Here is a 57,671-nt window from a genome sequence, read left to right on the forward strand (position 1 = left end):
GTGTGGTCTTTAGCGTCGCCTACAGCCCCAATGGACAACAGTTAGCTTCTGCTAGTTCTGACAAGACGATCAAAATCTGGGATGTCAGCAGTGGTAAACCCCTCAAAACCCTGACTGGTCATAGCAGTGTGGTCTTTAGCGTCGCCTACAGCCCCAATGGACAACAGTTAGCTTCTGCTAGTTCTGACAAGACGATCAAAATCTGGGATGTCAGCAGTGGTCAACTCCTGAAAACCCTGACTGGTCATAGCAGTACCGTCAGAAGCATCGCCTACAGCCCCAATGGACAACAGTTAGCTTCTGCTAGTGATGACAAGACGATCAAAATCTGGGATGTCAGCAGTGGTCAACTCCTGAAAACCCTGACTGGTCATAGCAGTACTGTCAGAAGCGTCGCCTACAGCCCCAATGGACAACAGTTAGCTTCTGCAAGTGATGACAACACGATCAAAATCTGGGATGTCAGCAGTGGTCAACTCCTCAAAATCCTGACTGGTCATAGCAGTTTTGTCAGTAGCGTCGCCTACAGCCCCAATGGACAACAGTTAGCTTCTGCTAGTGATGACAACACGATCAAAATCTGGGATGTCAGCAGTGGTCAACTCCTCAAAACCCTGACTGGTCATAGCAGTTGGGTCTTTAGCGTCGCCTACAGTCCCAATGGACAACAGTTAGCTTCTGGAAGTGCTGACAACACGATCAAAATCTGGGATGTCAGCAGTGGTCAACTCCTCAAAACCCTGACTGGTCATAGCAGTTTTGTCAGTAGCGTCGCCTACAGCCCCAATGGACAACAGTTAGCTTCTGCTAGTTCTGACAAGACGATCAAAATCTGGGATGTCAGCAGTGGTCAACTCCTCAAAACCCTGACTGGTCATAGCAGTCAGGTCTATAGCGTCGCCTACAGCCCCAATGGACAACAGTTAGCTTCTGCAAGTGATGACAAAACAATAATTTTATGGGATTTGGATTTCGATAATTTATTACACAGTGGTTGCAAATTGCTGAATAATTACTTCATTGGCCATCCAGAAGTGTTAGAAGAGTTGCAATCATGCCAAACTCCATCACGTTTGGCGCAAGGGGCGACAACGTTAGTCATCCAAGGTGAGAAGTTAGCGCGAAATAATGATATTAAGGGCGCTGTAGAAAAGTTTGGCAAAGCACAGCAGTGGGATAATAAATTAAAGTTTGATTCCCAGGCGAGAGCGAAAGAGTTGGCGAATCAAGGTAAGGTTGAATCGCAGTCGAACTCACCTTAAAAGGGCGGTTAGAATATCTACGTAGGTTGGGTTGAGGAACGAAACCCAACAAACCCGCGAAAAAGTTGGGTTTCGCAAAGCCTCAACCCAACCTCCGATTTTCTTCAGTGCGATCGCTCCTGTTCAATAGGGCTAAGAGGTTGTTTGAAAAGTCCTCTTGTCGGTATCAAAACATTTTAGATCCCCCTAAATCCCCCTTAAAAAAGGGGGACTTTGATTCCGGTTCCCCCCTTTTTAAGGGGGGTTAGGGGGGATCAAAGTGCCTAAAATCACAGCCAAATACTTTTCAAACATCCTCTAAGATTGAGTTGCATCAATATATATAGACGAAATAGATAATCACAAGGTAGAAGGATGGTATACAGCGATTTTAGTCTCGCTCAGGTGAAAAAGAGTTTTGACTTAACACTCGATGAAACTCGGAATTTATTTGCTGATACCAAACCTGTTACACCATCAGAAACTCTCACAACGATTTTAATAGATTACATTCCTTTAGCAACTGCAATTTCAACCGAAAAAGCCAGATCAGAGTTTTTAATTGCCCCAATACTGGCAGAGGCCAGACGATTATTAAATAATAAAATCTCACTGTTTTCGGGTAATGAATTTAATGTTGATGCAACTCAAGGCTTGCAAGGTTTTTGCGATTACATCATTAGCAATTCCCAAGAGCAATTATTTCTTTCTGCTCCGGTAATGTTTATTTTTGAGGCGAAAAAAGAAGATATTATCGGCGGTCTTGGTCAATGTGTAGCGGCAATGATTGCGGCACAGTTGTTCAATCAAAATCAAGGCAATGAAGTTGGGCGGATTTATGGATCGGTTACTAGTGGAACTAACTGGAAGTTTTTATTTTTAGAAGAGACGACTGTTTATATAGATTCGACTGAGTACTATATTAAAGAAGTTGATAAAATTTTGGGTATTTTATTGCAACCTTTTCAGCCTATTTTAACTACTGTTTGAAAAGTCCTTAGTGATGTATCAAATACTCTTAGATCCCCCTAAATCCCCCGATAAATTGGGGGACTTTGATTCCGTTTCCCCCCTTTTTAAGGGGGGCTAGGGGGGATCGATAAGTGCCTGATATCACAGCCGACCACTTTTCAAACAACCTCTTAACTACTGTTTGAATACATAGCAGGCGATAATCTTTTCCCCAAGCGGACTATCTTAATGGTGCGTTGGCGCAGCCCGCCGTAGGCATCGCTTATAAAGGTAAACTGGTATGGATTGGAGAACTTATATTATTAAAAAAGGCTAGAAACGGCATCTAAGCTGTCTCTAGCCTTAATTTACTTAATGGGCAGTACCAGACTCGAACTGATGACATCCTGCTTGTAAGGCAGGCGCTCTACCAACTGAGCTAACCGCCCTTTTGACTAATCCTTAACTAATATAGCAAAAGATTTCGGGTTGCGCTAGTAGTTTTAAGAAAATCTTTTTTCTCTTATACTGACTCAGTATTCAGTTACTCAGCACGGGCTAAACGCCCCGCTATCGCTAACAGGATTTAGGATGCCCTCTGGTCGGACGCACGATCGCATTACTATGTATGCTCTGCCGTTGGTGGCGGGCGTTACTTTGTGGCAGACTCGCAGTAGCAATGCGACTTTGTTGGTTGCAGGCGGGTTTCTCTTTGGCGGGCTGATGTTTGGCCCCGATTTGGATATTTACTCTGTGCAATTTCAACGCTGGGGTTTCTTGCGCTGGATTTGGCTACCTTATCAAAAAAGTCTCCGTCATCGTTCTTTTTTATCCCACGGGCCGATTATTGGCACGATTCTGCGGATACTTTATCTAGGGTGTTTGCTAGCTATTTTGGCAATTTTCGTTTTGGGAATTGCCCAAAGGTTATGGAATCTGAGTTTTACTTGGCAAGATTTGGGGGGAACTGTGGGGCGATCGCTCGTACAATACGATACTGAATATATCGCTTTGTTTTTGGGGTTGGAACTCGGTGCGATGAGTCATTCTCTCAGCGATTGGGGGGGGTCGGCATATAAGCGGGTGCAAAAACAGGGGGTTCGGGGGTTGCTTCCTAGTGGCAAAATTAAGAGGCGCAATGTGAGGAGGAGTGGGGGTCGTCGGCCGAAGACGAAGAAATGATTTGTTAACGCAAAGGGACGCTGAGGGAAGCGCAAAGGGACGCTGAGGTATGGAAAATCAAGATGAGAGTTTGGGGGCGTTGCAGGAGTTAATTGAGGTGGTGGCGAAGTTGCGCGAGCCTGATGGTGGTTGTCCTTGGGATTTGGCGCAAACTGCCGAAACGCTGACGCCTTATGTGATTGAGGAAGCTTATGAGGTGGTGGACGCGATTAAGGGTGGGGATAAGGATGCGATCGCAGAGGAGTTAGGCGATTTATTATTACAGGTGGTATTGCAAGCTCAAATCGCTAGCGAATCTGGGCAATTTTCTCTCAAAGAAATAACTCAGGGGATTTCCCAAAAGTTGATTCGCCGTCATCCTCATGTGTTTGGTGATGTGTCGGTTGCCAGTGTGGATGAGGTGCGGCAAAATTGGGAACAAATCAAAGCTGCGGAAAAGGGCGAAGCATCTCCAGAGGCGCAAAAATTTAGTGCTAAACTCGCTCGTTATGGGCGCACTCTTCCCCCTTTGACGGCGGCGATGAAGATTTCTCTAAAGGCTGCGGCGATCGGGTTTGAATGGGAAAATATTCAGGGCGTCTGGGATAAGTTTTATGAGGAGTTGGGTGAGTTTCAACAGGCTTTAGCTGAGGAAACACCCGAACGACAACAAGCAGAATTAGGCGATTTACTATTTGCGGTTATTCAGCTAGCCCGTTGGCATAATCTTGACCCTAGCACCGCTTTGCAAGGCACGAATCAGCGCTTTGTCCAGCGATTAGAAAAAATGGAGGCGGTTGTTGACCGTCCCCTTTCTGATTACAGTTTGAATGAGTTAGAAATTCTCTGGCAACAAGCAAAAGCCCAACTTGCTCAAGAAGGGTGTGGGGAGTAGGAAATGGGGCATTGGGTATGGAGAAGAGACAAGGGAGATAAGGAAGAGGGGGTAGACAAGGAAGAGACTTGTTCAATAATTCCCCCTTGTCCCCCTCATCTCCCACACTCCCCACTCCCTTCTTCAAGATTTTTGAGCATCAAACCACTTATCATATAGCGATTGATAAGTGCCATTTTCTTTGAGACTCAGCAGAGCCTGATTAATTGGTTTGCGATAAGGACTATTATTGGGCAGAATGATGCCGTAGCTTTCTTCACGCAAGATACTGCCAACAATCTGTACTTTCCCTTTGCCTTCATTGGCAGCATAGAAGAGGAGTACAGGCGCATCAAACACTACGGCATCAGCTTTTTTTGTTTGCAGAGCATCATAAGCTTGCTCAATCTTAGTAACTTCTAAAACTGAAATCTTATGTTCTCGTAGGTATGTGGCCGCTGTGCTACCCGCAGTTGTGGCCACTAGCTTACCGGGTAAATCATCTATACTCCTGATATCACCCTGAAGCTGTTGCACTGTCAATGAAGTAGTAGCGCTGGCTGTAAAGTAGGCGACAAATAGTACTCCGATAAACATCCAGACAATACCTACTAGGCGTCCCAGTACTCCCTTGGGCATTTCATCAGCTTGGGTTGCTAATGTGGCAGCTGCCCACCAACAGGCTTTGAAAATGCCAGGAAAGTATGATTTGGGAATCATCCCATCTTTGTGATGGCGCTCAGATAACCAAATAATATGGGCTGCTACAACAATTAGCACTAGGGCAACGCCTATTACCTGCAAAAGGCTAGCAGAGAAAAACAATTGCAAAATATTTGGGAAGGCACTGTTGTTGCTCTCTGGGTTTCTTACCATAATTTGCAGCCCCCCAGTAAAAATGGGTAATGAGAAATCAAAATTCTGCTCGCGTTCGGCTGTAATCGAGATTGCGGAAATCCCCAAGTTGGCTTGGCTTTCCTTAATAGCAGAAAGCAGTTCCGGCACAGAGGAATATTCAATAAATTTAGACTCTACATTAATTTGGTTAGCGATGCTGCGCCAGAGATCGATACTGAATCCCGATAGCTCACCTTTGTCTGAGATCACAAAAGGCGGTATAACTCGTGTAGCCACTAATAACGGTTGTTGGAGTTGTGGTTTTTGGGCCAGCCCTGGGGATATCATTAACAAGAATGCCAGAATTATACCTACTAATCCTATGCAGGTATATAGTGCTAAGGAACACCTAGTTTTGTCTTTGCGGTAATATCTGTCAAAATAGCGAATCGGGCTTTTTATCCTAGCTATAAGTTGGCGAAATCTACTAGCGATCGCATTTATCATCAGAATTTTCTTAGGGTTGCGTACATAATCTATTTATCATGCCCATCCCATATCAAATATCACGTTCATCATCCCCCTAAAACCAATTTTTTTCAGATTTAGAGGAGATGAATATGGCTAAGGCTAGGCTCTTGGATAAGATTATTCAACTGGTGACTGGTGACTGCGGATTAAGCCCTAAGGACTAGACATCTGGTGAACTTAAATATGCTTTATCCAGAACTCTAAATGGATTTCTTGATGAATTCTTTGTTTTAATATAATAGTATTTACAGGTCGAGACAACTATATTGTGTCTAATTCACTTTGTAGAACTCACGTTGGAAAGACAAACCTCTATCTTTTGAGCAATAGTATTGAGATCAGCTTTTAGCGTATACTTTGGTTTATACTTGCTTGATGTTTTCTTTAAGGCGCGCTTCTTAGTATTTGCAAAGTGAGCAACATGAATGTAGACGATTTTAGTCAGCAAATAGAGATATTGCGCTCACGGGTCACGGGATTACTGCAAAGGACTGCAAGTGAGCCATACTCACAACAAGAGCTAACAGCAGAAGCTTTTGAAGAACTTCAAATCACTTTGGAAGAACTAAAAATCGCCTCCGAGGAACTACAAGCAACACGAATGGTAGTAGAGAAGGAGCGTCAGCGCTACCAAGAATTATTTGATTTTGCGCCTGATGGTTACTTGGTAACTGATACATTGGGCACTATCCTGGAAGCCAACCGTGCTGCTAGCATACACATCAATATTTCACAGCGATTTTTGATTGGTAAACCGTTGCTTACTTTCATCGCCAAGTCAGATCATCAAGCTTTTTTTAACTACCTAACTCAGTTGCAGCAGATCGACCGGGGTGGAGAATGGGAAGTGTGTTTACAACCACGAGAAAAAATCTGTTTTGATATTGCTTTGACAGTAGTTACCGTCCGTAACGAAAAAGGTAAGCCAGTTGCTCTGCGCTGGCTAATGCGTGACATTAGCCAGCGTAAGCGTTTAGAGTTACAGCGCCAACAGTTATTTTCTAATGAGCAAGCCGCCCGAATTGCAGCCCAAGCAGCAGAGAGGCGCTCTAATTTTTTGGCTGAAGCAAGTCGTGTATTGGTATCTTCCTTGGATTACCGTACTACCCTAACCAGGGTCGCGCAATTAGCAGTGCCTACCCTCGCCGATTGGTGTATTGTGGATGTCGTCGAAAATAATTTGGCAGTCTTCAGTAACCCCGTCATCGCTGCATCTGAACCGGCAAAAGAAGCACTCATAAGAGAACTCCAACAACGCTATCCAATCCCTGTTGATGCTGATTATGGCCCACCGAAGGTTTTACGGACTGGTAAGCCAGAACTAGTTATAAACATTCTTGAGTCTTCATTACAGAGAAAAGCCTTGAATGAGGAACACCTAAATCTCCTGCGCCAACTCCCAATTAAGTCTCAGATGGTAGTGCCACTGTTGGTACGTCAACGCAAGCTAGGGACAATTCTATTTGCCTCTGCACAACCAGGACGCTATTACACTACTGTAGACCTAGAAATGGCTGAAGAACTTGCTCAACGGATAGCATTCGCCATTGAAAATGCACAGCTTTATCAGCAAGCCCAGGAAGCTAACCGCATCAAGGAAGAGTTTTTAGCGATCGTTTCCCACGAACTTCGTACACCTCTCAATTCTATGCTGGGTTGGGTTCAAGTAATACGGACTCGAAAATGGGACGAAGCAACTACCTCTAAGGCATTGGAGACAATCGAGCGGAATGCCAAACTTCAAAGGAAACTGATTGAAGATATCCTGGATATTTCACGGATTGTACAAGGTCAAATCCGCCTAAATATTCGTAAAGTTGACCTTGTGCCTATAATTCAGGCGGTAATTGAAGCTGTACATCCCACATCTGAAATTAAGGGTATTCAAGTTGAGTCTAATCTTGACTCCTCAGTTGGTCAGGTTATGGGTGATGCAGAACGCCTTCAACAAGTCTTCTGGAATTTGCTCTCTAACGCCGTCAAGTTTACACCTAGCGGGGGGCGAGTTGAAGTACATCTAGAACAGGTAAACTCAAATGCCCAGATAACTGTCTCTGACACAGGTAAGGGAATTAGTGCTGACTTTCTACCTTATATCTTTGAGCGCTTTCGTCAAGCTGATAGCACAACTACTAGAGCAGACAATGGTTTGGGACTGGGGCTAGCAATTGTACACCACTTAGTAGAAATGCACTCAGGCACAGTCTACGCAGTTAGTGAAGGGGAAGAAAAGGGAGCAACATTTACAGTGCTGTTACCTTTATTAGAACTGCAACCAGAGCAGTTAATTAAAGAGAGTGAAGTAAAAGTCGATAACCTCTCAGTACTCGACGGCTTGCAAATACTCGTTGTCGATGACAATGCCGATACGCGTGAGTTAGTTGCCTTCATTCTTGAAGAGTCTGGAGCGCAAGTGACGGCGGTTAGCTCAGTAGGTGAAGCCCTGGAAGCGCTAGTACGATTAAAACCAGATGTTCTAGTCAGTGATATCGGAATGCCAGATGAGGATGGTTATTCTCTGATTCGCAAAGTACGGGTGCAGGAAGCAGAGCAAGGGGAGAAGATTCCAGCTATAGCACTAACGGCATTTGCTAGAGATGAAGAACGCAGACTCGCTCTACAAGCTGGATTCCAAGTACATGTATCCAAGCCAATCGAGCCAGAAGAGTTGGTGACAGTGGTAGCGAACCTTACCAAAAGCAGTAAACAAGGTTAACGCCCAAGTCCAACCAGGGCTTATAGCGGTTTTCGGCCCTTGTGAGGAGAACCCCAACCCCCTAAGAGGGGGCTAAGATGTACCTTGTATGATTAGGAAACGCTATAAGTTGTTTGAGGATGAACACAATCAGCAAATGCGATCGCTGACAACCGGGAGCATCGTTAATTCACATCACGAGGCATTTGTATAGTGCGTAAGTCCTATACTCGTTCATCCACATCAGAACTCCGTTTATCCACCTCAGAGCCTCAAGACTTCCAATGCCAATGCCCCATTCCCAATCCTCAATGCCCAATGCTACCCCAACACTCGTATGATCAAAATATCAGGAAAACATAACAGCCAGATTTTTACCGCAAAACATGGGCAGTATTTGGGAAATCGATTTTTACTCTCGTCCGATTTTGGACGATAATCAGAAAAAAGTTTGGGAAGTCTTAGTCTGCGAAAGCCCCTTGGATATCAGCACAAAAGCAGATTCTTTGTTTCGCTATGCTCAATATTGTCCCAGTACCCAGGTAAATTCGGGTTGGTTGCGAACAGCATTGCAGGAGGCTATTAACCAAGCCGGAAAAGCACCAATTAAAATCCGCTTTTTCCGCCGCCAAATGAACAATATGATTACTAAAGCCTGCCAAGACTTGAGCATTCCCGCCCAACCTAGCCGCCGTACTTTGGTTCTCAATCAATGGTTAGAACAGCGGATGCAAGAAGTGTATCCTCAAGAACCAGGGTATCAAGGGGGGACTAATCCCTCAGTCCGCTTAGAAAAACCTTTGCCGCAACGTTTACCAGATGCTTTGGAAGGACAGCAGTGGGTATTTGTTACCTTAGATGCTGCGGATTTTGCTGATATGCCAGAGTGGGAAATTGGCTTTGGTGAAGCTTTCCCTTTAGAGTTGGCAAAAGTTTCACCCGAAGCCCGTATTCCTGGTATTTTGATTTTCTCACCGAGAGCGTTGCCCTTGGCTGGTTGGATGTCTGGTTTAGAACTGGCTTTCTTAAGATTTGACACCAGCGAAGAGGCGAGATTGCTTTTAGAAACTGGTGTAACTGAAAGCTGGATTGTGGCAAATATCAAAAAACCTCAAATCTTAGCAGAAGCTAAAGGTTTTGAAGAAGCCAAGCAAAAAGCTAACGGAGTGCATTTTATCGGTGTACAGTCCGATCCCAAAGCACAATCTTTTGCTGGTTTTTGGCTGTTGCAAGAGGTTAATCTTTGAAAATCGGCATGGGGCATGGGAATAGGGGTAATGGCGGCTGGGGGACAAGGAAAATAACTATGACAAATGACTAGATCCGTTGAGACATGACAATGATTTGGGATAATTAACTGCGTCCATCAGTGTTGATCTGCGGTTCCCAATCGTAACTGTAAGGAAACGCTGATGATTTTTGGATGGTTATCTGCGTTTATCAGCGGAAAGTCTGATGCCGACGGCGGGCTGCGCCAACGTTGGCTTTTGACGATCGCACTTTTCTTGAGAGGGCGTTGATATGCGGTTCAAAATCCACAATTCACTAAGGGTCATGGGTTCTGAAAATTTGTCACAAGATACACTAGCCGAACAGTTGCTGGAACTAGCTATAAAATCTGGAGCAGAAGCTGCTGAGGTGTATCAGTCGCGATCGCTTTCTCGTCCAGTGTTTTTTGAGGCAAACCGACTCAAACAGCTAGAAACCAACCAATCTGAAGGCACAGCACTACGGCTTTGGCGAAACGGGCGTCCGGGACTGACGGTAGCTTACGGTTCTGTCTTAGCCGAAGTAATGGTAGAAAAAGCTCTGGCTCTAAGTCAACTGAATCTACCAGAAACAGTAGAATTAGGCTCTAACTCTCAGCCCTCTTACCCAGATTTAGGAGAAAGTGTACCGATAGAGGTTTTGGTGGACTGGGGCAAAGAAGCGATCGCACTCATCCGTGATCCCTATCCCGATGTTGTGTGCAATGGCGACTGGGAATGTGATATTGAAACTACCAGACTAGTTAACACCAAAGGTTTAGATTGTTATTATACCGACACTACCCTCAGCTGCTATGTATCCGCAGAATGGGTACGTGGAGATGATTTTTTGAATGTTTCTGATGGACAAATTAAGCGGGGCGAACTAGACCCAAAGAAATTAGCTAATCAAATTTTACAGCGGTTAATTTGGGCCAGAGAAAATATCTCACCCCCTACTGGTCGCATCCCGGTTTTGTTCACTTCTAAAGCCGCCGATATGCTTTGGGGTACTGTGCAAGCAGCGTTGAATGGCAAACGAGTCTTAGAAGTAGCTTCCCCTTGGGCAGAACATCTGGGTAACGCAGTCGTTGCACCCAGCCTCACCCTCTACCAAGACCCGGAAGCAGGCCCTTACAGTTGCCCCTTTGATGATGAAGGCACTCCTACTCAATCTTTAGTATTTATCGAAAACGGGACTTTACAGCATTTCTATGGCGATCGCACCACCGGACGCCAACTCGGTACTCACACCACTGGAAATGGTTTTCGCCCTGGTTTAGGTAGCTATCCCACTCCTGGTTTATTTAATTTTCTCATCCAGCCAGGTTCGGCATCGCTACCAGACTTGATTCAACAATTAGATGATGGCTTGATTGTGGATCAAATGTTGGGTGGTGGCGGCAGTATTTCTGGAGATTTTTCGATCAACGTTGATTTAGGCTACCGCGTCCAAAATGGTCACGTAATTGGGCGCGTTAAAGATACGATGGTTGCAGGTAATGTCTACACAGCCCTGAAGCAATTGGTTACACTAGGCAACGATGTTGATTGGAATGGTTCTTGTTACACTCCATCTCTGATAGTAGAAGGGCTATCCACGACGGGGAGAAGTAATTAAAAATTCTCAACTCATCGCCAGTAACTGGTTTTAGAAGTAGCAAATGTTGCCTTTTATTCGTTGAAAGTTTAATCAAGAGTGCTGAGTTCTGTTAGCAGTAGCGGGGCGTTTAGCCCTAGTCTCGACTTAGAGTTAAAAGACTGCCCACAAGGGGAGTTGCTCTTATTAAGTACATAAATACTAAGTAATTTCTAATTCACTCAGCACTGAGTGCAGTAAATCATCTCCGAATAACACAATCAATTTGACATCATGTGGTATTTACCTATCTTCCAACGCTTTCGGCAACTGCTACAACCACGGCGTCGTTTAGCAATTTTTGAAGCTTGTCTGATTGGTTTGGTTTCTGCTCTTGCAGCAGTCTTACTTAAATCAGGGGTGGGATTGCTAGGTGCTTGGCGAGTGCAGACATCGCTGCTGCTACCAGCTTGGTTGGTGCTACCAGGCATCGGACTTACCTTGGGATTCCTCGCAGGATGGCTGGTTGAGCGCGTAGCACCAGAAACTTCCGGGAGCGGCATTCCTCAAGTGAAAGCAGTGTTAGCTCGTATACCAATTGCTCTAGATTTGCGGGTTGCCCTGGTCAAGCTAGTCGGTGGTATTCTGGCACTAGGTTCTGGGCTAGCTTTAGGGCGGGAAGGGCCAACAGTTCAGGTCAGCGCAGCTTTAGCAGCTCAACTCAGTCGGTGGTTTCCGACTTCACCAGATCACCGCCGTCAGTTGATTGCTGCTGGTGCAGGAGCAGGGTTAGCGGCTGCCTTCAATACGCCGATTGCAGGTGTGTTGTTTGTAGTAGAAGAACTGTTACAGGATTTTTCGGAATTTACCTTGGGCACTGCGATTCTGGCTTCTTTTATCGGTGCTGTCGTCTCGCGCATATTGGGTGGTCGCAGCCTGGATCTAAATCTAGCATTAACTGCTTCCAAGACAGATTTTTTTGTTCAAGATATTCCCTTCTATTTGGTGTTGGGGATTGTGGCTGGGTTGATGGGGGCGTTATTCAATCGCGGGATTATTGCCAGCTTAACTGTTTACCGCCGCTCTCTACGTTTTGGATTACCTGCTCGTGTCGCCCTTGCTGGGTTAGTGTCTGGGGTGATTGTGGCATTACTACCGCTAGCGTTTCGAGACAACACGGGACTGCGAGAAATTTTAATTACAGGTGAGGCTAGCTGGTCACTAGCCGCGATCGCCTTTGTCTCCCAGTTTATCCTAACTCTGGTAGCTTATGGCTCTGGTGTGCCAGGAGGATTATTTGCTCCCGCTTTGACCCTTGGGGCTGCCCTTGGCTACTTGGTGGGTATAGGAGAACACAGTTTGCTTCTTCCTTTCGGGATAGCCAGTGGATTACCAATTACTTTTGCATTGGCGGGAATGGGCGCATTTTTTACGGCGGTGGCCAGAGTGCCAATGACGGGGATAGTGATTGTGTTTGAAATGACCACAGATTTTAACTTAGTGCTGCCCTTAATGATTGGTTCTGTAACATCGTATCTAGTCGCCGAAAAGTTAGCGCCAGGATCGCTATATGACAAACTTTTGGAGTGGAATGGCATAACTATCCAAAAAGCACCACCTGCGGGGGGGATAATGACAAATTTGACAGCCAAAGATGTCATGCAGCAACAGGTAGAAACTCTGGATACAGAGATGCCTCTAGATGAAGTGATACAAGCATTCGCCCGTTCTCATCATCGTGGCTTTCCAGTAGTAGAGGAAAGTAAGCTTGTAGGAATTGTGACGCAATCAGATTTACTCAATATTCGCGATCGCAACTTAGCAAACGATACTCCTTTAGGGCAAATTATGAGCGCCACTCCGGTGACAGTAACACCGATCCACACCCTAAGCAATGTGCTTTATTTACTCGATCGCTATCAAATCAGTCGCTTACCGGTTGTAGATGGACGAAAACTGATTGGAATTATTACCCGTGCAGATATTATTCGGGCGGAAGCAGACCATCTTAATGGTGCAAATGCGACCCCAAGACTGCGACCAGATCCTTCATATATAGTTTACCAAACGCGATCGCCCAGCATCGGCAGAGGTAGATTATTAGTGCCAGTAGCAAATCCCGAAACAGCGGGTATTTTATTACTTATGGCAGCAGCTATTGCCCGCGATCGCCATTATGAAATAGATTGCGTGCAAATAATGCTGATACCCCGTCACAATTCCCCATCAGAAACACAGGTAAGGACGGCAAAAAGTCGCCGCTTGCTCCGACAGGCGGAAGTCTTAGCAAAAAAATGGCAAATTCCCCTGCATACACAGATTCGAGTTACCCACGATGTAGCCCAGGCAATTTTAGAGACAATCAACGAACAACACATCGACCTGATTTTAATGGGATGGAAAGGTAACACATCTACCCCTGGTCGGATTTTTGGTAACGTTGTAGACACCGTAATTCGCCAAGCCAGCTGCGAAGTCGTGTTAGTAAAATTAGGCAAAACTCCCCAGTCCCCACTCCCCACTCCCCTCTTCAACAACTGGCTAGTTCCAGTGGCTGGTGGCCCCAATTCCGCGTTAGCGATTAAATTGTTACCAGCTTTAATTACATTGGGAAATGATCCGCAAATTCGCCTGACACAGGTGTTTAAGCCATCTGAACTCAAGCCAGATATGTCAGTTTCAGAACAAGCCATCCGCCATTTGATGCGTCGCCGCAAATTGTCCACTACTGTAGTTGCTCTCCCAGTCCAAGCTGATTCAGTAGCAGAAGGTGTGATTAACCTAGTGAAAACCGAAGGTTACGATGTTGTCGTTTTGGGAGCTTCGCGCGAGGGATTGTTGCAGCAAGCGATTCAAGGTAATATTCCAGAAGCGATCGCCTCTGGTGTAGAAAGTACAGTTATTTTGGTTAGGGGTGCGATTAATAAATAAACTCAGATCAATTGGCAACTTCTTGCGATCGCTGTTACAGCTTATCTAAGTAATTAGGACTTACGCACTATACAAATGCCTCATGATCTGAATTAACGATCCTCCCGGTTGTTTCAGGCTTTTCTTAATTATCCTGCGATCGTCAATAGACCAGAATGTAGGGGCACAGCAATGCTGTGCCCTTACGAAAGATGTGGTTTTTAACCTTATGCATATTTGGTATTTATTGTCAATGTGTAAGTCCTAGTAATTTATTCTCCCATTGTTTGTCCGTCTGTCATGCTGTTTTAGTTTGCTTTGTTCGGCGATCGCCCATTTTACTAATGATAAAAAACACCAATAATCAGAGCAACAATTATTGGTATTAAGATTGGAATAGCAACTATAAGTCCCCACTTACCAAACTTAATTTCCTCACCCTCAGATTTTAAAAACGCAATCCAACCTACAACTCCCATCAAAATCCAAATACATCCAAAGGAAAGAAATATAATAAATACTGAATCTTCCATTTGTTAAAAATTCAATCTATACAAAAAAACATTTATTTAAAATATAACTTAATCACCACCAACTAACTTTGCTAAACTTGCACGAAACTGACTAAAATCAAAAGCTTCAATAGTTCTTTCTTGCAAATATTCTGCTTGGTAAACTACTGGGTTAGAGCAATTTCCTTGCAGAATTTGAATCAGATTATCGGCAATTTCTTCTATATTATCAGGGTCAACTAAACATCCTAACTTCCCCTCAGCCAAGGGATCTATAGAACCATCTTGATTACCCGCCAACACAGGTTTACCACAAGCTAAAGCTTCTAGAAAAACAATACCAAATCCTTCTCCTTTACTAGGCAAAGCAAAAACATCGCAGAGATTGTAATGTTCGCACAATTCTTCATCTGAGACAAATCCTGCAATTGTCACACAATCTTGTAGATTTAAGTTGGTAACTAAAGCTTTAATTCTAGGTATATCATCTCCTTTACCTGCAAGAATAAAGTGAACATTAGGGACATGCAAGCGGACTTTAACTAAGGCATGAAGGATTTGATCGTAACCCTTGTATTTTGCCATGCGTCCCATCCGCGTTACTGTTAGAATTACAGGCTGTTCATCTGTTAAGTTATATCGCTTCAGTAAGTAGGTAGGTTTAGGATTTATTTTAAACTGACTGGCATCAAACGTATTAGGTAAAAGAACTATTTTCTCTGAATCAATATTTGTATCTTCAAGCAAGCGCTGGCGAGTGTAATTACTAACACTAATGATTTTATCTGCTTTTGCTAATGCTAATTTTGTCGCATTGTTTTCGATATCCCAAACTTCTAAGCCATGAGCAACTACCCAGTAAGGAGTCCCAGTAAGAAATTTGAGAATATAACAAACGATAGCATAGTTAACATGAGTCGAGATGACTATAGCGGGACGTTGAAGAATAGCTAAAATAATTATTTTTGTGGCAAATAAAATGGTTTGCAATAATCTTGGTAAATCTCCAAAATAATGAAATCTTGTTGAACTTAAAAACTGCAAGTTTTCTGACCGTTTTAAATTATACTTATCATACTTGAGAAACACATCATAATTAGCTTCAGGATATATATCTTGGAAAGCTTTCAGCAAAAATATTGAGTAAACTTGAATACCTCCCTTGAAATCAAATATATTCGGAAATATTAAGTAAAAACGAGGTTTAGCAATCATAGGTTTTTTGAAAACTTTGAATAATTTCAGGTTTTAATTGCATGACAAAATCTTTTCGAGAATTAATAGCTGCTGCTATAAAATAAAACTCAATAGTTGTAAAAGTATAGTCTTCAGCAAAAAAATCTGGAATTTGAGATGCTAAAAACATAATAATTGGAACAGTACTTAGAGGATTAGCAGATTTAACTTGAGATGCTATTCTTACTAAAAAATTAGTAAATAATAATAATCCAGTAATTCCTTGTTCTACCAATACATTTAAAAATATATTATGTGCGTGATAACCTTTAACCCCAAAAACTTTAACTCCTATATATTCTGCAAAAGCTCCTACACCTATACCAGTAATCGGTCTTTTAATAGTTTCAATAATAGCTGCCTGCCAAAGCGCAAACCTTGACAAGGCTGTTCCTACAGGACTAGGAAGCACTATTTCGCTTGGATTTGTTAAAAATAAATTAATTAAGGGAAATATTTGACTATCTCCCAAACCAATTCTATATGTAGATACTGGTATGGATATAATGCATAAAAGCCACAGGCTCATGATAAAAATCATTTTTCTAATACTAATAATTTTATATATCAATAAAAGAAACATCCCAAAAATAAAAACTAGCCAAGAATTTCTGCTGGCAGAGAAAGCTAGGGGAATGAGAAAAAAAAATTCGCTTATGTATAATTCAAGTTTAGATATATTCCTCTGTTTTTCTAAAATTAGACTGAAACATAATCCAATGGCGACTATTACCCCAAACTGATTAGGATTTTGCATGATTGAACCAATCTGGGGATAATAACTTGGGAACTTTAATAATTTAAAAATCCAGTAGTTGGGAAGTAAAGCTTCTAAAAAACCCAAAACTGCAATTATTTGTAGTAAATACAATATGCAACGATAGTAAAATCTTAAAGATGGTGTTTTTAGATTTTTAAAAGTTAACATTAAAAAAGCAAAAAATAATATGAAGTAAGTTGAGTATTTTAGACTATAAGTAATAGCAGTAGTTGGAAATTGGCTCATTAATGAGGAAAGCCACATCCACAAATACATTAGACTTATAGATATCAAAATGATTTTATGCTTTTTAACAACTTCTGGTATAGATTTTAAAGACAAACTAATTATTCCCAAGCTGAATGCAGGAAGTAATAAATAATGAATCCCAATATTTATTCCGGGAAATTTAACTCGCCCTAAAAGCGAAGAAAATAGTATTAGCAGAAAAAATATATTAATCATAACCTTTTATGTAGGGATTTTTTTTGGCAACAAAAAACCTATATTAAACCCACATTCGCAGGTTTAAGAATAGATTTTGATATTTTGTTCAAGCTATAATCCTGAGTACGTAAAGAATATTATCATAATACAGTCCCCGCCAACATCATCTCTTGAAGCTAGGATTAAGTAGGTAGGCACAAATAAACCTAACTATGTAACGAAAAGTAAAAGCGGTGAAACCCTTGCGATTGCTTGTCTACGACACGCTACGCGAACACTCCACTCCGTTGCGTACCCTGCGGGAACGCCAAGGGCGAACGCAATGACATAGTTATAAATTTTCCCGCCCACCTACTTAATTTGAGGTTTTAGCCAAACTAAATATTCTGGGGTGGAACCCGAAAAAGTCGCAACCTATCCCGAATCTGCACTATCAGATATTTTCAATTAATTATCTGCCAAATTTTGAGAATGTTCTCACCACTCCCACCACCAGCAATACTTTGTCCATCTGGGCTAATGGCAACGGCATAAATATATCCAGAACCAGTCTCTAAAGTGCGGATTTCCTTTCCGGTGACTGGGTTCCAAAGTTTGATTGTCTTGTCACTGCTGCCACTGACAAGGATGACACCATTTGAACTTACGCTTGGCAAAAAAGCGACAGAATTAACCTTATCCTTATGTCCCTTTAAGGTGTGGATTAACTTTCCTGTTTTCAGATTCCACAATTTAATTGTCTTGTCTTTACTGCCACTGGCAAGGATGACACCATCGGGAGCAAAAGCGACTGAAAGAATCGACTCTGCATTTCCCTCCAAAGTGCGGATTAACTTTCCTGTTTCCAGATTCCACAATTTAATTGTCTTATCCCAACTACCGCTGGCAAGGGTTTTACCATCAGGACTGAAAACGACAGATGCAACACCACTGGTATGTCCCTCTAAGGTGCGGATTAACTTTCCTGTCTCCAGATTCCACAGTTTGATTTTCATGTCCTTACTAGCACTGCCACTCGCAAGGGTTTTACCATCAGGACTGAAAGCTACGGAAGTAACTCCGTCGCTATTTCCCTGCAAGGTGCGGGTTAACTTTCCTGTCTCCAGATTCCATAGTTTGATTGTCTTGTCCGCGCTGCCACTGGCGAGGGTTTTACTATCAGGACTGAAAGCTATAGTCCAAATCCAATTGGAATGTCCTTCTAAAGTGCGGATTTCTTTTCCACTTGCCAGATTCCATAGCTTGATTGTCTTATCATCACTAGCACTGCCAAGGGTTATGCCATCAGGACTGAAAGCTACGGAATTCACGTCACTAGAATGCCCCTTGAAGGGTTTGGGTAGATAAGAATTTTCTGAGACGCTTTTTTGGGGCTGAATAGGCTGAGGAATGGGCTGAGAAATAGGTTCAGGAACCTCGCTGACTGTCTGGGGGCGAGACTGGAAATACCAAATTCCCCCTAATCCCAATACCAAAATGCTAGAACCTAACAGCAGTTGACTTTTGAGATTGTTATTTGATTTTGGTGAAATTTGCCTCTTGTTTACTGGGGTAGCTGCAAATGTTGGTGTAAGTATAGTTGGGGGTATTGATGACAATGGTGGTAGTCGAGGTGTCAAGTCAGTGATGACTTCATCAGCCGATTGATAACGCTTATCGATGTCTAGTTGCAAGAGCTTATCCAAAACTTCACCCAAGTGTATAGACACAGAAACCCCGTCCCTACCTGGACTGGTCAAATATTGCCGCCAAGATGAAACCCAACCATAACCCTGCTGCATCCAAAGTTGAGATGGGCGCACCCCAGTCAGGAGATGAAAACAAGTCGCCCCCAAACTGAATAAATCACTGCCTGGGTAAGCTTTTCCATCTTGCATCTGTTCAAGTGCAGTGTAACCGTGTGAGCCAATAACAGTGCCCATTTTAGTCTGCACTGTTGCCGTCAGCTGCTTGGAGGCTCCAAAATCAATTAGCACTAATCGCCAGTCACTTTGACGGCGAATAATATTCTGTGGTTTAATATCCCGGTGAATCACTCCTCGCACATGGATAAACTTCAGCACAGGTAATAAATCTAGCAAAAATTCGCGAATCTCTATTTCGCTGTAGCTTCCCCGCGTCTCCCATTCCTTAAGCAAGTTTTGCCCATTGATAAACTGCTGTACCAAAAACAGATAGTGATTTTGCTCAAAATAAGCCAATAAAGTTGGAATTTGCGGATGTTCTGCGAGTTCTTGTAGTCGGCTCGCTTCTTGTTTAAATAGCTGAGTGGCCTTTGTTAGTGGCCCAGTTCCCTGAAGTTTTGGTGCAAATTGCTTAACAACACAGCATTCATTCAGTTTGTGTACATCTTTTGCCAGATAGGTTCTACCAAATCCGCCCTCATCTGACAACACCTGAGTGGGACGATAGCGACCTCCTAGCAGGGGTATCAATTCCGCTCTACAACTGTGGCAATAGTTGTTCTTATCAGGATTTAGGGGTTTTTGGCAATCGGGATTCACACAACAGAGCATACTGGGAATCCATTTCAATTGGAGTATATATTCATCTTAAGTCATGCAGTATAATCTCTCTTGTTAGGAAATATCACTGAGATACCATACAAATCCCCAATTTCCTTACCTCATCAGGTATTGAACAATTTAGATAACTTGCAAGAAGTTGTGATTGAGCGATGCCTTTTGACGAATTGATGGGCGTCAACTCTGCTTATGTATTACATCTGTGTTAGAGGATGTTTGAAAAGTGTTTGACTGTGATTTTAATTGCGTTGTTACCCCCCTTAGTCCCCCCTTGTAAAGGGGGGAAACAAGAAAAATCCGGTTCCCTCCCCAATACATACGGGGAGGGTTAGGGAGGGGTAAAAATATTTGATACATCAATCACGACTTTTAAAACATCCTCTTAGCCATTTAGTCAGCTTTACAAAAATATCTGGGCAATAATCCGAAAAGCAGCTATTTAACTTTGTAGCTCAGTATATACCTACAAAATTGAGATTTACTCTAGTAGTCTAAATTGAAAATATAATTTTTTCGATTTGATAGTGGCAAAATTTGGGTATGTATAATATACGAATTCATTTGGTGACAGACGATGCCTTTGGCAAGCCGCTAAGGTGTATACACTAAATTTTTCTTTCAGTTTACATAAGTACTGCTGCAAAAACAGCAAATAATATTAATTTTGTCGATCTCTGAAAGACAAAAACATCAGCAAAATTAGGAGCGTAATTATGCTATTAGAAAACAAAAAATATCGCCGCAAATTAAGTAATATTTTAATTGGTTGCGTGAGTAGTAGTTTGTTAATCACAACTAATGTGCTGCCTATAAGTGCTTTAGGAAAACCTCAAAATTTCCAAGACTTCATAATTGCTAAATCACCAGATGAGAGACAACCAGAAGCAGTAAAAAAAGGAATTGAGCAAATTCCTGCTTCTCAAGCGTCAGTATCTCCAAGACGGAAGACATCTATTGAGTCACCAATACAGCAGACTCGTCGTGCATCATCTCATACAGAAAATTCTCAGCGAACTTCTAGCGTTTCAAATGATAGCTCTACTCCTAGTTCATCTGGACGTAGGACTTCTAACTCAAACTCTAATCGTTCTAATAGTGGCTCTGCATCTAGATCATCTAGAAGTAGGACTGCTTCAAATGCTAATCGTTCCAATACTGGCTCTGGGAGAGTTCGCAAGCCAAGTTCTAATGTAGCGACAAGTGGGAACCAAAATCTCGATAATTCAGCGCTTTCTTCGTCTGTGACACCTACTTACAGAGAGATTAACTTTGTAGATGTTGCATTGGGTATTTTGAGTAAGAGTGACTTTCAATCTGAAGGTAGATATTTTCATTTCTACGAGTTTGAGGGTAGAGAAAATCAATTAGTCCAAATTAGGCTGATTGGCAGTAACGATACACGTAGATCCAATAACTTGAGTTTAAAACCCTTATTGTTTCTGCACGATCCTGATAATAATATCATCGTCAAAAAAGGCGCTTTGGATAAAAGTAGTGGTGGCGATGATGCATTCATTTTTGCGCGACTGCCTAAGAATGGCACTTACAAGATTGCTGTTACTAGTCAAGATCCTGGAGATACAGGTCGATATAGTTTGGCTCTCAGGAATGACAGAGCTAGCTATACTTTAGATGAATCAGATCAACTAACTGCCAAAAGCTCAACCCTGAAACAAAATGGCGGCGCTTACAATGTTTCTAATTTTCAAGGTAAAAAAAATCAGCTTGTAAGTATTCGTGTAGATAGTGTTGATGAAGAGTTTTCTCCTTATGTAGCTTTGCTAAATTCTCATGGACAGACGATCGCTATCGATAAAGACAAAGACAAAGGTGGTGTGTACAGTGCTTTAATTGACCGAGCGAGGTTGCCTGAAGATGATACGTACTATATAGTTGTTACTTCCAAGAATCCACAGGAACGCGGTAAATACAGATTGACTATATTCTAAGCTCGACTTGATCGATTTTTTTAGCAACGCGATCGCTATAGCTGATGCCACAAAGTGATCCTTTTGAATTTGAAGAAAAAGAGACAAGAAGTAAACTTGTTGAATAATTCTCCCTCATCCCCCAGTCCCCACTGACTGAGACAACCGCCAAATCTTAATAGTGTTGTCTTCACTACCACTAACAAGGGTTTTGCCGTCAGGACTGAAGGTAACGGATGTTACGGTCTTAGTGTGCCCTGTTAATGTGAGAATTTCTTCTCCTGTGGCTGTATTCCACAGTTTGATGGTGCGATCGCGGCTACCACTAGCAACAATTTTACCATCGGGGCTGAAGGCTACGGATGTGACAGTGTTGCTATGTCCCACCAGTGTGCGAATTTCTTTTCCCCTAGCTAAATCCCAAAGTTTGATGGTGCGTAGGCGTTGCCCGTCGTAGACATCGCGGCTAGCACTGGCTAAAGTTTTACCATCTGGACTAATAGCCACGGTTGTCACTGTTTGAGAATTTCCTTCTAGTGTGCGGATGGGGTATCCTTTTGCTAAATTCCAGATTTTGATCGTCTTGTCAAAACTGCCACTGGCCAGAATCACACCATCGGGGCTGATGGCCACTGACCGCACCCAGAATGTATGCCCTGCTAGTGTCCGAATTTGCTCTCCTGTTGCCAAATCCCAGATTTTAATCGTGTTGTCATCACTGCCCGTAACTAAAGTCTGGCTATCAGCACTAATGGCTAGGGCATGAACTGAGTCAGAATGCCCTATAAGAGTGCGAATTTGTTTTCGCGTTGCCAGATTCCAGATTTTAATCGTGTTGTCATCACTCGCACTAACCAGAAGTTTGCCATCTGGACTAATTACCACGACATTCACCTGCTGAAAATGCCCGTTGAGTGAAGAGATTTGTTTCCCGGTTGCGAGATTCCAAAGTTTGATTGTGCGATCGTCGCCACTGCTGGCTATGGTTTGGCCATCAGGGCTGATGGCGACAGATAAAACCGAGCTTTGGTGTCCTTGGAGGGTATTAGCTAAGGAAACCTTACCCAAGGTAATCTGACTCAAAATCGCGTCATTTTTACCAGGACTATTGTGCTGACTTAGCCTAGAAACCAAACTAGTCTGAATCCGGCGAAAATTTTTATACCAAGATTCGCTGAATCCAAACAAGAGTATGAAAGCACTTACCAAGATGAAAATTCTCAGTAAGGGATAACTTTTTGGTAAATATGGTGCTTTAGTTGGTGGTATTTTCCCAGATGACTTACCCGCAGGTGGCAGGGCGAGGAGTTGTTTGGGAGTTAAGTCTCTAAGGACTTCATCGGCTGACTGGTAACGTTCATGGATATCTTTTTTCAGAAGCTTGTCGATGACAAAATCCAACTCAGGATTTAATGGACTCCGCAAATATTCCCGCCAATTACTTACCCAGGCGTACCCAGATTCCATCCACAACTGAAAGGGCGAATTTCCGGTTAGTAGATGAAAGCAGGTAGCCCCCACACCGAACAAGTCGCTGGCGGGGAAAGCTTTCCCGTCTCTAATTTGTTCTAGGGGAGAATAACCATGTGAACCAATGGATGTGCCAGATTTCTGCTGAACTTTGGCGGTGAATTGCTTTGAGGAACCAAAATCAATCAGGCTTAATCGCCCATCACTTTTATTGCGGATAATATTTTCTGGCTTGATATCCCGATGAATAACTTTGCGATCGTGGATAAATTTTAGGATGGGCAGTAAGTCTAGCAAAATAGATTGAATTTCTCTAGCGTTATAAGCCTTGCGCTGTTGCAACTCCTTTAACAAATTCTCCCCATTGATAAACTGCTGCACCAAATATAGGCAGCCGTCTTGCTCAAAGTAAGCGATCAAAGTCGGAATTTGGGGATGTTCCCCAAGGTCTTGTAGTCGCTGCGCTTCTTCGGCAAACAACTCCATCGCCTTTTTTTGCGACCAAGTTCCTTGGAATTTTGGAGCTAATTGCTTGATAACACAGCGTTCATTGAGTTTATCTACGTCTTCTGATAGATAGGTTCTGCCAAATCCCCCCTCATCTGAAAGGACTCGGATGACACGGAAGCGATTTCTTAAAAGTGACACCAGCGGGGTGCTACAACTTTGGCAAAACTTCTTTCCATTGGGATTCAGGGGATTTGAGCAATCGGGATTTAAGCAGCAGATCATGATCTGACAGGCGCGACTGCATGACAACTTAGGCTAAGTTTGCCCCGAACTTTCCCTTAAGAAAATTGACTCTCGCTTACTTGTGGTAGAAAACCCTGTTCTGGGGATTGGGGAATTACTTATATAGTTAGCGTTTGTAAATAGTAGTCAGTCTTCCTCATCTGTGGAAAACTACGAGAGCCATAAGATTAATTATTCTATCGATTATATAATAATCTGAATAGAAATATTTTTTTGAACTGTTAAACCTAGTAATTTTGCTTGTATCTTGGCAAGCGATAACTGAGTAAGTATTGAAGATAAACCCTGATGAATTAATCATCACTGACTATCAAATATAGTTAAAATTATTACTAAATTTGTTTTGGCTATTTTAAATTGCCCATGATTAATTATTCATTTGATACTTTCGGTAAAAAAGTCTTCAACTTAACTATGCGACCTTGTTTCCTTGAACCTTGCTCTCCATTTCCGAATGGCACTAGCAGTTCTGGCTACAGGTGGCAAGTATACATCATAATTTTCATGTTGTATAATTTCATGTTGTATAATTTCGTGTTGTATAATTTCGTGTTTTGTAATTTCGTGTTTTGTAATACTTTTATTATTTAATTTTTGGGTAGTTAGACAGTTAGCCAAAGTAGGCAAATAACTTTCATTACTTAAAGCTTTCATCACTTCATCGGCAGTCTTAAACCGATCATCTAAGGTAAGTTTCACCATTTTTCCTACAATCTGGGCGAAACTGTTGCTGATATTTACCTGTTTTTGCCAATATATTTCACCAGTATTTGAGTCGTAGTCCAATTCTAAAGGACTTTTAGCAGTCAACATATAAATACAAGTTACACCCAGTGCATAAATATCACTGGCATAAACTGGACGTAGAGAAAACTGTTCTGGTGGTGCAAATCCCTTAGTCCCGATAAAGTTGGTATTTGCAGCTTGATTGATTGAGTTTTCACAAGCATCAACTAATTGCTCTTTCACCGCACCAAAATCAATCAGCACTAACCGCCCGTCATATTCACACCGCAATAAATTCTGCGGCTTAATATCCCGATGAATCACATGATGTTTATGAAGATACTGTAATACAGGTAATAATTCCTGTAAAAACTGTTTAACTGAGGTTTCACTTTTGGGCCCAGTTTGCCGCACTTCTCGTGCCAAAGTCAAACCCGGCACATATTCTTGAATTAAAAAAAACTCCCCATTCGCCTGAAAGTAGTCTAATAGCATGGGAATTTGCGAATGACTACCGAGTTGACCCAAAATTTTTGCTTCTTTTTCAAAGCGCATACATGCCTTTTGCCAACTTTGGGGACTAGTCACTTTTGGACAAAGCTGTTTAATGACACACAGTGGATTCCCAGGTAATACGGCATTTTTGGCTAAAAATGTCACACCAAAACCACCTCGACCCAAAATTTGCAGTATTTCATAGCGATCGCGAAATAGCCGTTTGGAACCACACATCCTACCCAACTGAGTTTGTTGTGAAATGCTCTCTTGAGAATTCGTTATTTTCTGAGAAAAACGATTCATTAGTATAAAATATTAGCTCTTAAATGTCTCTAATTCTATGACAATTATTTATTGGCAACCGTAAGATTACTGAATCTTTGCAAAATCCTCATATTATTCTTATTCAAAAAATAAAAATAAATTTTTGTAGAACTAGCCCTTTTAAGGTATTATTTTACGAGCTAATTTGTAGTTTGGTTAAGAGAGGTGAAAATCTGTTGCGTGGCGGCTGCTATATAACAATTCTGTATGAAGATGCACATAATAAAACCCCCCTGGTTTAGCAAGTGGAGGGTAAATATATGCAGTTGCACAAAGAAACAATATTAACTCGCTTAGAGGTTGTTTGAAAAGTCCTCTTGTCGGTATCAAAATATTTTAGATCCCCCTAAATCCCCCTTATAAAGGGGGACTTTGACTCCGGTTCCCCCCTTTATAAGGGGAGCCAGCGCGGTCTTGGGGTCTCCCCAAGTGGAGCGACTGGCGTGGGTTAGGGGGGATCAAAGTGCCTAAAATCACAGCCAAATACTTTTCAAACATCCTCTTAGTACATTTATAGGTACGCAAGCACTTACACCCCTACAATGGAATGTTTTTTTAACTAGAAGTCCCTAAGCTGGTGGAATTTGTGAAGAGAAAATATCTGTGAAATTCTCCTCAACCAGCAAATCTGGTGTTTGTATAATAAATGGGAGTTCGGCTCCCACAAGACCTCTTGGGATACGTTCTAAAGTCTCACTAAAAACGACAAACAGAGGATATATAGTATTAGCTCCTTCACTCAAAATATGACTATGACACAGAGGCATCAACCACTCATAATCATTGTCCAGGCAAACTTGGGTTTGTCGCCAACGTCCTAACAAATCAGAAAAGTCTTCGTGAGCGCGATGAATAAAGACTAAAATTTCGGCTCCAGTTTTGATTTTCCACTCTGGATCGCACATCAAAATTGCCACATCACAGGGTAAGCAAATCGTTTGTGGGGCTGTTGTAGCAGTGTTGCGAAGGCGGACAATTGGCAAGGGTATAGTGATGACACTTTCATCTGGACGGCGCAGACTGGGAATCATCTCCAAGTATGGCCGATATTGCTTTAGTAAGGCGATCGCAGCTAGATGATTGCTGTACTCTGCCAAACTCGCTTCGTACTGAGATTTTTGCACAGTCATAGTTTATTAAATAGTGAAGAGTTAATAATAAAATTAATTAGTTAGAAGTTAAGAATAAGGAATAAAGAGTTTTAACTCCTAACTTCTAACCGGAGGCGGAGCATCTCCGGCTTTGCTCTTAATCCTCTATCCCAACGTTTCAAATACTTTAAACATAGGCAGATACATCGCTAGCAAAATGGTTCCAACCATTCCCCCTAGAACTACAATCATCACTGGTTCCAAAATACTGGTCATTGCTTTTACTGCCTGCTCAACTTCATCTTCATAGAAATCGGCAACTTTCATCAACATTGCATCTAATTCTCCAGTTTCTTCTCCGATACTAATCATCTGAATTGCCATAGCCGGAAAAACGCTTTCACTTTGTTGTAAAGCAATGCTAATCATACCTCCTTGCTGAATCTCAAGGCGGGCTGCATCTATGGCATTGGCAATCACTTGGTTTCCTGATGTATCTCGGACAATTTCTAAGCAAGTTAAAATTGGCACACCTGAACGAGTCAAAGAACCAAAAGTTCTGCTAAAGCGGGCGACCGAAGATTTTTGAATTAAGTCGCCAAACAAAGGCACCTTCAGGGAAAGACGATCAATTGTTAGGCGACCAGCAGGAGTTTTACCGAATTGTCCATAGGCAATTTTCAATCCGACAATAATAAAGACAAGGATGACAGCCTTCGGACTTCTCAAAAATTTACTAGCATCCATCAAAAATTGCGTTAGAGGTGGTAATGTAATACCAATTTGTTCAAAAATCGTGGCAAAAATGGGAATAAGAAAAATGGTCATGCCGAGGAAGATCGCAACTGCGATAAAACCCACGACCACTGGATAAGATAATGCTGATTTAATTTGGTTTTGTAAGCGAGCAACATCTTCTAATAACTTGGCTAAACGATTTAATACTTCGTCTAGAACACCACCAACTTCGCCAGCTTGAATCATACTCACATATAATCCATCAAAGCAGTCAGGATGTTTCCGCATTGACTCTGAAAGATTCATCCCGCTTTGAACATCAATGCTAATTTCCACAAGAGCTTGTTTCAGTTTAGGGTTACTACACTGTTCAGAAAGTACCCCCAGACTTCTAACGATCGCAACTCCCGCATTCATCAAAACGGCAAATTGACGCGAAAAAACGGCTTTGTCTTTCACAGAAACCTTAACTAAGGAATTCTGGAATTTTTTGAAGGCAACATCTGGCTGAAATCCTTGAGATTGCTTGAGTTCTTGGATTACAAAACCTTGATCTCTGAGATTAGTCCGAGCTTGTACCAAGGATTCGGCAACAATTTTTTCTGTTCGGGATTTCCCTTGAGAATCCCGCACACGGGCAACGTAGTTTGGCATAAATTAATTCAAAATGGGCATTGGGAAAGAAGAGGCACGAGGTAGGAGGCAGAAGTTCTTTAATTTTGAATTTTGAATTGATTTCTCCCCTGTTCCTCTAATGGGCTTTGGCCGCTGCTGCACCGGGTTTTGCACCTGCTGCCTGGGGCGGTGCCGCAGTACCGATGAGACGTTGGATTTCATCTGGCTTAGAAGTCTTAGACATCGCCGCTTCAAAGGAGATCGTTCCGGCTTTGTACATATCGGCTAAAACCTTCTCCAGAGTTTGCATTCCCAACTTGCCGCCAGTTTGAATAGCTGAGTAAATTTGAGCTGTTTTGCCTTCTCGAATCAAGTTGGAAATAGCAGGAGTGACAATCAGAATTTCTTGAGCCATTACCCGACCATATTCACCGGGTTTAGGGTTTTTCTTGGACACCAGGGTTTGGCTAAATACCGCCACTAAAGAGTTAGACAACTGCACCCGCACTTGGGTTTGTCTTTCATGGGGGAAAACGTCAATAATCCGGTCAACTGTCTGGGCAGCAGAACTGGTGTGTAGCGTACCAAATACCAAGTGTCCTGTTTCTGCGGCAGAAATCGCCAAAGAAATCGTTTCCAAATCGCGCATTTCCCCCACCAGAACAATATCTGGATCTTCCCGCAAAGCTGCTTTCAAAGCATTAGCAAAGCTCTTGGTATCTTCACCCAGTTGCCGTTGGTGAACCAAGCTTTTAATTGGTTCGTAGACAAATTCAATTGGGTCTTCCACCGTTAAAATATGCTCTGCCTTGGTGCGGTTAATCAAGTCAATCATTGCCGCTAGAGTAGTTGTCTTGCCGGAACCTGTAGGGCCTGTCACCAGAATTAGCCCTCTGGGTTTATCTGTCATTTCCCGCACGATATCTGGCAAACCTAATTTTTCAAAGTTAGGAATCTTAGAACTTAATGCCCGTAAGCAAGCAGCATAAGAACCACGTTCTTTATAGACATTGACCCGGAAGCGAGCTAAACCCTTAACACCATAAGAACAATCCAACTCCCAGTTCTGCTCTAAGGTTTTACGCTGGGTGTTATTGAGCATACTAAAAATCAGCCTTTGACATTGATCAGCTGTCAACACATGCTCACCGATGGGGGTGAGTTTGCCACTGATGCGGAAGTAGGGAGCCAAACCTGCGGATAAATGCAAATCCGAGCCACCCATTTCAATCAACTGCTCCATCAGGTCTTCAATCATCATTTCCATAGTTCTGCTTCCTTTTAATGTTTGTTATTTGTCCTTTGTCAGTTGTTTTACCCCTGCGGTAAGCCACTGGCGCGTCTATGTCATTTGTTTAAAGTTACTAACCATCGACCAATGACTATTAGTCTTAAAACCGAGATGTCATACAGTAGGGACAATCCAGCCATTCTGGTTTCAATGTGGCATCGCAAGTCAGGCAGGTAAGACCAATCTTGCGCTTGGCTTTTAATTCGGCTTCCAAACCAGTATCAGTAAACGTCACTCGTTCTACTTCTTCTAGAGTGGTGGAACCTTCGCGCACTAAGTCCAAACTGTAAGAGAGCAAGGTTTTCATCCCCTCTTCTATTGCCACTTCCTTAATACGTTCCGTGGGTGCGTCTTCGTTGATCAGAGTTTGCAGGTTTTCGGTGACTCGCATGACTTCATAAACACCACAACGCCCTTTGTAGCCGCCGCCATTACATTTTGGGCAAAGCTGATTTTTGGTTTTGGCTTCGGCGATCGCATCTAATGTCAAGGTGTTAGCTTTATAGAAGGTGACTTCGATATCTGAGGAAGCTGATAGACCATAACGACCCAATTCCTGGACGGTAGGAGTGTAGGGAATACGACATTCAGAACAGACACGCCGCACCAAACGTTGAGCTAAAACGCCAATTAGGGAACTAGAAACCATGAACGGCTCAATACCCATTTCTCCCAAACGAGCGATCGCACCTGGGGCATCATTGGTATGTAAGGTAGTTAATACCAAGTGACCGGTCAAAGCAGCTTCAATTGCTGTTTTCGCCGTTTCTTTATCCCGCGTTTCACCCACCAGCAGCACATCTGGATCTTGCCGCAAGAAAGCCCGCAATGCGGTAGCAAAATCCAGCCCTTTTTCCCGAATCACCTGTACTTGAGTAATCCCTGGAAGGCTGTATTCAATTGGGTCTTCTACAGTACTGATATTAATACCGGGATCATTCTTTTCTGATAATGCAGAATATAGCGAGGTTGTTTTCCCAGAACCAGTTGGCCCAGTCACCAAAATTAGACCAAAGGGACGGCTAACCATATCTTGGACAATTTGTAAAGTCTCCGGATCGGTAATTAACTTATCCAATCCCAGTTGGGTAGAAGAGTTATCCAAAATCCGTAGCACCACCTTTTCCCCGTAACGACTGGGTAAGGTGCTGACGCGGAAATCTACTTTACGTCCCTCAAACAGCCTTCGGATGCGTCCATCTTGGGGTATACGCCGTTCCGCAATGTCTAGATTGGAGATGATTTTAAATCGGGCTGTCACCGCCGGGATGATTTTTTTCGGTAGGGGAGGGAAAGCTTCGACCAGTATGCCATCCTTCCGAAAGCGAATCCGTAAATTTTCTTCTTGCGGTTCGATATGAATGTCAGAAACGCCTTCATGCAAGGCTTTAGCCAGGATTCTATTGACTAGGTTGATGACTGGGGCATCCTCTGCACCCTTCATCGCCGCCCCTAGATCAGCCTCCATTTCTTCCGGAGCATCCAAAAGATCGAGATTTCCGAGGTTTTCTAAATCCTGATTAATATCTGTAAACTTTGCTTGTTCCAGGTGCTTTTGCTGAACAGCCCTTTCATCCAGGTATTGGTTGATTAGCTGTTGGTAGTCTTCCTGTGTAATCACCATCCGCTGCAATGCCAAACCTTGGGGGCGCAAGATCCGGTTCAGGTCATCGGAAGCCTCTAGATTATCTGGAGCGACCATCGCCACTAAAACTGAAGGCGGGGTTTGGTCTTCGTGTTTCGACAGTGGTACTAAACGATGGCGACGACAAATATCCACTGGGATGAGGGTTTCAATCAGGTTCCCCATCATCGTGTTGCCAACGGAGCTGACTTCCGGATCGAGGAATTCAACACCGTATAATATTTTAAGTTCAAATAGCTGCTGTTTTTTGTATTGCCTGAGCAACTCAGGCGATAGTTGTTGCCCAGTGATTGACTCTAGTACTTCCGTTAGGGGTCTGCCAGATTTGCGGCTTTCAATTAGTGCTTGCCTCATCTGTTCGGTATTGACATAGCCAGATTGCACTAGCTTGTTGCCGAAGGGCGAAAACTCTGTTCTGGTAGTTAGAGCGGTACTGCGCCGGTGTGCTGACGAGTTCATAAATGAGCAATTGATTTGGGGAAACCTCTGCTTAAAGTATTCCCGTACTGTGAGACAGAATTCTCATTTCCCAAAAAAGTCCTGAGTCAGGTCGCTTTGCTCGGAATTAAAAATTAAAAATTAAAAATATTTTCAAATAAGATGAGACTGTTGGCGAATTGCGATCGCTATCCTCAAAAGCTTGAGATGTCGTAGCGTCTCACCCCAGAAATTGCGGTTTACATGAATTCGCCAACAGTCTCATAAGATCGGGGACGAGTCACATTCAGCGCTACTCTTGCAAATTACTCGTTCGGGTTCCCGCCTTAGTGGCTTCTGGGCTAACGTGTACACCATTTGCCACAATAAGAGGACGGTTACATCACTTCCAGGAACTTGTCGGCAATAAAATCAGCCTCAGTTGCCAGTCGTGGATGACGACGGTTGCAAGCTGTGGAGATACACTGCCATAAATAGGATCTGGAATGAATAGACAATGATCGATGAAAATAAACAGATAAACAATACAAGCCAGCAATTGGGTGAACCAACAGAGGTAAAGCAAGCAATGAAGAGTGACTCCCCAGCCCAAATTAATTTCAATGAATCTGGTAGCGAGGTTACAGAGCAAGTGGCAGCCCAAACCAATGTATCGGGGGATACGGCTACTCTCAATTCCGAAAATAGCGCCCCTACAACCGAGAAAACGGAAGTCGAAAGGGCAGCTTTGGCAGAACTGACTCAATTTGTTGAGTCCCTGAAAACACAACTAGAAGAGCGTAGTACTCAATATATGCGGATTGCCGCTGATTTTGAGAATTACCGGAAACGCACTAGCAAAGAAAAAGAAGAGCTAGAGGTGCTGATGAAGCGGAACACGATTCTGGAATTGCTGCCAGTGGTCGATAATTTTGAGCGGGCGCGATCGCACCTCAAACCACAATCTGATGGCGAAATGACTATGCACAAAAGTTATCAAGGCGTTTACAAACAATTAGTAGATAGCCTGAAGCGCTTAGGTGTATCGCCAATGCGTCCTGAAGGTCAAGAATTTGATCCTAACCTGCACGAAGCAGTAATGCGGGAACCTACGGATGAACATCCTGAAGGAACAGTGTTAGAAGAGTTAGTGCGCGGATATTTCTTGGGCGAGCGTGTGCTGCGCCATGCAATGGTCAAAGTAGCTGCTCCCAAGGAAGATAGCCCTGCTGCACCAGAAGATCAGTCGAGTCAAGCCAACAGTTAAGCTGTAATCGCTCACCTCGCTGACCGCAAGTGCCTGGGTTCTAGCAAGGGACTTGCATCGCGTACCTAAAACTTGGACAAGGCTTTGGATAACTCTCTGTGTTTCAACTTCTCTCTTGCTACCAGCAAGAGGGGTTCCACAGACGTTATCCGCTAGCCTTGGTTCGGAGCAAAAAAGTTAGTCCGCGACAGATTACAGCAGAAAGACTCAGTAAAAATACTGGCGAATATGGGAAAAGTTATTGGGATCGACTTAGGCACTACTAACAGTTGCGTCGCAGTTTTGGAGGGCGGTCAACCACTGGTAATCTCCAATTCTGAAGGTGGACGAACTACTCCAAGTATTGTGGGATTTGGGAAGAGTGGCGATCGCTTGGTTGGTCAATTGGCAAAGCGCCAAGCCGTAACCAATGCCGAAAACACAATTTACAGTATTAAACGATTCATCGGCCGGCGTTGGGAAGACACTGAAATAGAACGCGATCGCGTTCCCTACAACTGTGTCAAAGGTCGAGACGATACCGTTGATGTCCAAATTCGCTCAAAAAACTACACGCCACAAGAACTATCCGCGATGATCCTGCAAAAGCTCAAGCAGGATGCGGAAAACTTTTTGGGTGAGGAAGTCACTCAAGCAGTGATCACGGTACCGGCATATTTCACAGATGCCCAAAGACAAGCAACTAAAGACGCTGGCACAATTGCCGGACTAGAAGTCCTGCGAATCATCAATGAACCAACAGCTGCGGCTTTAGCTTTCGGATTGGAAAAGCAAGACCAAGAGCAGCTAATTTTAGTATTTGACTTGGGAGGCGGTACCTTTGACGTATCGATCTTGCAACTTGGGGATGGCGTTTTTGAAGTTAAAGCAACTTGTGGTAACAACCACTTGGGTGGAGACGACTTTGATAATGCGATCGTGCTTTGGATGATGGAACGCTTCCAAGAACAAGAGAAAATCGACCTTTCCAAAGACAAGATGGCGCTGCAACGCCTGCGGGAAGCAGCAGAAAAGGCAAAAATTGAACTCTCCAGTATGGTGAATACCTCCATCAACTTGCCGTTTATCACGGCTGATGACACCGGGCCAAAGCATCTGGAGATGGATCTGAGCCGCTCTAAATTTGAAGAACTCGCAGGGAAATTAATTGAAACGACGATCGAACCAATGATCCAAGCGCTTAAAGATGCGGATCTCAAACCACAAGCCATAGATCGGATTATTTTGGTAGGTGGTTCTACGCGTATCCCCGCAGTCCAAAACGCGCTGATTAAGTTTTTCAATGGCAAAGCTCCCGATCGCTCTATCAACCCTGACGAAGCCGTAGCATTGGGAGCAGCTATCCAAGCAGGTGTGTTGGGTGGCGAAGTCGATAATCTCTTACTATTGGATGTCACCCCTCTGTCCTTGGGAATTGAAACTTTGGGTGAAGTGTTCACCAAAATTATTGAACGTAATACCACAATTCCTACAAGTAGGTCACAAGTTTTTTCCACCGCAGTTGATGGACAAACCTCAGTAGAAATTCACATTCTCCAAGGTGAACGGGCAATGTCACGAGATAACAAGAGTCTCGGCAAGTTTCTGCTAGCAGGAATACCCCCATCGCCCCGTGGTGTGCCGCAAATTGAAGTATCCTTTGAAATCGATGTCAACGGCATCCTGAAGGTTTCTGCCCAAGACAAAGGTACTGGTAGAGAACAGAGTGTTCGGATTACCAATACAGGTGGTTTGAGTAGCAGCGAAGTCGAACGGATGCGCCAAGAAGCTGAACTGTTTGGCGAAGAAGATAGTAAACGTAAAGAACTGGTTGAACTCAAAAACCAAGCTGATAATCTGGTGTTCAGTTACGAATCCACCATCAAGGATAATGGCAACTTTATCGGCGAACAGATGAAAACCTTGGCCAGTGAAAAAGTTTCACAACTCCAAGCTGCCATGATTGACTCCAGCATCTCCACAGTGGAATTTAAGCAGCGCTTAGACGACTTCCAACAAACCCTGCTTGCAATTGGTGCTGATGTCTACAATCGAGCTAACAGCCAAAGTGATGAAATTGAAGAGGCTTCAGCTAGTCTGTTTACCCCAGAAATGGACTCACCAATGAATGGCACACTAATACCACAATTCAATTTTGATTTTGACGAAGAAAGTACCGCACAAGCTGATTATGAGGCGATAGATTAGGGGTTGGGCATTGAGCATTGGGCATGGGGCATGGGGCATGGGGCATTGGGCATTGGGCAGTTGAAAGTTGAAAGTTGAAAGTTGACAGATGTCCACTGTTCACTGTCCCCACTCCCTAATTTGCAAATTTTTATTAAGACATTTTAATATATCTAAATATTTAGCGAAGTTTCACAAGACCCCAGCGGTTTGCTAGATTGTAGAAGCAAATTACTTTGGGCTAGGCAGTTTGCCAGTTCAAAGCCACTTCCATTGCATAAGGGTGGTTTTCCACACCTAATGGTGCGGCTAGCCCCTCTGGTTGATGGGCGAGGTTTTCCTCTCCTACGTAGCACAATTGTAAAAGAGACAGCCGACTCGGCAGTGAGAAGTCTGAGCAGAGGCTTACAACCAGCTCATAACTTCTATCGCTTTTGTCGTCTCCCACGAGGAAAGCACCTGTTGCTCAAGATTTGTCGGTGATTTTTGTAAAAGGTAAAGGGTAAAATCAGTTATTAACAAAAATTAATTTTATCTTCTGCCTGCCCTCCGGCAAGCCGCCCTCTAGAGGATAATGTGTTGCTCTTGCATATCTGTAGGCAAAACACTTATCCATAGGGTAGCAAGTGACCGTGAATGACGTTCTACTGACTTCTGCTTTCTGACTTCTAACTTTTACCTTTGCTATATGGCCCGCGACTATTATGAAATCCTGGGTGTCTCTCGTGACACTGACAAAGAAGAAATCAAACAAGCCTATCGCCGTTTAGCCCGGAAGTATCACCCAGATGTGAACAAAGAACCGGGGGCGGAGGATCGCTTTAAAGAAATTAACCGCGCTTATGAGGTACTCTCAGAACCCGAAACCCGCGCTCGTTACGATCGCTTTGGCCCAGAGGGTGTATCAGGTGCTGCTGGCGCGGGCTTTCAAGATGTCGGTGATATGGGTGGTTTTGCCGATATCTTTGAAAGCATTTTTAGTGGCTTTGCCGGCGGTATGGGTAGTCCCACGCAACAAAGACGGCGTAGTGGGCCTGCCAGAGGTGATGACCTGCGGCTAGACCTGAAGTTAGACTTTCGGGAAGCGGTATTTGGCGGCGAAAAAGAAATTCGCATTTCCCATCTAGAAAATTGTGAAGTTTGTAGCGGTTCTGGTGCTAAACCTGGAACCCGCCCTCGGACTTGTTCGACTTGTGGCGGATCGGCTCAAGTACGCCGTGTAACGAGAACACCCTTTGGCAGTTTCACCCAAGTCTCGACTTGTCCCACCTGTAATGGAACAGGGATGGTAATTGAAGATAAGTGTGATGCGTGTGATGGTAAGGGCGCAAATCAAGTCACAAAGAAACTCAAAATTACCATTCCCGCTGGGGTGGATAATGGCACACGCTTGCGGATTTCTAGTGAAGGAGATGCTGGTCAACGTAGTGGCCCTCCTGGGGATTTATACGTCTACTTGTTCGTGAATGAGGATGAGGAATTTCAACGGGATGGGATTAATATTCTCTCGGAAATCAAAGTTAGCTACCTACAAGCGATTTTAGGTTGTCGGTTAGAGGTAGATACAGTAGATGGGCCAGTAGAATTAATCATCCCAGCTGGAACTCAGCCGAATACAGTGATGAAGTTGGAAAATCGCGGCGTACCCCGCTTGGGTAATCCCGTAAGTCGTGGGGATCACATGCTGAACGTATTAATTGATATTCCCAATAAAGTCACCCCAGAGGAGAGGGAACTATTGGAGAAGCTGGCTAAAATTAAGGGCGATCGCACTGGTAAAGGCGGTTTAGAAGGATTCTTGGGAAATTTATTTAAGTGATAATGCCCTCTTCTCTTTTAACTCCCGATGCTCAACTTGATTTACGCGGCACCCCTTGCCCGATTAATTTCGTGCGGACAAAACTACGTCTGGAGAAAATGCCATTGGGAGGTTTGCTAGAAGTCTGGCTAGACCCCGGCGAACCGATTGAGCAGGTTCCTGATAGTTTGACAATGGCAGGTTATCAGGTAGAACAAATTACAGACTGCACTAGTTATTTTTCTCTATTAGTGCGTCGTCCAGTTACTAGCCAATGACAGGGGAAAATTTTGCCGCAACTGGACAGTTATTGGGTACGGTGGTGGCTGTACAGGCCAATTTTTACCGAGTACAGCTGGATGAAGAGGATGGGGAGATGAAGAGCAGGGAAGCAGAGGAGAAACTGAATTTAAATGTCCCTCTGCCCCACTGCCCCACTGCCCCCTTACCTCCTCTTCTCCTGCTTTGTACTCGCCGAACACGTCTGAAAAAAATCGGACAACAGGTGATGGTCGGCGATCGCGTTGTGGTAGAAGAGCCAGATTGGGCTGGGGGACGGGGGGCGATCGCTGATGTTCTACCTCGCCAAAGTGAGTTAGATCGTCCGGCGATCGCCAATGTCAACCAAATCCTCTTAGTATTCGCTGTTGCCGATCCACCTTTGGAACCTTATCAGCTGAGTCGGTTTCTGATTAAAGCTGAGTCTACTGGCTTGGATGTGCTTTTATGCTTGAATAAAAGTGATTTAATTTCCCCGCAGGAGCAACAACAAGTTAGCGATCGCCTGCTTGGTTGGGGCTATCAGCCGATATTTATCAGTGTTAAAGATGGTATAAATACTGAACAAGCAGCCAGATATTTGAGCAATAAAATCACTGTAATTGCTGGGCCTTCCGGCGTTGGCAAATCCAGCCTGATTAATACGCTGATTGACTCTCTTGAGCTGCGAGTCGGGGAAGTTTCTGGCAAACTGGCTCGTGGTCGTCATACCACTCGCCATATAGAATTATTTGAGTTACCTAGCGGTGGTTTGCTTGCAGACACCCCCGGTTTTAATCAGCCGGACATAGATTGTATACCAGAAGAATTAATCCATTATTTCCCAGAAGCCAGAGAGCGGCTAGCAGTTGCTAGCTGTCGGTTTAGTGATTGTCTGCATCGAGACGAACCTGAGTGTGCGGTGCGGGGAGACTGGGAACGATATGAACATTATTTAGAATTTTTGGACGCTGCGATCGCTCATGAAACTCAGCTGCATCAACAAGCCGATCCAGAATCCACCATGAAGTTAAAAAGCAAAAGCAAAGGCAAAGGGCAGAGTCAATACGAACCCAAGCTAGAAAGTAAAAAATATCGCCGGATTTCCCGCAAGACTCAGTTACAAGACTTGCAAGAGTTATATCGGGATGAGGAATAAGGGATTTCCAACAAATAAATTATCCAATCTTGTGGGGTGGACATCTTGTCCGCTCATAGCCAAAGGCTCTCGTGTCGCCCACCCCACAAGAAGTAGTTGAGTATTTTTTTATTTGTCAGTCCCTAAGGAGTGCGATGTCTACGAGGGGCTGTGCCTATGCAAAGGTTGGTCACGATAGCATAGATACAAACATAAAAACTATCTTGTATGTCTCAGCCTCTTGCCACCACCCCTAGTGTAAAAGATGTCACTGAGAGTAGAATTTTCCCACCAGGTGATATCTATAGTGACGAGACCCCCTTGGAATCTGACTTACACCGCGAACAAATTGATTTACTCATCCGCCTGATTAAATGGCAGTTAGGGCTGTATTTGGCAGTATATATGGGCAAATTACGCTTTCTTACACCAGAGAGGCAACTGGTGATGTTGCCAGAGGAAGAATCAAATCAACAGTTGCAGCAAGCAAACAAACAATTACAGCAAGCAAATCAACAACTAGAACAAGAACGTCAACGGGCTGCAATATTGGCAGAACGTTTACGATCCGCAGGTATTGATCCTGAGCAAATATTCTGAAAAATAGAATTTTATCTCTAAACTAGGCATGGAAAATAGTGCTATGAACCAAACAATATCTGATAAAGTCCGTTGGACAACCTCAGACTTAGAATTACTCACAACTGACGAATGGAAGCGCTATGAGATTATTGACGGAGAGCTATTTGTGACTAGAGCGCCTCACTGGAGACATCAAGGAACTGCGGGTAATATATCCTTAGAGTTACAAATTTGGTCTCGCTCTAGTGGGCTGGGGGAAACCCGTCAAACTCCCGGCATAATTTTTACAGATGCCGATAATGTCATACCCGATGTAGTTTGGATTAGTCGTGAGCGTTTAGCACAATTGCTAGATGACGAAGGGCATTTGAGAGGAGCGCCAGAACTCATTGTGGAAGTGCTTTCTCCTGGGACAACTAACGAACGTCGAGATCGAGAAGCAAAGCTGAAACTATACTCATCCACAGGAGTCCAAGAATATTGGATTGCAAATTGGCAATTACAGCAACTAGAAGTTTATCGCCGAGAAGCTGCCCAATTAAAACTGCTCGCAACCTTGTTGATTGATGACGAAATCACATCACCATTGTTACCAGGTTTCGGCGTTCGAGTTCAGCGTTTTTTTGTATAATTCTGGCGTAGGCGTAGCCCGCCTTCGGCATCGCTTTTCAAACTCAACTTCACCGGAGAAGGCAAAATTAACAATTAACAATTCAAAATTAACAATTAAAAATTTAAAATTGTACCCTTACAAGGAAGCAAGCTACGCGCAGCATTTTGTAGAGAAGAAAATTTCAGACGTGGATTTAAACGCTGACTGAAACTGAAGCTACGCGAACGTGGCTCAAAAATAATTATTAAACTGCCAAGGCGTAAAGGTCACAAAAGGACTGTAACTTAGAAACCCAATTTTTCTACTGCAACAAGCCAACCAAGAACTAGAACAGGAATGACAACGGGCTGAAAGATTGGCATAAGGTTTTTAAATTAATTGAAAACTGCTATAAATCTACTTTACGATCCCCATAAAGTCTTAAAATATTGTTGATTTCTGCCAAACCTCTCGACCTTCAACTTACAAGTATCACCCCAAAATCACTATGGCTATCGGCTACGTCGCGCTTGTACTCCACGCACATCTGCCCTTCGTTCGTCACCCAGAAAGTGACTACGTGCTGGAGGAAGAATGGCTCTATGAAGCCATCACAGAAACCTACATTCCCTTATTGAAAGTATTTGAAGGCTTAAAGCGAGACGGTATCGACTTTAAAATCACGATGAGTATGACACCCCCTCTAGTGTCGATGCTTCGCGATCCTCTGCTTCAAGAACGCTATGAAGCACACTTAGCCCAACTAGAAGAACTTATACAACTAGAAGCAGAACATAATATCAACAAGGGGCATCTTCGTTATTTAGCCGAACATTACGCTACTGAGTTTAGCGAAGCGCGTCAGCTATGGGAACGCTACGACGGTGACTTGGTGACAGCTTTTAAGAAGTTCCAAGATAGTAACAACCTGGAAATCATCACTTGCGGCGCTACTCACGGCTATTTGCCGTTGATGAAAATGTATCCACAAGCAGTGTGGGCGCAAATTCAGGTAGCCTGCGAACATTATGAGCAAACCTTTGGACAAGCTCCCAGAGGCATTTGGTTGCCGGAATGCGCCTACTATGAAGGTTTAGAGCGGATGCTAGCTGATGCTGGCTTACGCTACTTCCTCACTGATGGGCATGGCATCCTTTACGCCCGTCCCCGTCCGCGCTTTGGCACTTATGCCCCAATTTATACAGAAACTGGTGTTGCTGTCTTTGGTCGAGATCATGAATCTTCCCAACAGGTATGGTCTTCTGAGGTGGGCTATCCTGGGGCAGCGGAATATCGAGAATTTTACAAAGATTTGGGCTGGGAAGCAGAATATGAGTACATCAAGCCCTACATTATGCCTAATGGCCAGCGTAAAAATACGGGTATTAAGTATCATAAAATAACGGGGCGTGGCTTAGGTCTATCAGATAAGGCGCTCTATGATCCGTATTGGGCTAGGGAAAAGGCAGCAGAACACGCTGCTAACTTTATGTATAACCGAGAGCGGCAATCGGAGAATCTCCATGCTCTAATGGGGCGGCCGCCAATTATCGTTTCGCCTTATGACGCAGAGTTATTTGGACATTGGTGGTATGAAGGCCCTTGGTTCATCGATTACCTATTCCGCAAATCGTGGTATGACCAAGCAACATATCAAATGACCCATTTAGCAGACTATTTGCGAGATCAGCCAACTCAGCAAGTTTGTCGTCCTTCGCAGTCGAGTTGGGGTTTCAAGGGTTTCCACGAGTATTGGTTGAATGAAACGAATGCGTGGATTTATCCACATTTGCACAAAGCTGCTGAACGGATGATTGAAATCTCGCACCTAGAACCAGAGGATGAGTTGGGGTGGAAAGCATTGAACCAAGCAGCGCGGGAATTGTTATTAGCACAATCTTCCGACTGGGCTTTTATTATGCGGACGGGAACTATGGTACCTTATGCAGTCAGACGGACGCGATCGCACCTGATGCGGTTCAATAAACTCTATGAAGACGTTAAAATCGGCAAAATTGACAGTGGTTGGCTGGAAAAAGTCGAGTTAATGGATAATATCTTCCCTGAAATTAACTATCGCGTCTACCGTCCGTTGTAGTCTCACAAAAAATAATCAACAGTAGTAGGGTGGGCAATGCTCACCTTATATTAGTAGTGAGGAGCGTTTATTTTACCAACAACAGAGCAAGCCTTAGCCTGTGTACGGGTTTGTCAAATGCTGTCAAATCTGTACAAAGATATCCGCTTATTTCGATTTGACGACAAAAGCGGAGAAGTTTACATTTTATCTGCGGATGAACTGCAAATTATTGTTTATCGCAATGGCGAATGGGAGTTTGTCAATGAACCCGAATTATCAGCAAATGAGTTTTACAGAATTGAGAGCTTACGTTGTGGAAAACCACGAAGACATTGAAGCTCTACGTTTTTTGATGAGCAAACGTAACCCTAATTCTCCAAAGTATCCTATGCCTGTGACAGAAGCTGATATGCAAGCCCAGATGGAAATCATCAGGCGCAAGATTAACGGAGAGCTTTGAGATTATTTTCTAACTTTAGTAAGCATAATTAAGGTGGGTAAATCATACTCACCCGATTATTTTATTACCACTGCCGGATTAGCTAAAGGCTATCTGGATCAATATTTAATTCTCGAAGTTTAGCAGCTAATCTTTGCGCTTTCTCTTCTGCGGCTTGTCGTGCAGCTGCTTCCTCTTCATGAGTTAGGAGTGTTTGACCCGCAGCTGGATTGTAAAAACGCAGTTTTCCCGCTTCTAGGCGTAACTCTAGCCCCAAAACTTCACTGTGTAGGGACACTGTACCATCTGGCAAGGTATTAGTTGCCAGTGGGAAATAGTTCCCATTGATTAAGTGTAAACCCTGGAGTTGGGGATTGAGATAATCGCCTGTGGGGTCATATTGGAAATATTCACGCACTCCCAGAAAGGCGTAAATTCCTTTCTTTGCACCTTGGTCTTTGCTGCGGGTACTTTTTGAGGTAATCTCTAGAACAAAATCTGGGGTTTGATTATTTTCTTCCCAGGTTTTGTAAGATCGTCTGTCACGGTTTTCCACTCCAAACACCACAAATACATCTGGTGCAACAACTGATTCTGGATAACCTTTTTCGTAGTAAATAAAACGCTACCAGTACCATCCACCGAGGTTCTACGGAATCAACCGATCTGCGCGTAGTTGCTCGAACAGGTCAAAAAACGACTCGTCCGTTTTCTGGTATATCGAGAAGCCGAGTTTGCGGCTCTTCGACATGTCGGTCATAACCTCAATCGGACGCCCAAGATCGAGATCGGTGTGCCATGCAGACGACAGACGGCTCAGATCCGGCTCGGCGAGGTCATGCTGCTTTGCGATCTCGCGCCAGAGAGCATCTTCATTCGCCATTTCGGCTTCGAGCGGGTGGGTTGTGCCGTCGAACCCGATGGGATCGATGCCGAACCAGTCAGCTAGCCGCCCCCACAACCATATCCAGCGGAAGATGTCGCCATTGACGACGTTAAACGCCTCGTTGTGGGCCGCTTCGGTCTTCGCCGCCCAGACTAGATGCTTCGCCACCACCCGCGCGTCGGTCATGTCGGAGATGCCCTTCCACTGCGCTTCAGAACCTGGCCAGCGAAACGGGCGCCCGGTTTCCTTGCAAATCGCGGCATACACGGCCAGCGTCGTGCCGAGGTTCATTGCATTGCCGACCGCCTTTCCAATGACAGTGTGAGGGCGATGAATGCTCCAGGTGAAACCGTCACGGGCGGCGGCGGCATAGACCTCATCTTCCTGAGCATAATAGAAATTTTCGACGTCGAGCCGGGGATGTTCCTCGCGCAATGGAGTTTCTGGCAGCGATCCGCCGCTGGCGTATGCATCGAATGGCCCGAGATAGTGCTTGAGTCCGGTGACGAGGGCGACGTGCTGCACTGAGTCCTTTGGTGACAGAACATCTAGCAGATTGCGAACCATCGTGCCGTTGACCCTGACGTTCTCGGCCTCGGTCGCCTTACGCATCCACGTTGTGATGAAGATGTGTGTTGGGGCGATGTCTGACAGCGCAGTTTTCAGGCTAGCTAGATCGAGCAAATCGGCAGCAACAGGGCGTAACCCTTCCACCTCGTTTCTAAGATTTCGGGCCAACCCATAGGTCGTCCATCCATTCGCGATCAGTTCTCTCGCAAGATTGCTGCCGATGATGCCGCTCGCGCCCACAACTAAGGCTGTTCCATCCATGTCGTTTCTCCAGTTCCAGTACGGAAATTTTATATGTAATATCCAGATTTGGATATCAATACCTTTGCCAATTTTTTAGAAAGCCCGCACAATGCGGGTTTCGGGATATAGGTTTAAAGCCCAATTCAAAAGCCTGAAACCATTGTAATCCAAGGGATTGAGCCTTTTTGTCTCCCCCTAACCCTCTAATTTTGGCAGAGGTATTGGATAATGCCTTCATCTTCATTAGCTTCATAAACATTAGAGACTTCCATAAGTTAATATAAATATTTTTGAATAATTACATAATCCTCCGAAGGGAATTTGGATATAAATATTTAAGTCTCATACACAGTTTCTTCATCTTCAAGCTTTTCTTCCGCACAACTATCATTGCGTATAGTCCCATCAGGCATAATTGTATTGCAAAAAATAGCCATTCTCGTCTGGGCGTCAATTAGGCTAGCTTGCTCAAGGTCTGCGTCGGTCAAATCCGCATAATCTAAATCTGCACCTTCGAGATTAGCTTGAAAGAGGGTCGCACCACTGAGGTCAGCACCATTCAAATTAGCCTGATTTAAGTTTGCTGTACTCAAGTCGGCATCGCTTAAATCAGTATTTCTTAGATCAAACCCTCGCAACTGAGCGCCAGCAGCAATCTGTATAGCTGCTTGAGATACTAGTATTGGGTAAATCTCATCGCTAGACAGAGTTCTTGGAGACTCTACTGGACCTGGTGGATAAATACAATTATCGAATATTGTCTCTGAGTCGTAGACACATCCATTCAATCTCACATAGCTCAGATTAGCTTGACTTAGGTCGGCTCCTCTGAGCGTTGCTCCCTCCAAAGACCCCGATGTGAGATCAATCCCCTTCATGTTTGCCCCTCGGAGGTTTGCATGACTAAACGAAGCAGAAAAAGCTTTTGCACCTTCGAGATTGGCTTCTCTCAAGTCAGCATTGTTCAAACTAGCTTCCCGTAATCTTGCGCCCCTCAAATCAGCATTACATAAATTTGCCCCTGACAGTATTGTTTCATCCAAATTAACTTGAACTAAACTAGCCCCCTCAAGATTAATTCCTTCTAAATCAGCGAGATCCAATCGCGCACCATCTAGAACAGCACCTTGTAAATTGGCGTTCTGCATCTCGATGCGGTATAACATAGCGTCCTTGAGGATAATTCCTGGTAAATCAAAATTTTCTAGGCTGCTTCCTTTGATGCGAATTCCTGTGAAGTCTCTTTCACCAGCAGCATAACGTTGAATTAGTTCTCTAGCGTCCATAGTTGGCGAATTATATTAACTTATCAACAGATTTTTTTAAACACTTATTCTTCCATAAATTCTTTTTGAAAAAGGTGTATTTTGTTTGTTATTTTAAAGCATTTACGTTCAAATACTAGCAGTCAATTCCCAAATTTCCAGGCTTTGTGTAAATAACGTAAAAAAAAGACAGGCAAGATGCCTGTCCTACAAATAATGATTGAACAAAGAATTTAGAAATTCATCTCAGCAGCTTGAACTTTTTCAACCTGCTTCTTCTTCAGCACAAGCATAACTTGAGCCAACATTACAAGAGCGATGAACGCAATCAACCATTTGACTCTAGATGCGTCTTGCAATACGATTTCTGCATCTATTTGACCGAATCCACCAACGTTCGGGTTGCTGGTCAAAGCATCACCAGTTTTAACTGCTTGCCCTTCGGAAACAAGCAAGTCTGGCCCTAAAGGAATCGTGTCAACAACAACATTACCCGATTCCGGTTGGATGTTGACTAGATATTTAACGTTACCGTCTCCATCTTCCTCTTTGGCAATCTTGGTAATTGTGCCAGTAGCAGAAGCGTTATAAACAGCGTTATTGCTCTTTTCGCCTGTGGGATAAACTTGTCCGCGTCCGCGATTAGCACCTACGTGAACTGAATATTTACCGAAGTGGATGTTCTTGTCGGTTGCGGGGTTGGGAGAAAGAATTGGAAAGACGATTTCCTGATACTGTTCACCGGGTAAAGGGCCGACGATGACGACGTTATCTTTGTCTTCGGTGTAGGGTTGGTAGAAAGTGTCGCCAACTTCTTCTTTAAGTTCTTCGGAAAGACGGTCTTCAGGAGCAATCTTAAAGCCTTCGGGTAGCATCAGTACAGCACCGACGTTCAAGCCAACCTTAGAACCATCGGCACCAACTTGCTGGGCGCCCAGATCGTAAGGGATTTTCACCACAGCTTTGAATACAGTGTCAGGTAGAACCGATTGGGGAACTTCCACTTCTGTAACCTTGGCGGCTAGGTGACAGTTGGCACAAACAATTCGCCCTGTTGGTTCGCGGGGGGTTTCAGGATAGGTTTGCTGTGCCCAAAAGGGATAGGCGGCAGCTGATTGGGGAAGGGCTAGATCGCTGGTGAAGTAAAATGTCACAGTAGCGATCGCTATGAGCAATGTTTTGACAATCGCTCTAGCACTGCGAGTTAACCTCGCTGTTATGAAAACATTTCTCATCTCTATAAGGGCGACAATTGAATTAGTCATTAGTCATTGGTCATTAGTCATTAGTCATTAAGCCCTGAACAAAGGACAAATGACTAAGGACAAAATTATTAACCCCACCAAGGTGCATCACCGGTGCGGAAGTCGGTTTCAGTCCAAGGGGTTAGGACGATTTTGTCGTCGTTGACGTTAGTATGGGCTAAAGCCAGAGACAGAGGTGCTGGCCCCCGAACAACTTTACCAGTTTCGTCATACTGGGAACCATGACAAGGACACTTGAATTTGTTCTCAGCAACGTTCCAGGGGACGACACAACCTAAGTGGGTGCAGATGGCGTTAATGCCATAATCTTTGATCGCCTCTTTGCTGTCTACCACAATGTAGGTGGGATCTCCCTTTAGTCCTTGGACTAGGTTGCGATCGCCTGCATTCCGGTTTTCGAGAAATTTAGTGACGCTAACATCGTTACCTAGCTCATCTTTTGCCGTTACACCGCCACCTGCGCCACCTGCTGCTGGTGGAATAAAGTACTTGACAACGGGATACAATGCACCCAGAGCTACTCCAGTGACAGTCCCAAAAGTGAGCAGATTCATGAACTGACGACGCCCCATATCGGGCACGTCTGCTGATTCAGAAAATTGAGCCATAATCTACGCGCTCTTTGTGTATTTTGTTAAGCATTTTGACAAAAGTACTAGTACTTGAGCAACTCTTGTCTAAGTCGAAATGCTAGCGCTCACAACGATGCCATAATTCTTTGTTCCAAGATATAAAAAGCATCTTTTCTGTTAGCATTACATTTCTTTATATCCTTATCATACTGGAGTCACGGAACTTAACATCATAACTAAATGTAAAATCTGATTGAGAAAAGCTATGACAGGACAGGAATTACGTCAGATGTTGCTTGATAAGTGGGGATATTCTTATGATGTCCAGTTCCGGCGGGCACAGGGAAAGATATTTTTGCAAGTAATGTGGAAATATCTAGAGCAAGCTTCTTTTCCCTTGAGCGAGGCGGAGTACCAAGAACATCTCGATAGCATTGCCAATTATCTTCATGCCTTGGGTGGGTCAACACAGGTACAAAGTTTTATTGCTCAAACACGCGATCGCCCCCGGCTCGGCAAAGCTGTCAGTATTCCTCTCGATTTGGGCGATCGCTCTTCGGAATGGATACTATGATCCGCTATTGCTTTGGCATTAAATAAATCTCTGAGTATTTACAGTATTTTTTATCCAAAAATAGCATAACGTGCTAAAGAACTCTTTTGCCCATAGCTACATCTCTATCTGGCTGAATTAATACAACTTCTCCATTGTCTATAACCACTCCCAAGACTAAAACTTCCGAGATAAAATCGGCAATTTGACGGGGAGGGAAGTTAGTAACAGCTAATATTAATCTGTTGATTAATTCCTCTTGCTGATAATTTTTAGTAATTTGGGCACTAGATTTTTTTATGCCCAAATCGCCAAAATCTATCCACAACTTATAAGCTGGTTTTTTAGCTTTAGGAAACTCTTCGACTTTTATTATTTTGCCAACATGAATCTCGATTTTTTCAAAATCACTATAGCTAATAAACATTTGGTCAAAAACTAAGCATGAAAATCTTTTTACCTATTCCAGATGTTATTTACCTGTAAGCTTAACCAGTCCAACACCACCGAAATAAAGCGCTAAAACTGCTCCCGCTAAGAGACTTTGAGTCAGGGGGTCAGTAGAAGGTGTTAGGACGGCTCCTAAAACCACTGCACCCATAATTACGTAACGCCAACCAGAAACCATCTGTTCTGACGAGACAATGTTTAAATTACCGAGCAACAGTTGGATGATGGGAATTTGAAATGCTAAACCAGTGCTGAATAACAGTAGCAGCACAAATTCAAAATATTTATCAATTGACCAAAGTTGTTCGACTACATCTGCTCCGTAGCTAATGAAAAATTTCAAAGCTGCGGGGATAAGGAGTAAATAGGCAAATACTAACCCCGCGCCAAACAGCACACTCGAACCTAAAACCACAGGCCCCAGCAAACGGCGTTCGCGGCGAGTCAGTCCTGGAATCACAAACTGGATAATCTGGTAAAGAATGAAAGGACTAGTAAGTACGAAGCCAGTGTAGGCTGCAACTTTCAGGGAGACAAAGAAATATTCTCCGGGTGCAAGTTGGAGAAATTTTACTCCTTGTGCTGGAACCTCAAGTAACTGGACAATTGGCTTAACGGCAAAGAAACAGCCGATAATGCCCACTGCTACGGCAATCAGCGAATAAAAAATCCGCCGCCGCAACTCTTCTAGGTGGTCGAAAAGGGACATTTCGATTTCACCTGGCAACTCATCAAGAGGATCGGTGTCTGAGTTGCCATATCCTTCTGGGTCGATATTGGGAACGTTTACAGTATCTACGTCTTGTGAAGGCGTCATGAGTCAGCTAGTAGGCAACATTTGTTAACTATTTTATCTGGGGAATGCAGCTACCAAGATATGTTTTTGGGTGCTGTGGGTTTTTTATCCTGTTTTTTGGGCTTGCATCTGCATAAGTTAATAGGAAGCCATCTTGTAGGCAATGCCTAACCTAAAAAAAGGTGGAACCGATAATTTAGAAATCACGTCTTTGCAGCTAGTAGCGTTGCATAAATTCACACAACATCAACATTTAATACTCAGTTTTAAAAATCCGGTTCATCAAGGTGGCATCTATACATAGCGTAATCGGAAATTGTTAGCTGAGGTTGGGTATGAACCGGATAATTTGCATTGTCCTAATGGCATTGCCTGTTTATTTATACAATGTTGAGCTAGGCAATACTTCTAGTAGTGACGTGACAATTGTTAAAAACCAGTTTCCCACAATAGCTGCTCTAATTGCTTACAGTACAAATGCTCCCTCACGCATCTTGCCGTGGCAAATATCGGCTAGAGATGACCAAACCGAAGATTGCCTTCGTGCTGGTACTTGCAAAGATTGATACTAATTCGTAATTGCGGCAGCCCCATCATAAAATAAAATTAATGGTTGTAGAAAATCAACGTACAGTAGTGGTTACAGGAGCCTCAACAGGAATTGGTCAGGCGTGTGCTTTGCTTTTAGACCAATTGGGCTTCTGTGTTTTTGCTGGCGTGCGTCAAGATATTGATGCTCAAACACTTAAACAGAAAGGGTCACAAAGGCTGATTCCGATTTTTTTAGATGTTACTGACGCGGAATCGATCGCAGCTGCGGTTGATCAGGTAACAAATGCAGTCGGTGGTACGGGAATTTTAGGTTTAGTGAATAATGCCGGAATTGCTGTCCCTGGCCCATTAGAATTATTAGCGATCGCCGAATTTCAACACCAGATGCAGGTTAATGTCACTGGACAATTAGCAGTCACACAAGCATTTCTTGGTCTTTTACGCCAAAGTCGGGGTCGAATTATCAATATGGGTTCCATTGCTGGTAGGAGTCCTACGCCGTTTTTGGGTGCTTATAATGCTTCTAAATTTGCCTTGGAAGCACTCACTGATGTGATGCGAATGGAGTTACGACCTTGGGGAATCTCGGTTTCAATTATTGAACCCGGTTCTATTGCTACCCCAATCTGGGAAAAGTCTCTTAGTCAATCTGAAACAGCACAATACGACCTACCACAATCGGCACAAAATCTCTACGGTCAAGCGATGAATATTGTCCGCAAGAAAATGCAGATTCTCGCATCTAAGGGCATTTCTGCGGATATTGTGGCTCAAGTTGTTGTCCAGGCGCTCACTGCCAAACAACCCAAAACACGCTATCTTGTTGGACAAGATGCCAAAATCGGAGCGGTGATAAAGCATATTTTGCCCGATCGCTTGCATGACCGGATAATTTTATACTCAATGGGTTTATAGATTACTTCCTGAGCATTTTCAAGGATTTTTCGCCCTGACTTCAGGGCTAATTCTTCTCCTATTCCCTGCTCCCACCCCGTTGGCGTAACCTCTTTTCTTAACTAACCTGCGGAATGTGGGATCATACCACTCATAGACGCTGAGTGGAGATTTCTCATGCACGCTATAGAGGGGGAAGAAAGGCAACCCTTTCTTCCCCCTCTATAATGATTATCATTATGGAACAAATATTGTTTCTTGATTTTTTTGGGATAATTTATTTTTTGGAAGTCCCAATTAATCCCATACATAGTCTGCATTCTAGCAGCATAAGCCGCCTGAAGTTCTTGCTCTTAATGCCGTTTCCTTTCTCGGTGTTTCTGTGCAAGACCTAGTTACCTCTAATCCCTCAAAAATCAGCTAACGGTTAGTAACTTGTTAAGATGATGTTGACTCATTTTGAGTCAAAGCAAACCATCACTGACCACCATTAGAAGCATGAAGCATCTGTCAGACTACAACTTCTTTGACCCAGAAGTGCTTGTGTGCCCTTATGAATTCTACAAGCTGGCACAGGAGGAAGCACCAATTATGGAGCTACCTAGTCCCAAAACGGGAGCAAAACTCTTTCTTGTTACCCGCTATAACTTAGTGATCGAAATTCTTAAAGATACAAGAGTATTCTCTAGCAATTTCTCTACTTTACTGGCTGGCAAAGAAGAACATGATGATGAGTTGCAGAAAATTTCGGCTCAAGGCTGGCCTCAGATGAACACCCTACTGACGGCAGATCCACCAGAACACGAGCGATTTCGCTCGCTGGTAAATAAGGCATTCACCTCGTCGCGTGTCAATAAAATGCGTGATTTGATTGAGCAGATTGTTGATGAACTTATTGACAGTTTCATTGATCGCAGCAAGTGTGAATTCATCAGTGAGTTTGCCGTACCTTTACCGATCAAAGTTATTGCTCAACAGTTAGGTGTTGAGCAAGTAGATTTGCCGAAATTGAAGCAATGGTCTGATGCTTTTATTGCGCGTTTAGGTCACATACTTTCTAGAGAGCAGGAGATTGAGTGTGCTAAAGATGTTGTCGCTTTCCAGCATTATTTTCGTGATGTCATAGAGTCACGCCAAAAACAGCCTCAAGATGATTTGATCACTGACTTGGTACAGGCAAAAGTGGATGGAGAGCGATCGCTCGACACTGCTGAACTGCTGAGTATAATTCAGCAAATATTAGTGGCAGGAAATGAGACTATCACCAGTGCGCTCGCAGGTGGGATGTTGTTGCTGACAAACAATAAAGAGCAGATGAAGTTGGTACAAACAGATATTTCCCTGTTAGAGAACTTTGTTGAAGAAGTTTTACGAATGGAAAGTCCAACAGCAGGAATGTGGCGAGTTGTGACGCAAGATACAAAACTCGCAGACGTTGATCTCAAAGCTGGGTCTTTAGTGATGCTCCGCTTCGATGCTGCTAACCGCGACTCCATAAAATTTATTGAGGGTGAGCGTTTCGATGTGCGCCGCCATAATGCCAACAACCACCTATCTTTTGGTCATGGTATTCATTTTTGTTTGGGCGCTATGCTTGCTCGTAAGGAAATGCAGATCGCATATCAGCGTTTGCTACTACGGCTGAAAAATATTCGCTTGGCACAAGAAGGATACCAGTACTTACCGAACGTACTCATGCGGACACTGAAGCACCTCTATATTGAGTTCGACAAGGTATCATGATCGCATGGCACTTTCATGAAGGCAGCTATCTCGCCAATGCCTGACTCGCACTCGTGTCAATACTGTTCGGTTAAGGAAAATAGAGGGTAAAAGGAAGAAGAAAGTGTTCGCGGTTTATATAACAATATTTGTGAATTCATCTAAACCACAATTTATAGGGTAAGGCGCTACGACATCTCTTGGCTTTGAGGAATAGCGATCGCAATTCGCCAACAAAGTCGGTATCAACGCATTTGACTGTCGTCTCGTGGGAATATGGGAGCGTCGCTTCGTTTTATTTTGAGGCATTTATTGACCTCCCTACTATCCACATCTGGATTCACAAAATATTAGTGGGATAGGTTCATTAAAGAATTTTTATACTTTAGATGCGTAAGTCCTCTAGATTTTCTTTGGCTGCCAATGGCGACGATCGCAAGACAGTTCAGTTGAACCTTTCCAATTTTTGCGAACTGAAACATTGAGAACCGCTATATATTCAATAGCACTACAAAATTGTACTTAACAGTAACTTTTTTGGAGTTAGATATTTTTCAGATTCATAAGAGGAACTTATTTTATAATAGAGAATTTTCCTATTTGTACTTATAGTAGTATTTCTGCTTACTTAAACCAAATATCAGCATTACTATGTGTTAGATCCAACCTCAGATATGAACAATTATCCGGAATGCTGTTAATTTAGTTAGTAGTTTGATTGAAATGTACTTAAATTAAGGGATAAATTGCCTAAAATCAATATATTTATTCAGCAGATTTTGTCATCCCTATTCCTAAGTGAACTCGATTAGTTATGCTCCTAGATTTAGAAAGATTTTATCAGGCTTGCAATCCAAGCAGACCTCTAATTATAGGAAACGCTAGCGATCGCCGATACTATATCGATTTTGCTGCGGTGCGGGGTGGCAAAATCATTGAAGCTTTGCAGCGGACGATCGCGAGAATATCGCCGGATATACCAACTTGTCAGCTATTTACAGGACATCTCGGTTGTGGAAAATCAACGGAGTTGTTGCGCCTGAAAGCGGAGTTAGAAGTGCAGCAATTTCATGTAGTTTATTTTGAGTCTACCCATGTCTTAGAAATGGCCGATGTGGATGTGACTGATATTTTGTTAGCGATCGCGGGCCAGGTGAGTGAAAGCCTAGAAGCGATGAAAATTAGGTTCAAGCCTAGCTACTTTACCAAGCTATTTGGTGAACTTGTAGATTTTCTGCAAACGCCAATTGAACTTGGAGTAGAAGCAGAGTTGTCTGTAGGGATTGCCAAAATTACAACTAAAGCTAAAGAAAGTCCCCAATTGCGGCGGCGGTTAAGAGATTATCTAGAACCGCGAACAGCAAATATTTTACAGTCAATTAATCAAGAATTGCTAGAACCTGCCAACAAGGAACTGAAAGCCAGGGGTAAAAAAGGACTGGTGGTAATTGTTGATAACTTGGATCGAGTCGCAATTCGACCTTTACCATCGGGGCGATCGCTACCAGAATATTTATTTATTCAGCGCGGCGAACAGTTACGCAAACTGAATTGTCATGTAGTCTACACTATTCCCTTAGCGCTGACTTTTTCCAACGATAGCGCCGAACTTCAGCATCGTTTGGGGGGTGGAGTCGCACCAAAAGTGTTACCGATGATACCTGTACGTCTGCGCTCTGGCGAGATTTTCCCTCAAGGGTTAACAATGTTGCGGCAAATGGTGCTAGCTAGAGCTTTTCCAGACATTTTGGCTAGCGATCGGTTAGGCTTAATTACAGAAGTGTTTGATAGTCTAGAAACCTTAGATCGATTGTGCCTGATTAGTGGTGGTCATGTACGCGACTTACTGGGGTTACTGTTTGACTGTCTGCGAGAACAAGATCCACCCTTTGAGCGGGAATGTGTCGAACTGGTGATCCGAAGACAGCGCGATTACCGAGCTAACGCCATCGACCCCCATGAGTGGGAACTAATCTTTCAGGTGGTGCAACAGCAACGAGTTAGAGGTGATATAGAATACCATACTCTTTTGCGAAGTTTATTTGTATTTGAATATCGCGATCATCAAGGAGCTTGGTTTGCCGTCAACCCAGTTTTAGCAGAGACGGAAAAATTTAAATCATGGTTGAACGACACGCACAAGTAGATATAAAAGCAGCTAATGAGCGGGCTTTACGAAGTTTGGGGAGAGCAATTACCCTTTCTAGCGGTCAGTTTTCCCTGGTTTTGGTGTGCTGCAATTATCGAGTTTTGCAAGAGCGAATGCTGCAACGACTCGAAGAACTCTCTTCCGGAGTACACCACATTCAAAAGGTAGTTCTGCCGCATAATGCCAGAAGTCTTTACGCAAGTATTCATTTACAACTGCTAACCGAAGCTAATCCGCCATCGGCGTTGATGATTTTAGGTTTAGAGTTAGTAGATGGACTCGATGATCTACTGAGGTCTATCAATCATATTCGGGATGAATTTCGCAAACGCCACCCATTTCCGATGATTGTGTGGGTGAATGAGGAAATATTGCAAAAAGTAGTCCGTTTAGCGCCAGATTTTGCTAGTTGGGCGGCTACACCGATTCGGTTTGAAATGACAACTCAATCACTGCTGCAATTTTTGCAACAGGAAACTGACTCTTTATTTGCCACGGTGTTACCAACCGATGCTGCACAACACCAACCTCCTGAAGTTGCAAAGCATTATTCCACTGTCGAGCAAGTCTGGGAACATAGTTATGAACTCCACTTTGCGATTAAAGAGTTGCACAATCGTGGTATTACCTTAGAGCCAGAATTACACGCTAGTTTAGAATTTGTTTTTGGTCTAGATAATTATATTAGCGATCGCATCAATACAGGTTTAAGTCATTTTCAGCAAAGCTTACAGGTTTGGCAAAAGTTAGGGGAAGCAGGGGAAATCAATTCAAAATTCAAAATTCAAAATTCAAAATTGAATAAAAAGACTGAGGGAGATGAGGGGAATGAGGGGGTATTTTCTTTGCCTATGCCTCCTAATCGCCCATCTCCTCTACTTTTGCGACAGGGAATTTTGCTGTTTTATATTGGGCTGTGTTATTGCCGTTTTGCAGAGCAAAATCAAACAGAAAACCGCCGCCATTGGTACACCGCTAAATCTTATTTTCAGCAGTGCTTGAATATCTTGCAGGTGGCTGGGCGTTTAGATATAGTTGCTGGATTTATTAATCAACTCGCGGAGGTTTTGCAATATCTGCAAGAGTGGGAAGAATTGCAGACGGTTGCTCAAAAGTCTCTGGAGTTACATCAAACTTATGGTAGTCAAATCCAATTAGCTTGTGACTACGGTTTTTTGGCGCAAGTGGCTGTGCAGCAGTCGCGATGGGTACAGGCGAGTATCTTAGCACACGTATCACTGCTGAAATTAGGTGAAGCGCAAAAGCAGAACGACCCTTATAACTGCTTATTTCCATTATTATTGGGGCAAATTTACTATTTAGTGTTGGCGAAAGCACAGCGAAATTTAGGTGAGCTAGAAGTCGCGCGTGAATACTTAGATAAGGCGACAAAAGAACTACCAGCAGCTTTAGAAAGCAGTGCCCATCAATATGATGCCCATCGTTATATTCGCTTATTGCGGAGACTGCGATCGCTATATTTTGAAGAAGGGCGATATCTAGAAGCCTATTACATTCGACAGAAACGGCGTTCTGTTGAGCAGCAGTATGGTTTTCGGGCTTTTATCGGTGCCGGACGCTTGCAACCCCAAAGACAGGCGACAAACCCAGCATTAATGTCACCTTCTGGGAGTAGCAGCGTTGCTTTAGAAATTGCGGCTTCTGGTCGAGAGCGTGATATTAATAACTTAATTGGCAGAATTAGCCGCGCCGATCAAAAGTTGACGGTGATTCATGGTCAATCGGGGGTGGGTAAGAGTTCCACCGTAACGGCGGGTTTAGTTCCAGCACTGCAAAATCGAGCCATTGGCGATCAAATAGCCGTGCCTGTGGTACTACAAGTTTATACCGATTGGGCACGAGAATTAGGCAAATCTTTAAGTGAGGCGATGTCTAGTGATGCATCCCTGGCGATTTACGCTGATATGAAGCCAGAAGCAGCCATTGATACGGAAGCTTTAGCTTACTATGCCCAACCGATAACCATCCTGAGAATTTTACAGCAACTAAAAGAAAATGCCGATCACCATTTGATCACAGTTTTAATTTTTGACCAGTTTGAAGAATTTTTCTTTGGTTATAGCGATCGCAATCAAAAGCAAGAGTTTGATAAATTTATTAGCGATTGTCTCAATATACCTTTTGTCAAAGTCATCCTTTCGTTGCGAGAAGATTATTTACATCGTTTATTAGACTTTAAACATCTTTCGGCACTGGAAGCGATTAATAATAATATTCTCGACAAGCATATTCGTTATCAGTTAAATAATTTTTCGCCGGAATATGCCAAAGCAATTATCCGAAAATTGACAGAGCGATCGCAGTTTAATTTAGAACCCGCTTTAATTGATGCCTTGGTTGAAGATTTATCCACAGAATTTGGAGAAGTCCGCCCCATTGAATTGCAAGTTGTGGGAGCGCAAATTCAAGATGAACGAATTACTACACTAGAAGAATATCAGCCATATAGACCGAACAAACTCATCGAACGATATATTAAGGAACTGATCAAAGACTGCGGCCCAGAAAATGAACGAGCCGCGTTACTCGTCTTATATTTATTAACAGATGAAAGCAACAACCGACCTTTTAAAACTCGTGCTGAGTTAGCGGCGCAACTAGCAGAGTTAGAAGATGCTGACAAATTAGAGTTAGTATTAGAAATTTTAGTTAGCTCCGGTTTAGTGGTTATCTTTCCTGATGTGCCAGAACGCTATCAACTGATTCACGATTATTTAGTAGACTTAATTCGCTATCTGCAACAACAAGAATCGAGCTTACAAGTACAACTAAATCAGTTGCGCTACAAAGTAGAACAAAGTAAAGCTGAGATTGAGCGACTCAAGAGCGAACTTAGTCAAAATAAGCAGCGTTCCAAATTGGTCGATCCTCATCCGCAACCGGGATTAGACTTATTAACAGAATTGCGAGAGTTACACAAACGGGAAGAATTAAGTCAGTTAGAAATTGAGCAATTACGAGCTGAACTTAAAGAAAAAGAGTTAACAGCTAAACTTGCAGAAAGTCAAGAGAAACAAAGACTTAGTGAAGCTCAATTAAATCGTTCGCTGAAAATTGCTCTAACGGCTTCCGTTCTCGCCATCTTGGGATTAAGTGTTTCCATAGTGACGGCGGTAGATAGCGAAATTAAAACCCTCAGCGCATCCAGTGAAGCCCTCTTTGCCTCGCAAAAAGGTATTGATGCTTTAAAAGAAGGTTTAAAGGCCGGGAGAAAATTACAACAAACGGTCTGGGTAGATTCCTATACAAAAGAGCAAGTGCAGACGGCACTCTATCAAGCAGTTTCGGGGGTAAGAGAGTATAACCGCCTAGAAGGACATATATCTGGGGTAAATAGTGCTACATTCAGCCTCGATCGCTCTTTAATTGCTTCAGCTAGTGCGGATAATACAATTAAACTCTGGCGTCCCGATGGTAGCTTGGTTAAAACCTTGTCGGGGCATCAGGATGTGGTTAATAGCGTCAGTTTCAGCCCAGATAGTCAAATCATTGCTTCCGCCAGTCAAGACAAGACGATAAAACTTTGGAGTCGAGAAGGTCAATTGCTTGCTACCTTATTAGGGCATCAGGATGTGGTGAATAGTGTTAGTTTCAGCCCAGATGGTCAGGTTATTGCTTCGGCGAGTACAGACAAAACAGTGAAACTGTGGAGTCGCGATGGTAAGCTGCTAAAAACTTTGCTCTTACATAATGGTGCAGTTTTGAGTGTCGCTTGGTCAGCCGATGGTCAAACCCTAGCTTCCGGGAGTGCTGACAAGACGGTGAAACTGTGGAGTCGGGATGGTAAACTGCTCAAAACTTTGCAAGGACATGAGGATGCAGTAAAAAGTGTAGCTTGGTCGCCTGATGGGAAAACAATTGCATCTGCTAGTTTAGACCAGACAATCAAGCTGTGGAATCTGGAGGGGAAGCTACTGCGAACCTTATCGGGGCATAGTGCTGGAGTTACTAGCGTTAGTTTTAGCCGCGATGGTAAGACGATCGCTTCTGCAAGTACCGACGAGACAATTAAACTCTGGAGTTCTGAAGGTGTGCTGCTGGGAACCCTAAAAGGGCATAATAATTGGGTGAATAGCGTCAGTTTCAGCCCAGACGGTCGTACCCTTGCTTCTGCAAGTCGGGACAAAACTATTAAACTCTGGCATTGGGATGATGTGCTGCTGCGAAAGCCCAAAGCCGATAATGATGACTGGGTAACTAGCATCAGTTTTAGCCCAGACGATCGCACCTTAGCAGCAGCGAGTCGAGACAAAACGATAAAACTTTTCAGTCGAGATGGTAAACTACTCCGTATTTTTACGGGGCATCAGGGTCAAGTTTGGGGCGTAAGTTTCAGTCCCGATGGTCAAGTAATTGCTTCGGCTAGTAAAGATAAAACGGTGAAGCTTTGGAGTGGTGACGGTAAACTGCT

General features: G+C 43.5%; 45 protein-coding genes, 1 tRNA gene and 1 pseudogene (1 of these 47 running past the window's edge). 26 read left to right on the forward strand and 21 right to left on the reverse strand.

What is annotated here, in order from left to right:
• The coding region (locus tag V7K62_RS12835; protein WP_334864435.1) for a WD40 repeat domain-containing protein at positions 1 to 1,262 on the forward strand (1,262 nt) is incomplete at its 5' end.
• 354 nt (positions 1,263 to 1,616) lie between these two features.
• Positions 1,617 to 2,231, forward strand: coding sequence for a hypothetical protein (locus tag V7K62_RS12840; protein WP_334864437.1), 615 nt, complete (start codon positions 1,617 to 1,619; stop codon positions 2,229 to 2,231).
• A gap of 337 nt (positions 2,232 to 2,568) precedes the next feature.
• Here V7K62_RS12840 and V7K62_RS12845 read toward each other — a convergent pair.
• Positions 2,569 to 2,641: transfer RNA gene (locus tag V7K62_RS12845), tRNA-Val, on the reverse strand.
• Positions 2,642 to 2,783: 142 nt separating this feature from the next.
• Between V7K62_RS12845 and V7K62_RS12850 the strand changes: the two genes are divergently transcribed.
• Both V7K62_RS12850 and mazG read left to right on the forward strand, forming a co-directional pair.
• Entirely contained in the window at positions 2,784 to 3,374 is a 591-nt protein-coding gene (locus V7K62_RS12850) for a metal-binding protein (protein ID WP_334864439.1), read from the forward strand.
• Between the two features lie 49 nt (positions 3,375 to 3,423).
• On the forward strand, positions 3,424 to 4,248 hold the full coding sequence (gene mazG / locus V7K62_RS12855; protein ID WP_334864441.1) for a nucleoside triphosphate pyrophosphohydrolase: 825 nt from the start codon (positions 3,424 to 3,426) through the stop codon (positions 4,246 to 4,248).
• 123 nt (positions 4,249 to 4,371) lie between these two features.
• Here the strand turns inward: mazG and V7K62_RS12860 are convergent, their stop codons facing one another.
• Complete coding sequence (locus V7K62_RS12860; RefSeq protein WP_334864442.1) at positions 4,372 to 5,571, reverse strand: transporter substrate-binding domain-containing protein; 1,200 nt, start codon at positions 5,569 to 5,571, stop codon at positions 4,372 to 4,374.
• A gap of 445 nt (positions 5,572 to 6,016) precedes the next feature.
• On the opposite strand from V7K62_RS12860, the gene V7K62_RS12865 reads away from it, so the two are divergent.
• The 4 genes from V7K62_RS12865 to V7K62_RS12880 all read left to right on the forward strand — a co-directional run bounded on the left by V7K62_RS12865 (position 6,017) and on the right by V7K62_RS12880 (position 14,047).
• Positions 6,017 to 8,311, forward strand: a complete 2,295-nt coding sequence (locus V7K62_RS12865; RefSeq protein ID WP_334864444.1) for a PAS domain-containing hybrid sensor histidine kinase/response regulator — start codon at positions 6,017 to 6,019, stop codon at positions 8,309 to 8,311.
• A 365-nt stretch (positions 8,312 to 8,676) separates the two neighbouring features.
• Entirely contained in the window at positions 8,677 to 9,537 is an 861-nt protein-coding gene (locus V7K62_RS12870) for a Tab2/Atab2 family RNA-binding protein (protein ID WP_334864446.1), read from the forward strand.
• Positions 9,538 to 9,844: 307 nt separating this feature from the next.
• Positions 9,845 to 11,158, forward strand: coding sequence for a TldD/PmbA family protein (locus V7K62_RS12875; protein WP_334864448.1), 1,314 nt, complete (start codon positions 9,845 to 9,847; stop codon positions 11,156 to 11,158).
• A 252-nt stretch (positions 11,159 to 11,410) separates the two neighbouring features.
• Positions 11,411 to 14,047: a chloride channel protein gene (locus V7K62_RS12880; RefSeq protein ID WP_334864450.1), complete on the forward strand. Its 2,637-nt coding sequence runs from the start codon at positions 11,411 to 11,413 to the stop codon at positions 14,045 to 14,047.
• 320 nt (positions 14,048 to 14,367) lie between these two features.
• Here V7K62_RS12880 and V7K62_RS12885 read toward each other — a convergent pair whose 3' ends face one another.
• From V7K62_RS12885 to V7K62_RS12900, 4 genes are all read right to left on the reverse strand, one after another.
• Positions 14,368 to 14,559 (reverse strand): hypothetical protein, encoded by a 192-nt coding sequence (locus V7K62_RS12885; protein WP_334864452.1) that lies wholly within the window; start codon positions 14,557 to 14,559, stop codon positions 14,368 to 14,370.
• 48 nt (positions 14,560 to 14,607) lie between these two features.
• Positions 14,608 to 15,753 (reverse strand): glycosyltransferase family 4 protein, encoded by a 1,146-nt coding sequence (locus V7K62_RS12890; RefSeq protein WP_334864453.1) that lies wholly within the window; start codon positions 15,751 to 15,753, stop codon positions 14,608 to 14,610.
• On the reverse strand, positions 15,743 to 16,999 hold the full coding sequence (locus V7K62_RS12895; RefSeq protein WP_334864455.1) for an O-antigen ligase family protein: 1,257 nt from the start codon (positions 16,997 to 16,999) through the stop codon (positions 15,743 to 15,745). The genes V7K62_RS12890 and V7K62_RS12895 overlap by 11 nt, the downstream gene beginning before the upstream one ends.
• Positions 17,000 to 17,424: 425 nt before the next feature.
• The gene (locus V7K62_RS12900; RefSeq protein WP_334864457.1) at positions 17,425 to 19,497 is read right to left on the reverse strand and encodes a serine/threonine-protein kinase; all 2,073 of its coding nucleotides are present in this window, start codon (positions 19,495 to 19,497) and stop codon (positions 17,425 to 17,427) included.
• A 722-nt stretch (positions 19,498 to 20,219) separates the two neighbouring features.
• Between V7K62_RS12900 and V7K62_RS12905 the strand changes: the two genes are divergently transcribed.
• On the forward strand, positions 20,220 to 21,455 hold the full coding sequence (locus V7K62_RS12905; protein WP_334864459.1) for a peptidase: 1,236 nt from the start codon (positions 20,220 to 20,222) through the stop codon (positions 21,453 to 21,455).
• A gap of 114 nt (positions 21,456 to 21,569) precedes the next feature.
• On the opposite strand, the gene V7K62_RS12910 is transcribed toward V7K62_RS12905, so the two are convergent.
• The 6 genes and pseudogenes from V7K62_RS12910 to V7K62_RS12935 form a co-directional block, all read right to left on the reverse strand.
• Positions 21,570 to 23,636, reverse strand: a complete 2,067-nt coding sequence (locus tag V7K62_RS12910; RefSeq protein ID WP_334864461.1) for a serine/threonine-protein kinase — start codon at positions 23,634 to 23,636, stop codon at positions 21,570 to 21,572.
• Between the two features lie 429 nt (positions 23,637 to 24,065).
• Positions 24,066 to 25,184 carry a serine/threonine-protein kinase gene (locus V7K62_RS12915; protein WP_334864463.1) on the reverse strand — a complete coding sequence of 373 codons (1,119 nt, stop codon included), beginning with the start codon at positions 25,182 to 25,184 and terminating at the stop codon, positions 24,066 to 24,068.
• Positions 25,185 to 25,774: 590 nt separating this feature from the next.
• Entirely contained in the window at positions 25,775 to 26,335 is a 561-nt protein-coding gene (locus V7K62_RS12920; protein WP_334864464.1) for a hypothetical protein, read from the reverse strand.
• Positions 26,336 to 26,461: 126 nt separating this feature from the next.
• Positions 26,462 to 27,688, reverse strand: a complete 1,227-nt coding sequence (locus tag V7K62_RS12925) for a type II secretion system F family protein (RefSeq protein ID WP_334864466.1) — start codon at positions 27,686 to 27,688, stop codon at positions 26,462 to 26,464.
• A gap of 97 nt (positions 27,689 to 27,785) precedes the next feature.
• Positions 27,786 to 28,919 (reverse strand): annotated as a pseudogene (locus V7K62_RS12930) (type IV pilus twitching motility protein PilT); the annotation flags it as partial.
• 121 nt (positions 28,920 to 29,040) lie between these two features.
• Entirely contained in the window at positions 29,041 to 31,044 is a 2,004-nt protein-coding gene (locus V7K62_RS12935) for a GspE/PulE family protein (protein ID WP_334864470.1), read from the reverse strand.
• Between the two features lie 475 nt (positions 31,045 to 31,519).
• Here V7K62_RS12935 and grpE point away from each other — a divergent pair, with 475 nt between their 5' ends.
• Both grpE and dnaK read left to right on the forward strand, forming a co-directional pair.
• Entirely contained in the window at positions 31,520 to 32,269 is a 750-nt protein-coding gene (gene grpE, locus V7K62_RS12940) for a nucleotide exchange factor GrpE (RefSeq protein WP_334864472.1), read from the forward strand.
• Between the two features lie 228 nt (positions 32,270 to 32,497).
• On the forward strand, positions 32,498 to 34,456 hold the full coding sequence (gene dnaK / locus V7K62_RS12945) for a molecular chaperone DnaK (RefSeq protein ID WP_334864474.1): 1,959 nt from the start codon (positions 32,498 to 32,500) through the stop codon (positions 34,454 to 34,456).
• A 220-nt stretch (positions 34,457 to 34,676) separates the two neighbouring features.
• On the opposite strand, the gene V7K62_RS12950 is transcribed toward dnaK, so the two are convergent.
• A complete protein-coding gene (locus V7K62_RS12950; RefSeq protein ID WP_334864476.1) occupies positions 34,677 to 34,883 on the reverse strand; it encodes a hypothetical protein in 207 nt (68 codons plus the stop codon).
• Between the two features lie 240 nt (positions 34,884 to 35,123).
• On the opposite strand from V7K62_RS12950, the gene dnaJ reads away from it, so the two are divergent.
• The 8 genes from dnaJ to V7K62_RS12985 all read left to right on the forward strand — a co-directional run bounded on the left by dnaJ (position 35,124) and on the right by V7K62_RS12985 (position 41,343).
• Entirely contained in the window at positions 35,124 to 36,254 is a 1,131-nt protein-coding gene (dnaJ, locus tag V7K62_RS12955) for a molecular chaperone DnaJ (protein ID WP_334864478.1), read from the forward strand.
• A gap of 2 nt (positions 36,255 to 36,256) precedes the next feature.
• Positions 36,257 to 36,511 (forward strand): sulfurtransferase TusA family protein, encoded by a 255-nt coding sequence (locus V7K62_RS12960; RefSeq protein WP_442937270.1) that lies wholly within the window; start codon positions 36,257 to 36,259, stop codon positions 36,509 to 36,511.
• Positions 36,508 to 37,650, forward strand: a complete 1,143-nt coding sequence (gene rsgA / locus V7K62_RS12965) for a small ribosomal subunit biogenesis GTPase RsgA (RefSeq protein WP_334864480.1) — start codon at positions 36,508 to 36,510, stop codon at positions 37,648 to 37,650. Before V7K62_RS12960 ends, rsgA begins: the two co-directional genes overlap by 4 nt.
• A gap of 207 nt (positions 37,651 to 37,857) precedes the next feature.
• On the forward strand, positions 37,858 to 38,229 hold the full coding sequence (locus tag V7K62_RS12970; RefSeq protein ID WP_334864482.1) for a hypothetical protein: 372 nt from the start codon (positions 37,858 to 37,860) through the stop codon (positions 38,227 to 38,229).
• 43 nt (positions 38,230 to 38,272) lie between these two features.
• Positions 38,273 to 38,842, forward strand: coding sequence for a Uma2 family endonuclease (locus V7K62_RS12975; protein ID WP_334864484.1), 570 nt, complete (start codon positions 38,273 to 38,275; stop codon positions 38,840 to 38,842).
• Positions 38,843 to 39,311: 469 nt separating this feature from the next.
• Positions 39,312 to 40,901, forward strand: a complete 1,590-nt coding sequence (locus V7K62_RS12980) for a glycoside hydrolase family 57 protein (protein WP_334864485.1) — start codon at positions 39,312 to 39,314, stop codon at positions 40,899 to 40,901.
• A gap of 69 nt (positions 40,902 to 40,970) precedes the next feature.
• Positions 40,971 to 41,219, forward strand: coding sequence for a DUF6888 family protein (locus tag V7K62_RS31545; protein WP_442937272.1), 249 nt, complete (start codon positions 40,971 to 40,973; stop codon positions 41,217 to 41,219).
• Positions 41,146 to 41,343, forward strand: a complete 198-nt coding sequence (locus tag V7K62_RS12985; RefSeq protein WP_334864487.1) for a DUF6887 family protein — start codon at positions 41,146 to 41,148, stop codon at positions 41,341 to 41,343. Before V7K62_RS31545 ends, V7K62_RS12985 begins: the two co-directional genes overlap by 74 nt.
• A gap of 82 nt (positions 41,344 to 41,425) precedes the next feature.
• Here the strand turns inward: V7K62_RS12985 and V7K62_RS12990 are convergent, their stop codons facing one another.
• From V7K62_RS12990 to petC, 5 genes are all read right to left on the reverse strand, one after another.
• Positions 41,426 to 41,941 (reverse strand): Uma2 family endonuclease, encoded by a 516-nt coding sequence (locus V7K62_RS12990; RefSeq protein ID WP_334864515.1) that lies wholly within the window; start codon positions 41,939 to 41,941, stop codon positions 41,426 to 41,428.
• Between the two features lie 30 nt (positions 41,942 to 41,971).
• A complete protein-coding gene (locus V7K62_RS12995; RefSeq protein ID WP_334864488.1) occupies positions 41,972 to 43,039 on the reverse strand; it encodes an SDR family oxidoreductase in 1,068 nt (355 codons plus the stop codon).
• Between the two features lie 317 nt (positions 43,040 to 43,356).
• Positions 43,357 to 44,307, reverse strand: coding sequence for a pentapeptide repeat-containing protein (locus tag V7K62_RS13000; protein ID WP_334864490.1), 951 nt, complete (start codon positions 44,305 to 44,307; stop codon positions 43,357 to 43,359).
• A 212-nt stretch (positions 44,308 to 44,519) separates the two neighbouring features.
• On the reverse strand, positions 44,520 to 45,521 hold the full coding sequence (gene petA / locus V7K62_RS13005; RefSeq protein ID WP_334864517.1) for a cytochrome f: 1,002 nt from the start codon (positions 45,519 to 45,521) through the stop codon (positions 44,520 to 44,522).
• 98 nt (positions 45,522 to 45,619) lie between these two features.
• Positions 45,620 to 46,159 carry a cytochrome b6-f complex iron-sulfur subunit gene (petC, locus tag V7K62_RS13010; protein ID WP_292774200.1) on the reverse strand — a complete coding sequence of 180 codons (540 nt, stop codon included), beginning with the start codon at positions 46,157 to 46,159 and terminating at the stop codon, positions 45,620 to 45,622.
• Positions 46,160 to 46,388: 229 nt separating this feature from the next.
• Between petC and V7K62_RS13015 the strand changes: the two genes are divergently transcribed.
• On the forward strand, positions 46,389 to 46,697 hold the full coding sequence (locus V7K62_RS13015) for a DUF3067 family protein (RefSeq protein ID WP_334864492.1): 309 nt from the start codon (positions 46,389 to 46,391) through the stop codon (positions 46,695 to 46,697).
• Between the two features lie 73 nt (positions 46,698 to 46,770).
• Here V7K62_RS13015 and V7K62_RS13020 read toward each other — a convergent pair whose 3' ends face one another.
• Both V7K62_RS13020 and tatC read right to left on the reverse strand, forming a co-directional pair.
• Positions 46,771 to 47,103, reverse strand: coding sequence for a tRNA-binding protein (locus tag V7K62_RS13020; RefSeq protein WP_334864494.1), 333 nt, complete (start codon positions 47,101 to 47,103; stop codon positions 46,771 to 46,773).
• 45 nt (positions 47,104 to 47,148) lie between these two features.
• Entirely contained in the window at positions 47,149 to 47,943 is a 795-nt protein-coding gene (gene tatC, locus V7K62_RS13025; RefSeq protein ID WP_334864496.1) for a twin-arginine translocase subunit TatC, read from the reverse strand.
• 142 nt (positions 47,944 to 48,085) lie between these two features.
• Here tatC and V7K62_RS13030 point away from each other — a divergent pair, with 142 nt between their 5' ends.
• The 4 genes from V7K62_RS13030 to V7K62_RS13045 all read left to right on the forward strand — a co-directional run bounded on the left by V7K62_RS13030 (position 48,086) and on the right by V7K62_RS13045 (position 51,111).
• The gene (locus tag V7K62_RS13030) at positions 48,086 to 48,226 is read left to right on the forward strand and encodes a hypothetical protein (RefSeq protein ID WP_334864498.1); all 141 of its coding nucleotides are present in this window, start codon (positions 48,086 to 48,088) and stop codon (positions 48,224 to 48,226) included.
• Between the two features lie 31 nt (positions 48,227 to 48,257).
• Entirely contained in the window at positions 48,258 to 48,488 is a 231-nt protein-coding gene (locus tag V7K62_RS13035; RefSeq protein WP_334864500.1) for a hypothetical protein, read from the forward strand.
• Between the two features lie 43 nt (positions 48,489 to 48,531).
• Positions 48,532 to 49,389, forward strand: a complete 858-nt coding sequence (locus tag V7K62_RS13040) for an SDR family oxidoreductase (protein WP_334864502.1) — start codon at positions 48,532 to 48,534, stop codon at positions 49,387 to 49,389.
• A gap of 477 nt (positions 49,390 to 49,866) precedes the next feature.
• Positions 49,867 to 51,111 (forward strand): cytochrome P450, encoded by a 1,245-nt coding sequence (locus tag V7K62_RS13045; RefSeq protein WP_334864504.1) that lies wholly within the window; start codon positions 49,867 to 49,869, stop codon positions 51,109 to 51,111.
• A 114-nt stretch (positions 51,112 to 51,225) separates the two neighbouring features.
• Here V7K62_RS13045 and V7K62_RS13050 read toward each other — a convergent pair whose 3' ends face one another.
• Positions 51,226 to 51,399, reverse strand: coding sequence for a hypothetical protein (locus V7K62_RS13050; RefSeq protein ID WP_334864506.1), 174 nt, complete (start codon positions 51,397 to 51,399; stop codon positions 51,226 to 51,228).
• Positions 51,400 to 51,904: 505 nt separating this feature from the next.
• On the opposite strand from V7K62_RS13050, the gene V7K62_RS13055 reads away from it, so the two are divergent.
• Both V7K62_RS13055 and V7K62_RS13060 read left to right on the forward strand, forming a co-directional pair.
• Positions 51,905 to 53,236, forward strand: a complete 1,332-nt coding sequence (locus V7K62_RS13055; protein ID WP_334864508.1) for a P-loop NTPase fold protein — start codon at positions 51,905 to 51,907, stop codon at positions 53,234 to 53,236.
• On the forward strand, positions 53,212 to 57,671 hold the 5' portion of the coding sequence (locus V7K62_RS13060; protein ID WP_334864510.1) for an nSTAND1 domain-containing NTPase. Its footprint extends 712 nt past the window's final position; the window shows 4,460 of its 5,172 coding nt (coding positions 1-4,460); its start codon is at positions 53,212 to 53,214; its stop codon lies beyond the right edge, outside the window. The genes V7K62_RS13055 and V7K62_RS13060 overlap by 25 nt, the downstream gene beginning before the upstream one ends.

It is taken from the genome of Nostoc sp., from assembly GCF_036917935.1.
In the GTDB taxonomy this organism is placed as follows: domain Bacteria; phylum Cyanobacteriota; class Cyanobacteriia; order Cyanobacteriales; family Nostocaceae; genus Nostoc.

Coding starts and splice junctions, on each gene's coding strand:
- V7K62_RS12840 (WP_334864437.1), top strand. CDS start 1,617: ATGGTATACAGCGATTTTAGTCTCGCTCAGGTGAAAAAGAGTTTTGAC.
- V7K62_RS12850 (WP_334864439.1), top strand. CDS start 2,784: ATGCCCTCTGGTCGGACGCACGATCGCATTACTATGTATGCTCTGCCG.
- mazG (WP_334864441.1), top strand. CDS start 3,424: ATGGAAAATCAAGATGAGAGTTTGGGGGCGTTGCAGGAGTTAATTGAG.
- V7K62_RS12860 (WP_334864442.1), bottom strand. CDS start 5,571: ATGATAAATGCGATCGCTAGTAGATTTCGCCAACTTATAGCTAGGATA.
- V7K62_RS12865 (WP_334864444.1), top strand. CDS start 6,017: ATGAATGTAGACGATTTTAGTCAGCAAATAGAGATATTGCGCTCACGG.
- V7K62_RS12870 (WP_334864446.1), top strand. CDS start 8,677: ATGGGCAGTATTTGGGAAATCGATTTTTACTCTCGTCCGATTTTGGAC.
- V7K62_RS12875 (WP_334864448.1), top strand. CDS start 9,845: ATGGGTTCTGAAAATTTGTCACAAGATACACTAGCCGAACAGTTGCTG.
- V7K62_RS12880 (WP_334864450.1), top strand. CDS start 11,411: ATGTGGTATTTACCTATCTTCCAACGCTTTCGGCAACTGCTACAACCA.
- V7K62_RS12885 (WP_334864452.1), bottom strand. CDS start 14,559: ATGGAAGATTCAGTATTTATTATATTTCTTTCCTTTGGATGTATTTGG.
- V7K62_RS12890 (WP_334864453.1), bottom strand. CDS start 15,753: ATGATTGCTAAACCTCGTTTTTACTTAATATTTCCGAATATATTTGAT.
- V7K62_RS12895 (WP_334864455.1), bottom strand. CDS start 16,999: ATGATTAATATATTTTTTCTGCTAATACTATTTTCTTCGCTTTTAGGG.
- V7K62_RS12900 (WP_334864457.1), bottom strand. CDS start 19,497: ATGCTCTGTTGTGTGAATCCCGATTGCCAAAAACCCCTAAATCCTGAT.
- V7K62_RS12905 (WP_334864459.1), top strand. CDS start 20,220: ATGCTATTAGAAAACAAAAAATATCGCCGCAAATTAAGTAATATTTTA.
- V7K62_RS12910 (WP_334864461.1), bottom strand. CDS start 23,636: ATGATCTGCTGCTTAAATCCCGATTGCTCAAATCCCCTGAATCCCAAT.
- V7K62_RS12915 (WP_334864463.1), bottom strand. CDS start 25,184: ATGAATCGTTTTTCTCAGAAAATAACGAATTCTCAAGAGAGCATTTCA.
- V7K62_RS12920 (WP_334864464.1), bottom strand. CDS start 26,335: ATGACTGTGCAAAAATCTCAGTACGAAGCGAGTTTGGCAGAGTACAGC.
- V7K62_RS12925 (WP_334864466.1), bottom strand. CDS start 27,688: ATGCCAAACTACGTTGCCCGTGTGCGGGATTCTCAAGGGAAATCCCGA.
- V7K62_RS12935 (WP_334864470.1), bottom strand. CDS start 31,044: ATGAACTCGTCAGCACACCGGCGCAGTACCGCTCTAACTACCAGAACA.
- grpE (WP_334864472.1), top strand. CDS start 31,520: ATGATCGATGAAAATAAACAGATAAACAATACAAGCCAGCAATTGGGT.
- dnaK (WP_334864474.1), top strand. CDS start 32,498: ATGGGAAAAGTTATTGGGATCGACTTAGGCACTACTAACAGTTGCGTC.
- dnaJ (WP_334864478.1), top strand. CDS start 35,124: ATGGCCCGCGACTATTATGAAATCCTGGGTGTCTCTCGTGACACTGAC.
- V7K62_RS12960 (WP_442937270.1), top strand. CDS start 36,257: ATGCCCTCTTCTCTTTTAACTCCCGATGCTCAACTTGATTTACGCGGC.
- rsgA (WP_334864480.1), top strand. CDS start 36,508: ATGACAGGGGAAAATTTTGCCGCAACTGGACAGTTATTGGGTACGGTG.
- V7K62_RS12970 (WP_334864482.1), top strand. CDS start 37,858: ATGTCTCAGCCTCTTGCCACCACCCCTAGTGTAAAAGATGTCACTGAG.
- V7K62_RS12975 (WP_334864484.1), top strand. CDS start 38,273: ATGAACCAAACAATATCTGATAAAGTCCGTTGGACAACCTCAGACTTA.
- V7K62_RS12980 (WP_334864485.1), top strand. CDS start 39,312: ATGGCTATCGGCTACGTCGCGCTTGTACTCCACGCACATCTGCCCTTC.
- V7K62_RS12985 (WP_334864487.1), top strand. CDS start 41,146: ATGAACCCGAATTATCAGCAAATGAGTTTTACAGAATTGAGAGCTTAC.
- V7K62_RS12995 (WP_334864488.1), bottom strand. CDS start 43,039: ATGGATGGAACAGCCTTAGTTGTGGGCGCGAGCGGCATCATCGGCAGC.
- V7K62_RS13000 (WP_334864490.1), bottom strand. CDS start 44,307: ATGGACGCTAGAGAACTAATTCAACGTTATGCTGCTGGTGAAAGAGAC.
- petA (WP_334864517.1), bottom strand. CDS start 45,521: ATGAGAAATGTTTTCATAACAGCGAGGTTAACTCGCAGTGCTAGAGCG.
- petC (WP_292774200.1), bottom strand. CDS start 46,159: ATGGCTCAATTTTCTGAATCAGCAGACGTGCCCGATATGGGGCGTCGT.
- V7K62_RS13015 (WP_334864492.1), top strand. CDS start 46,389: ATGACAGGACAGGAATTACGTCAGATGTTGCTTGATAAGTGGGGATAT.
- V7K62_RS13020 (WP_334864494.1), bottom strand. CDS start 47,103: ATGTTTATTAGCTATAGTGATTTTGAAAAAATCGAGATTCATGTTGGC.
- tatC (WP_334864496.1), bottom strand. CDS start 47,943: ATGACGCCTTCACAAGACGTAGATACTGTAAACGTTCCCAATATCGAC.
- V7K62_RS13030 (WP_334864498.1), top strand. CDS start 48,086: ATGCCTAACCTAAAAAAAGGTGGAACCGATAATTTAGAAATCACGTCT.
- V7K62_RS13035 (WP_334864500.1), top strand. CDS start 48,258: ATGAACCGGATAATTTGCATTGTCCTAATGGCATTGCCTGTTTATTTA.
- V7K62_RS13040 (WP_334864502.1), top strand. CDS start 48,532: ATGGTTGTAGAAAATCAACGTACAGTAGTGGTTACAGGAGCCTCAACA.
- V7K62_RS13045 (WP_334864504.1), top strand. CDS start 49,867: ATGAAGCATCTGTCAGACTACAACTTCTTTGACCCAGAAGTGCTTGTG.
- V7K62_RS13050 (WP_334864506.1), bottom strand. CDS start 51,399: ATGCCTCAAAATAAAACGAAGCGACGCTCCCATATTCCCACGAGACGA.
- V7K62_RS13055 (WP_334864508.1), top strand. CDS start 51,905: ATGCTCCTAGATTTAGAAAGATTTTATCAGGCTTGCAATCCAAGCAGA.